Source organism: Pseudomonas sp. PsB, assembly GCF_043658375.1.
Classification (GTDB): domain Bacteria; phylum Pseudomonadota; class Gammaproteobacteria; order Pseudomonadales; family Pseudomonadaceae; genus Aquipseudomonas; species Aquipseudomonas putida_Z.
In genome coordinates, this window is the sequence record NZ_JBIGLU010000005.1 from 224766 (window position 1) to 267842 (window position 43077).

34 protein-coding genes (1 of these 34 cut by a window edge) are annotated in these 43077 nt (G+C 64.0%); 15 read left to right on the forward strand and 19 right to left on the reverse strand.

Annotated features, from left to right (window positions below; all coding sequences use genetic code 11):
- The 9 genes from gcvP to arcD (ACGLHT_RS10150) form a co-directional block, all read right to left on the reverse strand.
- A protein-coding gene (gcvP, locus tag ACGLHT_RS10110; protein WP_274119717.1) for an aminomethyl-transferring glycine dehydrogenase crosses the window boundary here: on the reverse strand, positions 1–2669 show its 5' portion. 187 nt of this gene lie to the left of the window's left edge; the window shows 2669 of its 2856 coding nt (coding positions 1–2669); its start codon is at positions 2667–2669; the stop codon falls past the left edge of the window.
- Positions 2670–2680: 11 nt separating this feature from the next.
- Positions 2681–3064, reverse strand: coding sequence for a glycine cleavage system protein GcvH (gene gcvH, locus ACGLHT_RS10115; protein ID WP_075043885.1), 384 nt, complete (start codon positions 3062–3064; stop codon positions 2681–2683).
- A 298-nt stretch (positions 3065–3362) separates the two neighbouring features.
- The gene (gltS, locus tag ACGLHT_RS10120; RefSeq protein WP_274119716.1) at positions 3363–4559 is read right to left on the reverse strand and encodes a sodium/glutamate symporter; all 1197 of its coding nucleotides are present in this window, start codon (positions 4557–4559) and stop codon (positions 3363–3365) included.
- A 308-nt stretch (positions 4560–4867) separates the two neighbouring features.
- Positions 4868–6376 (reverse strand): sigma-54-dependent transcriptional regulator, encoded by a 1509-nt coding sequence (locus tag ACGLHT_RS10125; protein ID WP_137163067.1) that lies wholly within the window; start codon positions 6374–6376, stop codon positions 4868–4870.
- A gap of 185 nt (positions 6377–6561) precedes the next feature.
- Positions 6562–6930 (reverse strand): DUF5064 family protein, encoded by a 369-nt coding sequence (locus ACGLHT_RS10130; RefSeq protein ID WP_025337852.1) that lies wholly within the window; start codon positions 6928–6930, stop codon positions 6562–6564.
- A gap of 55 nt (positions 6931–6985) precedes the next feature.
- Positions 6986–7915: a carbamate kinase gene (gene arcC, locus ACGLHT_RS10135; RefSeq protein ID WP_274119715.1), complete on the reverse strand. Its 930-nt coding sequence runs from the start codon at positions 7913–7915 to the stop codon at positions 6986–6988.
- A 180-nt stretch (positions 7916–8095) separates the two neighbouring features.
- On the reverse strand, positions 8096–9106 hold the full coding sequence (locus ACGLHT_RS10140) for an ornithine carbamoyltransferase (RefSeq protein ID WP_025337853.1): 1011 nt from the start codon (positions 9104–9106) through the stop codon (positions 8096–8098).
- Positions 9107–9175: 69 nt separating this feature from the next.
- Positions 9176–10429 (reverse strand): arginine deiminase, encoded by a 1254-nt coding sequence (arcA, locus tag ACGLHT_RS10145; protein WP_137163068.1) that lies wholly within the window; start codon positions 10427–10429, stop codon positions 9176–9178.
- Between the two features lie 33 nt (positions 10430–10462).
- Complete coding sequence (arcD, locus tag ACGLHT_RS10150) at positions 10463–11890, reverse strand: arginine-ornithine antiporter (RefSeq protein WP_085616769.1); 1428 nt, start codon at positions 11888–11890, stop codon at positions 10463–10465.
- A gap of 437 nt (positions 11891–12327) precedes the next feature.
- On the opposite strand from arcD (ACGLHT_RS10150), the gene arcD (ACGLHT_RS10155) reads away from it, so the two are divergent.
- A complete protein-coding gene (gene arcD / locus ACGLHT_RS10155; protein WP_137163069.1) occupies positions 12328–13755 on the forward strand; it encodes an arginine-ornithine antiporter in 1428 nt (475 codons plus the stop codon).
- Here the strand turns inward: arcD (ACGLHT_RS10155) and ACGLHT_RS10160 are convergent.
- From ACGLHT_RS10160 to gap, 6 genes are all read right to left on the reverse strand, one after another.
- Complete coding sequence (locus ACGLHT_RS10160) at positions 13735–14151, reverse strand: YbaN family protein (protein ID WP_075043892.1); 417 nt, start codon at positions 14149–14151, stop codon at positions 13735–13737. The genes arcD (ACGLHT_RS10155) and ACGLHT_RS10160 overlap by 21 nt on opposite strands.
- A 54-nt stretch (positions 14152–14205) precedes the next feature.
- Positions 14206–14799, reverse strand: coding sequence for a biliverdin-producing heme oxygenase (locus tag ACGLHT_RS10165; RefSeq protein ID WP_137163070.1), 594 nt, complete (start codon positions 14797–14799; stop codon positions 14206–14208).
- A 202-nt stretch (positions 14800–15001) separates the two neighbouring features.
- On the reverse strand, positions 15002–17605 hold the full coding sequence (locus ACGLHT_RS10170; RefSeq protein WP_137163072.1) for a TonB-dependent receptor: 2604 nt from the start codon (positions 17603–17605) through the stop codon (positions 15002–15004).
- A 267-nt stretch (positions 17606–17872) separates the two neighbouring features.
- Positions 17873–18835 carry a FecR domain-containing protein gene (locus ACGLHT_RS10175; protein WP_274119714.1) on the reverse strand — a complete coding sequence of 321 codons (963 nt, stop codon included), beginning with the start codon at positions 18833–18835 and terminating at the stop codon, positions 17873–17875.
- 71 nt (positions 18836–18906) lie between these two features.
- Positions 18907–19419, reverse strand: coding sequence for an RNA polymerase sigma factor (locus ACGLHT_RS10180; protein ID WP_137163075.1), 513 nt, complete (start codon positions 19417–19419; stop codon positions 18907–18909).
- Between the two features lie 271 nt (positions 19420–19690).
- Positions 19691–20692, reverse strand: coding sequence for a type I glyceraldehyde-3-phosphate dehydrogenase (gap, locus tag ACGLHT_RS10185; protein ID WP_041506241.1), 1002 nt, complete (start codon positions 20690–20692; stop codon positions 19691–19693).
- A gap of 265 nt (positions 20693–20957) precedes the next feature.
- Here gap and edd point away from each other — a divergent pair, with 265 nt between their 5' ends.
- The 11 genes from edd (at position 20958) to ACGLHT_RS10240 (ending at position 34403) form a co-directional block, all read left to right on the forward strand.
- A complete protein-coding gene (gene edd, locus ACGLHT_RS10190; RefSeq protein ID WP_238067316.1) occupies positions 20958–22784 on the forward strand; it encodes a phosphogluconate dehydratase in 1827 nt (608 codons plus the stop codon).
- A complete protein-coding gene (locus tag ACGLHT_RS10195; protein ID WP_274119713.1) occupies positions 22781–23743 on the forward strand; it encodes a glucokinase in 963 nt (320 codons plus the stop codon). The genes edd and ACGLHT_RS10195 overlap by 4 nt, the downstream gene beginning before the upstream one ends.
- A 167-nt stretch (positions 23744–23910) precedes the next feature.
- Positions 23911–24636, forward strand: a complete 726-nt coding sequence (gene gltR, locus ACGLHT_RS10200; RefSeq protein WP_025337864.1) for a two-component system response regulator GltR — start codon at positions 23911–23913, stop codon at positions 24634–24636.
- A complete protein-coding gene (locus ACGLHT_RS10205) occupies positions 24617–26071 on the forward strand; it encodes an ATP-binding protein (protein WP_025337865.1) in 1455 nt (484 codons plus the stop codon). Before gltR ends, ACGLHT_RS10205 begins: the two co-directional genes overlap by 20 nt.
- 239 nt (positions 26072–26310) lie before the next feature.
- Positions 26311–27561, forward strand: coding sequence for an AGE family epimerase/isomerase (locus ACGLHT_RS10210; protein ID WP_274119712.1), 1251 nt, complete (start codon positions 26311–26313; stop codon positions 27559–27561).
- Positions 27562–27665: 104 nt separating this feature from the next.
- Entirely contained in the window at positions 27666–28952 is a 1287-nt protein-coding gene (locus tag ACGLHT_RS10215) for an ABC transporter substrate-binding protein (protein WP_274119711.1), read from the forward strand.
- 181 nt (positions 28953–29133) lie between these two features.
- Positions 29134–30042, forward strand: coding sequence for a carbohydrate ABC transporter permease (locus ACGLHT_RS10220; RefSeq protein WP_025337868.1), 909 nt, complete (start codon positions 29134–29136; stop codon positions 30040–30042).
- Positions 30035–30880, forward strand: a complete 846-nt coding sequence (locus tag ACGLHT_RS10225; RefSeq protein ID WP_274078571.1) for a carbohydrate ABC transporter permease — start codon at positions 30035–30037, stop codon at positions 30878–30880. The genes ACGLHT_RS10220 and ACGLHT_RS10225 overlap by 8 nt, the downstream gene beginning before the upstream one ends.
- Before the next feature lie 3 nt (positions 30881–30883).
- The gene (locus ACGLHT_RS10230; protein WP_075043902.1) at positions 30884–32038 is read left to right on the forward strand and encodes an ABC transporter ATP-binding protein; all 1155 of its coding nucleotides are present in this window, start codon (positions 30884–30886) and stop codon (positions 32036–32038) included.
- A 101-nt stretch (positions 32039–32139) separates the two neighbouring features.
- Positions 32140–33432: a carbohydrate porin gene (locus ACGLHT_RS10235; protein WP_238067667.1), complete on the forward strand. Its 1293-nt coding sequence runs from the start codon at positions 32140–32142 to the stop codon at positions 33430–33432.
- A 116-nt stretch (positions 33433–33548) separates the two neighbouring features.
- Complete coding sequence (locus ACGLHT_RS10240) at positions 33549–34403, forward strand: D-hexose-6-phosphate mutarotase (RefSeq protein ID WP_013971129.1); 855 nt, start codon at positions 33549–33551, stop codon at positions 34401–34403.
- On the opposite strand, the gene hexR is transcribed toward ACGLHT_RS10240, so the two are convergent.
- Positions 34396–35259 carry a DNA-binding transcriptional regulator HexR gene (gene hexR, locus ACGLHT_RS10245; RefSeq protein ID WP_169774905.1) on the reverse strand — a complete coding sequence of 288 codons (864 nt, stop codon included), beginning with the start codon at positions 35257–35259 and terminating at the stop codon, positions 34396–34398. The two genes, ACGLHT_RS10240 and hexR, sit on opposite strands and share 8 nt — an antisense overlap.
- Before the next feature lie 212 nt (positions 35260–35471).
- Between hexR and zwf the strand changes: the two genes are divergently transcribed.
- Genes zwf through ACGLHT_RS10260 form a run of 3 tightly spaced genes read left to right on the forward strand, consistent with a single transcriptional unit; the run spans position 35472 to position 38339 of the window.
- Entirely contained in the window at positions 35472–36941 is a 1470-nt protein-coding gene (gene zwf, locus ACGLHT_RS10250) for a glucose-6-phosphate dehydrogenase (RefSeq protein ID WP_085616745.1), read from the forward strand.
- Positions 36928–37641: a 6-phosphogluconolactonase gene (pgl, locus tag ACGLHT_RS10255; protein WP_274119710.1), complete on the forward strand. Its 714-nt coding sequence runs from the start codon at positions 36928–36930 to the stop codon at positions 37639–37641. The genes zwf and pgl overlap by 14 nt, the downstream gene beginning before the upstream one ends.
- A gap of 17 nt (positions 37642–37658) precedes the next feature.
- Positions 37659–38339 carry a bifunctional 4-hydroxy-2-oxoglutarate aldolase/2-dehydro-3-deoxy-phosphogluconate aldolase gene (locus ACGLHT_RS10260; protein WP_274119709.1) on the forward strand — a complete coding sequence of 227 codons (681 nt, stop codon included), beginning with the start codon at positions 37659–37661 and terminating at the stop codon, positions 38337–38339.
- Positions 38340–38581: 242 nt separating this feature from the next.
- Here the strand turns inward: ACGLHT_RS10260 and leuA are convergent, their stop codons facing one another.
- The 3 genes from leuA to xseA all read right to left on the reverse strand — a co-directional run bounded on the left by leuA (position 38582) and on the right by xseA (position 42889).
- Entirely contained in the window at positions 38582–40255 is a 1674-nt protein-coding gene (gene leuA, locus ACGLHT_RS10265; RefSeq protein ID WP_085587545.1) for a 2-isopropylmalate synthase, read from the reverse strand.
- Positions 40256–40678: 423 nt separating this feature from the next.
- Positions 40679–41506 (reverse strand): M23 family metallopeptidase, encoded by an 828-nt coding sequence (locus ACGLHT_RS10270; RefSeq protein ID WP_137163084.1) that lies wholly within the window; start codon positions 41504–41506, stop codon positions 40679–40681.
- 3 nt (positions 41507–41509) lie between these two features.
- Complete coding sequence (xseA, locus tag ACGLHT_RS10275; RefSeq protein ID WP_274119708.1) at positions 41510–42889, reverse strand: exodeoxyribonuclease VII large subunit; 1380 nt, start codon at positions 42887–42889, stop codon at positions 41510–41512.
- Positions 42890–43077 lie beyond the last annotated feature (188 nt).

Sequence of the window (43077 nt, forward strand, 5' to 3'; positions counted from 1 at the left end):
GCGTTCTTCAGCGGGTTGTCGTCCTTGTCCAGGCTACCGTTCTCGACCGCGCGAATTTCTTCGCGGATCTGGATCATCGCGTCGCAGAAGCGGTCCAGTTCTTCCTTGGACTCGCTTTCGGTCGGTTCGATCATCAGCGTGCCCGCCACCGGGAAGGACATGGTCGGGGCGTGGAAGCCGAAGTCGATCAGGCGCTTGGCCACGTCGTCGACGCTGATGCCGCTGGTGTCCTTCAGCGGGCGCAGGTCGAGGATGCACTCGTGGGCCACCAGGCCATTGCCGCCGGTATACAGAACAGGATAGTGCTCTTCGAGGCGACGGGCGATGTAGTTGGCGTTGAGGATCGCCATCTGCGAGGCACGCTTGAGGCCGGCACCGCCCATCATGCGGATGTACATCCAGGTGATCGGCAGGATGCTGGCGCTGCCGAACGGCGCGGCACAAACCGCGCCCTCGGTGTTTTCCAGCTGCGCGTGGCCGGGCAGGAACGGCGCCAGATGCGACTTGACGCCGATCGGGCCGACGCCCGGGCCGCCACCGCCGTGCGGGATGCAGAAGGTCTTGTGCAGGTTCAGGTGGGATACGTCGCCGCCGAACTTGCCCGGGGCGCACAGGCCGACCATGGCGTTCATGTTGGCGCCGTCGATGTACACCTGGCCACCGTTGTCGTGGATGATCGCGCAGATTTCGCCGATCGCTTCCTCGAACACGCCGTGGGTCGACGGGTAGGTGATCATGATCGCGGCCAGGCGCTCGCGGTGCTCGATGGCCTTGGCGCGCAGGTCCTCGACATCGACGTTGCCGCGGGCATCACAGGCGGTGACCACCACGCGCATGCCGGCCATGTGCGCGGTTGCCGGGTTGGTGCCGTGGGCCGACGACGGGATCAGGCAGATGTCGCGGTGGCCTTCGCCACGGCTGCGGTGGTAGGCGCGTATGGCCAGCAGGCCTGCGTACTCGCCCTGGGAACCGGCGTTGGGCTGCAGCGACACGGCGTCATAGCCGGTGGCGGCGCAGAGCATGGCTTCCAGCTCGGTGGTCATCTGCAGGTAGCCCTGGCTCTGCTCGGCCGGGGCGAACGGGTGCAGGTTGCCGAACTCGGCCCAGGTGACCGGGATCATTTCGCTGGCGGCGTTCAGCTTCATGGTGCACGAGCCCAGCGGGATCATGCTGCGGTCCAGCGCCAGGTCCTTGTCGGCCAGGCGGCGCAGGTAGCGCATCAGCTCGGTTTCGCTGTGGTAGCGGTTGAATACCGGGTGCGCGAGGATGGCCGACTGGCGCAGCAGGGCGGCAGGCAGCAGCGAGCCGGTGCTGGCGGCCAGGGCGTTGAAGTCCGGCTGGGCCTGGTCGCCACCGATCAGCTGCCACAGGGCCTCGACATCGGCCTGGCTACTGGTTTCGTCCAGCGACAGGCCCACGTGGGCGGCGTCGATCTGGCGCAGGTTGATGCCCTGGGCGCGTGCCTTGTCATGCAGGCTGGCAGTGGCACTGCCGGTGGCCAGGGTCAGGGTGTCGAAGGCGCTGGCGCCCACCACCTGCACGCCCAGCGTCTTCAGGCCGGCGGCCAGGATCGCGGTCAGGGCATGGGTACGTTCGGCGATGCGCTTGAGGCCGGCCGGGCCGTGGTATACGGCGAACATGCTGGCAATGTTGGCCAGCAGCACCTGGGCGGTGCAGATGTTGCTGGTGGCCTTTTCGCGGCGGATGTGCTGCTCGCGGGTCTGCATGGCCAGGCGCAGGGCGGTCTTGCCGAAGCGGTCGATCGACACGCCGACCAGGCGGCCCGGCATGTCGCGCTTGAACGCGTCACGGGTGGAGAAGTAGGCCGCGTGCGGGCCACCGAAGCCCAGTGGCACGCCGAAGCGTTGGGCGCTGCCGATGGCTACGTCGGCGCCGAACTCGCCCGGCGGGGTCAGCAGGGTCAGGGCCAGCAGGTCGGCGGCCACGGCGACCAGGGCGTTGGCGGCGTGGAAGCGCTCGACCACTTCGCGGTAGTCGAACACTTCACCGTTGCTGGCCGGGTACTGCAGAAGGGCGCCGAAGAAGGCGCTGACATCGCCCAGCTCGCGCTCGTCGCCGACCACGATCTCGATGCCCAGCGGCTCGGCACGGGTGCGCAGCACGTCGAGGGTTTGCGGGTGGCAGTGCACGGAGGCGAAGAAGGCGTGGCTGGCCTTGTTCTTCGACAGGCGCTTGCAGAAGGTCATGGCCTCGGCCGCAGCGGTGGCTTCGTCGAGCAGGGAGGCGTTGGCGATCGGCAGGCCGGTCAGGTCGCTGATCAGGGTCTGGAAGTTCAGCAGCGCTTCCAGGCGGCCTTGGGAGATTTCTGGCTGGTACGGGGTATAGGCGGTGTACCAGGCCGGGTTTTCCAGCAGGTTGCGCAGGATCGGCGCCGGAGTGTGGGTGTTGTAGTAGCCCTGGCCGATGTAGCTCTTGAACAGCTGGTTCTTGCCGGCGATGGCCTTGAGCGCGGCAAGCGCGTCGGCTTCGCTCTGGCCGTCGTGCGAGCCGAGCACGCTGGTGCCTTTGATGCTGTCGGGAATGACCGCGGCGGTCATGGCTTCCAGCGAGTCGAAGCCGAGGGCGGCCAGCATGGCCTGCTCGTCAGCGGCGCGCGGGCCGATGTGGCGGGCGATGAATTCGTTGGCGGTGCCGAGGTTGATGGTCATGGCGGGGCTCCTCAGGCGTCGTCGTTGGCTTTGATCAGGCGGTCGTAGGCGTCTTGGTCGAGTAGGGCGGTGACTTCGCTCATGTCGGCCGGGTTGAAGCGGAAGAACCAGCCTTCGCCCATCGGGTCTTCGTTGACCAGTTCCGGGCTGTCTTCGAGTTGGTCGTTGATCTGGACCACTTCGCCGGTCAGGGGCATGTACACACCGCTGGCGGCCTTGACCGACTCGACGGTGGACGCTTCGCTGCCTTTCTCATACTGCTGCAACTCTGGCAGTTGCACGAAAACCACATCGCCAAGGGCGTTCTGGGCGTAGGCGGTGATGCCCACGGTGACGCTGCCATCGGCTTCGACGCGCAGCCATTCGTGATCTTCAGTGAAACGCAACTCGCTCATGGGGAATCCTCGGGAAGCAGGGCGTTAGGCGCAGTGGCTCCGCGCTCTTGGGGTTGGGATTCCCTTAGCAAAAATGCGGCCAATCGTTAAAAATCTTTATAAATCAAGATGTTAATTATTTTGCGTAATCATTTTGTCATTCTTGTGGAATGAAAACGCTACAGCGGGTGGGGGATGGAAAAGGGTTTGGGGATCAAACCCTTGCACTGCCGTATCCGAATGGGTGTGTATCGATTTGAATACGGTGTATTTAAATCGATACGGTTCTGACTTACCGGCTGAGTGTTCAGCCTCTGGCTCAAAAGAACGGCAGCGCCAGATACAGCTTGATGACGATGACATTGATGATGTCGATGAAGAACGCCCCCACCATCGGCACCACCAGGAAGGCAATGCGCGAGGCTCCGTAGCGCTGGGTCACCGCTTGCATGTTGGCGATTGCCGTCGGCGTTGCGCCCAGGCCGAAACCACAGTGCCCGGCAGCCAGTACCGCTGCATCATAGTTGCGGCCCATGACCCGGAACGTGACGAATATCGCGAACAGTGCCATGACCAATGTCTGTGCGGCGAGCAATGCAAAGAACGGTAATGCCAGCGCTGAAAGGTCCCACAACTTGAGCGACATCAAGGCAATGGCCAGGAATAACGACAAGCTCACATTGCCCAAGACCGAGACTTCCCGTTCGAAAACTTGATAAAAGCCGAGCGCCGAAAGGCCGTTTCGCAACACCACGCCCACGAACAGCACGCAAACGAACGTTGGCAGTTCAAGTGCAGTGCCTTTCAGCAAACCGTTAAGTAACGAGCCTGCGAGCAAACTGACAGCGATCAGCGCCAATGTTTCGATAAATGAAAACGGTGTAATCAGGCGCTCTTTGTCCGGTTGTTCGAAACCTTTGGGCAGTTGTGGTGCTGCTTCTTCGATACCAGGTGTCGTTACCCGCTTGATCAGCAACCGGGCGACCGGGCCACCAATCAGGCCACCCAGTACCAGGCCGAAGGTAGCTGATGCCATTGCCAGTTCGGAGGCCGAGGCCAGGCCAAACTTTTCGGTGAAAGTGGCCCCCCAAGCAGCACCAGTGCCGTGGCCGCCGGACAAGGTGATGGAGCCAGCCAGCAGGCCCATCAGCGGGTCGAGCCCCAGTGCCGTTGCCAGGCCGATGCCCATCGCGTTCTGGACCAGCAGCAAACCGGTTACCACCAGCAGGAACACGGTAACCACGCGGCCACCTTTTTTCAGGCTGGCGAAGTCTGCACTCAAACCAATGGTGGCGAAGAACGCCAGCATCAGAGGGGTTTGCAGTGAAGTATCGAATTGCACGTGGATATCGAAACTGCGCAACGCCAGGAACGCCAAGGCCACTACCAGGCCGCCAGCGACAGGTTCCGGAATATTGTAAGTGCGCAGGAAACCAATACGCGCGACCAGGCCGCGCCCCAATAACAGTACCAAAGAGGCGGCTACAAGCGTCCCGTAAAAATCGAGTTCAAACATCAGGTGCTCTCGTTATATCCAGTAGCGGACCACTTCCCGCTATGGGGCGGACAAGTGGGGTGACAGGTGGGAATACACTGTCACCATTCTACGAGGCATCCGTGGGAGAGTATCTTTCACTGGCGTAGGAAAAGCCTGAATAACAACCGGATTATTACAATAACTATCAGGGGCCGCTTTGCGGCCCATCGCAGGCAAGCCAGCTCCCACAATTACCGTGACAACTTCGAGAGCAACGCCGTACCTGTGGGAGCTGGCTTGCCTGCGATGGGCTGCATAGCAGCCCCGTTGACGCTATCTGGCAGGTATCAGGCTTTGCCCGGTATTCCATATTTGCGCAGGCGCTGCGCAATGGCGGTATGTGAAGTTTGCAAGCGCACGGCCAGTTGCCGCGTCGATGGGTAGCTGGCGTACAGGCGTTGCAGCAGCTCGCGCTCGAAATCGCCCACGGCCTGTTCCAGGCTGGCCACTTCGCCGTCCTGGCCACGGGCGACCGAGGTGCCGGCGATGTCCAGGTCACCGATATCCACCAGGTTGCCCTCGCAGATGGCTGCAGCGCGGAATATCACGTTCTGCAGCTGGCGCACATTGCCCGGCCAAGGGTTGGCCAGTAGTGCCGAATGGGTGGCGGGGGTCAGCCGGCAGGGGGGGCGCTGGATCTGCGTGCAGGCCTGCTGCATGAAGAAATGCGCCAGCATCAGGATGTCCTGGCCACGGTCGCGCAGCGGTGGCACTTGCAGGTTGAGCACGTTCAGGCGGTAGAACAGGTCTTCGCGGAAGCTGCCTTCGGCGACCATGCGCTCCAGGTCGCGGTGGGTGGCGCTGATGATGCGTACATCCACCTTCACTTCGCGGTCGCCACCCACCCGGCGGAAGCTGCCATCGCTGAGAAAACGCAGCAGCTTGGCCTGCAGGTATGGCGACATCTCGCCGATTTCATCGAGAAATACCGTGCCCTGGTTGGCCAGCTCCATCAGCCCGGGCTTGCCGCCCCGTTGCGCGCCGGTGAAGGCGCCGGGGGCGTAGCCGAACAGTTCGCTCTCGGCCAGGCTCTCGGGCAGCGCGGCGCAGTTCAGGGCCAGGAATGGCGCCGCATGGCGGCTGCTGATGGCGTGGCAGGCGCGGGCTACCAGCTCTTTGCCGGTGCCGGTTTCGCCATGCACCAGCAGCGGTGCATCGAGCGCCGCCACGCGCAGGGCGCGGGCCTTGAGGGTGCGGATGGCCGGTGACTCGCCGAGCAGGGCATCGAAGCCTTCGGCATGGTCGTGGTGCATCGCCGACAGGCGTTCGCCCATGCGCGTGGGCGGGTACAGCGTCAGCAGGCCACCGGCGTTGGTGATCGGCATGGCGTCCAGCAGCAGGCTCTGGCCGTTGAGCTGCATCTCGCGCATGGGCAGGTGGAAGTTGTTGTCCAGCAGGGCCTGCAGCAGCGCCGGGTCGCCGAACAGTTCACCCACCGAGCGCCCGGCCGATTCGCGGCCGCACAGCTCGATCAGCGCCGGGTTGGCCAGCAGCACCTTGCCGGCACTGTCCACGGCCAGCACCGGGTCGCTCATCGCCGCCAGCAGGGCATCGAGCTGCAGGTGCCGGCGTTGGCCAGGGAGGATGTCGACCACGTCCACCGATTGCACGCCATGTACCTCGAACAGCGCGTCGTGCAGTTCTTCGAGCACGGCGGGGCTGAGGGTAGGGGCGTCGATGTAGACGTTCGGCGGGACCATCTCCACGGCGTCCAGGTTGAGGTTGCGGGCACCGAGCAGGGCGAGGACTTCCTGGGTGATGCCGACGCGGTCGATGAAGCTGACGTGGATGCGCATGGGGACGGTGCGGTTGTGGCTGGGGGAGGGCGGTAGTATGCCTCAACATTGTCGGGGCCGCTTTGCGGCCCATCGCGACACAAGGCCGCTCCTACAGGTACAGCGCCACGCCCGAAATTGGCGCGATCCCTGTAGGAGCGGCCTTGTGTCGCGAAGGGCTGCAAAGCAGCCCCCGGTTCTTGAAATCACTCCAGATGTTCAGGCTTGATCGGATCGCCCGACTTCACATCCAGCTTTTCGCGAATGTCCGCGAACATATGGTCATAAAGCTTGTGCGGCGAACCCAGGCTCTCGAATTTCTTCGGTGGCTTCAGGTACGACTGCGCCCTTCGGCTCAGTTGCATGAGGAAGCTGGGCAACACCTGGTCCTTGGCCAGGAAGAACTTTTCTTCCACTGGCTTGCCTTCGATGCTGCCATGCATCTTGAACTGGATGCCTCTGCCTTCCTTGGGATCCGACACTGCCTCGTATTCGATGTTCAGGTCATAGCTGTGGTCGTTCTGGTTCAGCGCGGTGCGCTCGATGTGTACATGACCGGGCTGGTACTGGGCCATGGCAAGCTCCTTTGGAAGGTCGAAAATGGCGGGCGCTGGCGCCCGCCCACTGCATTCAACGGTAGCTGATCCCCGGCTTCGCGGTGGAAACCCTCGTGCCGGCGGTGCCTTTGACGATGTCTTCGATGTTCTCCAGCGAACTGATCACTGCCACTTTGCCGGTGTGGCGGGCAAAGTCGCAGGCCGCCTGCACCTTCGGCCCCATGGAGCCGGCGGCGAAGCCGAGACGTTCGAGTTCGTCGGGGTGGGCCTGGGCAATGGCCTTTTGCGTGGGCTTGCCCCAGTCAACATACGCCGCATCGACGTCGGTGGCGATTATCAGAAGGTCGGCGTCCAGCTGTTCTGCCAGCAGGGCCGAGCACAGGTCCTTGTCGATCACCGCCTCGATGCCCTTGAGCTTGCGGTTCTCATCGTACATGGTGGGGATGCCGCCGCCACCGGCGCAGATCACGATGCTGCTCTTTTCCAGCAGCCACTTGATCGGGCGGATCTCGAAGATGCGTTTGGGTTTCGGGCTGGCCACCACACGGCGGTACTTGTCGCCGTCGGCCTTGACCACCCAACCCTTTTCCTTGGCCAGGCGCTCGGCCTCTTCCTTGCCATAGACCGGGCCGATGAACTTGGTCGGGTCCTTGAAGGCGGGGTCGTTGGCGTCCACTTCGACCTGGGTCAGCAGGGTGGCGAACGGCACTTCGAAGGCCAGCAGGTTGCCCAGTTCCTGTTCGATCATGTAGCCGATCATGCCCTCGGTTTCGGCACCCAGCACGTCCAGCGGGTAGGCCTCGTCGGGCTTGTAGGACAGGCCCTGCAGCGACAGCAGGCCAACTTGCGGGCCGTTGCCGTGGGCGATGACCAGCTCGTTGCCTGGGTGGATCTTGGCGATCTGTTCGGTGGCGGTGCGGATATTGGCGCGCTGGTTGTCAGCGGTCATGGGCTCGCCGCGACGCAGCAGGGCGTTGCCGCCCAATGCAACAACGATACGCATGGGGAATGTCCTTTAACGAAAAGAATGAACTGCCGCTGCACGGAGGCTGCCGGGTTCCCTGTGGGAGCGGGCGTGCCCGCGAAGAGGCCAGGCCAGACACCATCAATGGTGCGGCTGACGCATTCGCGGGCATGCCCGCTCCCACAAGTACAGAGCAACCCTCCGGTAGGCGGGTATGGCTTACAGGTCAGCCAGTGTCGACACCAGGATCGCCTTGATCGTGTGCATGCGGTTTTCCGCTTGCTCGAAGGCGATGCAGGCCGGCGACTCGAAGACGTCGTCGGTCACTTCGATACCGTTGGCCAGGTCCGGGTACTGTTCGGCGATCTGCTTGCCTACCTTGGTTTCGGAGTTGTGGAACGCCGGCAGGCAGTGCATGAACTTGGTCCGCGGGTTGCCGGTGGACTTCATCAGCTGTGCATTCACCTGATACGGCTTGAGCAGCTTGATGCGCTCACCCCAGGCTTCGATCGGCTCACCCATCGATACCCACACGTCGGTGTGCACGAAGTCCACGCCCTTGACCGCGGCAACCGGGTCTTCGGTGAGGGTGATGCGCGCGCCGCTTTCCTCGGCGTACTTGCGGCAACGCTCGACCAGGTCGTCATGCGGCCACAGCGCCTTGGGCGCGGCGATGCGCACGTCCATGCCGAGCTTGGCGCCAATCAGCAGCAGCGAGTTGCCCATGTTGTTGCGGGCGTCGCCCAGGTAGGCGTAGCTGATGTCGTGCAGCGGCTTGTCGCTGTGCTCACGCATGGTCAGCACGTCGGCGATCATCTGGGTGGGGTGGTATTCGTCGGTCAGGCCGTTGAACACCGGAACACCGGCGAACTTGGCCAGCTCTTCGACGATTTCCTGCTTGAAGCCACGGTACTCGATGGCGTCGTACATGCGCCCGAGCACACGGGCGGTGTCCTTCATGCTTTCCTTGTGGCCGATCTGCGAGGAGGTCGGGTCGATGTAGGTGACATTGGCGCCCTGGTCATAGGCGGCCACTTCGAAGGCGCAGCGGGTACGGGTAGAGGTTTTTTCGAAGATCAGCGCGATGTTGTTGCCTTTCAGGTGCTGCTGCTCGGTGCCGGTGTACTTGGCGCGCTTGAGGTCGCGGGACAGGTCCAGCAGGTAGCGCAGCTCGCGGGTGCTGTGGTGTTCCAGGCTGAGCAGGTTGCGGTTGTGAATATTGAACGCCATGACTTTTCTCCTTGAGTTTGGTGAGCACACCGGCCGCCGCTTTGTGAGGGCGGCCGGGGGTAATGGTCGTTAGTAGTCGATCGGGTCGCGCACGATCGGGCAGGTCATGCAGTGGCCGCCGCCACGGCCCCGGCCCAGTTCGCCGGCGCTGATGGTGATGACTTCGATCCCGGCCTTGCGCAGCAGGGTATTGGTGTAGGTGTTGCGGTCGTAGCCGATGACCACGCCCGGCTCGATGGCCACCACGTTGTTGCCGTCATCCCACTGTTCGCGCTCGGCGGCAAAGCTGTTGCCACCGGTTTCGACCACGCGCAGCTTGACCCCAAGCTGCTCGCCCACCACCTCGATGAACGACTTGTTGATGCGGCGCACGTCCATGCCGTAAGGCTTGCTTTCGTCGGGACGGATGATGAACGGCACGATCTCTTTCACCACTTCCGGGAAGACCGTGACCAAGTCGCGGTCGCAGAAGCTGAACACGGTATCCAGGTGCATGGCGGCGCGCGATTTCGGCAGGCCTGCGACGATCACTTCCTTGACGGCGCCCTTGGCGAACAGGTTCTGCGCGAGCTGGCCGATAGCCTGGCGCGAGGTACGCTCGCCCATGCCGATCAGCACGATGCCCTTGCCGATCGGCATGACATCGCCGCCCTCGAGGGTGGACTGGCCATGTTCCTTGTCCGGGTCGCCATACCACACCTGGAAGTCGGCGTTGGTGAACTGTGGGTGGAACTTGTAGATGGCGGTAGTCAGCAGGGTTTCCTGGCGTCGCGCCGGCCAGTACATCGGGTTGAGCGTGACGCCGCCGTAGATCCAGCAGGTGGTGTCGCGGGTGAACTGGGTGTTGGGCAGCGGTGGCAGGATGAAGCTGGAGTGGCCCAGGTAGTCGTTGTACATCTTGACCACCTCGGCACCTTCGCTCTGCGGCAGGTCCTGCCCGGCGACGCCGCCGATCAGGAACTCGGCCAGGTGGCGTGGGTCGAGGCCTTCGAGCCAGCTGCGCACTTCATTGGTCAGGCCGACACCGACGGTGTCGGGGGTGATCTTGCGATCGAGGATCCACTTCAGTGCCTCGGGTTGCTGGACGATGTCGGTCAGCAGGTTGTGCATCTCCAGCACATCCACGCCACGCTCGCGCATCTTGGTGACAAAGTCGAAATGGTCACGCTTGGCCTGGTCGACCCAGATCACGTCGTCGAACAGCAGCTCGTCACAGTTGCTCGGCGTCAGGCGCTTGTGCGCCAGGCCCGGCGAGCAAACCATGACCTTGCGCAGTTTGCCGGCTTCGGAGTGGACACCGTACTTCTGTTTTTCAGCGGACATGATTTCATTCCTCCAGTTGAACGAAGACGTGGGTCAAAGAGTCAGGAAGCCGTCGTACAGGCCAAAGGCTGCCACCAGGGCGCCGATGACCACGGCTGCGAAGATCAGTTTTTCCACGTTGGTGAAGACAGGTTGGCCAACCTCACGCTTGGCCTTGGCGAACAGGATCGCGCCAGGTGCGTAGAGCAGGGCCGAGAGCAGCAGGTATTTCACGCCACCGGCGTAAAGCAGCCAGACGGCGTACAACAGGGCGATACCACCGATCACCAGGTCCTTCTGCCGTTCGGCCAGGGCCTGCTCGTAGGTTTCGCTACGCACTGCCAGCAGCACGGCATAGGCTGCCGACCACAGGTAGGGCACCAGGATCATCGATGTGGCCAGGTAGATCAGCGACAGGTAGGTGCTGTTGGAGAACAGCGTGATCACCAGGAAGATCTGCACCATGGCGTTGGTCAGCCACAGGGCGTTGGCCGGTACCTGGTTGGCGTTCTCGCGGCGCAGGAACTCCGGCATGGTGTGGTCCTTGGCGGCGGCGAACATGATCTCGGCGCACAGCAGCACCCACGACAGCAGGGCCCCGAGCAGCGAGATGATCAGGCCGACGCTGATCAGCACCGCGCCCCAGTGGCCGACCACATGCTCCAGCACGGCAGCCATCGACGGGTTCTGCAGCTTGGCCAGTTCCGGTTGGGTCATGATGCCCAGCGACAGTACGTTGACCAGCACCAGGAACAGCAGCACGGTGACGAAGCCGATGACCGTGGCCTTGCCCACGTCAGAGCGTTTTTCCGCCCGCGACGAGAAGATGCTCGCACCTTCGATGCCGATGAACACCCACACGGTGACCAGCATCATGTTGCGCACCTGGTTCATCACGCTGCCAAGCTCTGGTGTGCCCAAGGCCCAGATGTCGGCGGTGAAGATGTCGAGCTTGAAGGCGAACAGGCAGATCAGGGCGAACAGCAGCAGTGGCACCACCTTGGCCACGGTGGTGACCAGGTTGATGAACGCCGCTTCCTTGATACCGCGCAGTACCAGGAAGTGCACGGCCCACAGCAGCACCGACGCGCCGATGATGGCGGCCGGGGTGTTGCCTTCGCCGAAGATCGGGAAGAAGTAGCCCAGGGTGCTGAACAGCAGCACGAAGTAGCCGACGTTGCCCAGCCAGGCACTGATCCAGTAGCCCCAGGCCGAGGAGAAGCCCATGTAGTCGCCGAAACCGGCCTTGGCGTAGGCATACACCCCGCCATCCAGGTCAGGCTTGCGGTTGGCCAGGGTCTGGAACACGAACGCCAGGGTCAGCATGCCGACCGCGGTGATCGCCCAGCCGATCAGTACAGCGCCAACCCCTGCGCTGGCAGCCATGTTTTGCGGCAGCGAGAAGATCCCGCCACCAATCATCGAACCGACGACAAGTGCAACTAACGCGCCGAGCTTTAGTTTTCCGGATGAATCAGACATTTAACAACTCCTGCCAGGAGAAAGTTGACGAAAGAGTAAATCCGACGCCGCTGCCATTCGCTGACTTGGGTCAGTTCATGGCGACGTGAAGTAGGAAAATTCCTTCACGAAGCTCCTGGAGAGTGCCGACAACTTATGCTGCAGGGCTTGCACGCTGGCACCTCCATGTCCTTCTAGAGCAAACGCTCTGTTCAGCCTGCGATGCTTGAAGCTAGCCGCTTTTGCCGCTTTCGCAAATTTTTCACAAGAATTTCGAGTTTTATCGGATTCTTTTCTAGTTGCTCGGGAGCTGCTAGTTTTTACTCGAAGGGTGACATAGACAAAGCAGTTATTAGTGCTATAGCTTCATTGATCAGGATCATTATAAGTAACACCATTTATATGGCCCGCATGGCTGTTTCAAGCCCATGACAACGCGCAAAAAAAAAGGAAGGCTCATGAGCGAACCGGGACAGAAGCTGCGCCTGGGCGCGCTGATCGCGTTGGTGGTCGGCTCGATGATTGGAGGCGGGATCTTCTCGCTGCCGCAGAACATGGCGGCGCGTGCCGATGTGGGGGCGGTGCTGATCGGCTGGGGTATCACCGCGGTCGGCATGCTGGCCCTGGCGTTCGTGTTCCAGACCCTGGCCAATCGCAAGCCGGAGCTGGACTCGGGGGTGTACGCCTACGCCAAGGCCGGCTTTGGCGAGTACATGGGTTTTTCCTCGGCCTGGGGCTACTGGATCAGTGCCTGGCTGGGCAACGTCGGCTACTTCGTGCTGCTGTTCAGTACCCTGGGCTTCTACTTCCCGGTGTTCGGCGAGGGCAACACGCCAATCGCCATCGGCTGCGCTTCGCTGCTGCTGTGGGCGGTGCATTTCCTGGTGCTGCGCGGCATCAAGGAAGCGGCGTTCATCAACCAGGTGACCACCGTGGCCAAGGTGGTGCCGTTGCTGATTTTCGTGGTGATCGCCGCGTTTGCCTTCCGCGCCGATATCTTCACACGTGACATCTGGGGCCTGAGCAACCCGCAGTTCGGCAGCGTGCTGGAGCAGGTACGCAACATGATGCTGGTCACCGTGTTCGTGTTCATCGGCATCGAGGGCGCCAGTGTGTATTCCGGGCGCGCCCAGCGCCGCTCGGATGTGGGCAAGGCCACGGTGATCGGTTTCCTGGGGGTACTGGCGCTGCTGGTGCTGGTCAACGTGCTGTCGCTGGGGGTGATGACCCAGCCGGAACTGGCCGGGTTGCAGAACCCGTCACTGGCCTCGGTGCTGGAACATATCGTCGGGCCCTGGGGCGCCTTGCTGATCAGTATCGGTCTGGCGATTTCGCTGCTTGGCGCGCTGTTGTCGTGGGCGTTGCTGTGCGCCGAGATTCTCTTTGCCACGGCGCGGGACAAGACCATGCCGCGCTTCCTGGCCAAGGAAAACGCCAATCACGTGCCGGCCAACGCCCTGTGGCTGACCAACTGCATGATCCAGGGCTTCCTGCTGATCACGCTGTTTTCTGCCGGTACCTATACCAGCCTGATCTACCTGGCCTCGTCGATGATTCTGGTGCCCTACCTGTGGTCGGCGGCCTACGCCGTGCTGCTGGCGGTGCGTGCAGAAACCTACGACGGGCAGCCGGCCCTGCGCCGCAAGGACCTGCTGGTGGCGCTGGTTGCCCTGGTGTATGCAGTGTGGCTGTTGTACGCCGGCGGGCTCAAGTACCTGTTGCTGTCGGCGCTGCTGTACGCGCCGGGCGTGATCCTGTTCGCCAGGGCCAAGCATGAGCAGGGAAAAACCTTGTTCACCACCTGGGAAAAGCTGATCTTCGCCGCCGTGCTGGCAGGTGCCGCGCTGGCGGCCTATGCCCTGTACTCAGGGCTGCTGAGCTTGTGACGGGGCAGGGCAGGGGGCGTGCTCGGGGCGGGACCAGATCCACAGGTTGCCCAGGGTCATGCCGGCAATGGCCAGGAACACCGGCCAGCGGTGTTCCAGGAATGTCAACATCAGGCCCGCGCACAACAGCATGCTGAGGGTCGCGCTGACCTTGGCCCGGCGCTGGATCACCTTGCCATTGCGCCAGTTGTGCAGGATCGGCCCGAACAGCCGGTGGTTCTCCAGCCAGGCAGACAGGCGCGGCGAACTGCGCGTGGCCGCCCAGGCGGCCAGCAGGATGAATTCGGTGGTCGGCAGGCCGGGAATGACGATCGCGACCAGGCCCACGCCCAGGCTCACGTAAGCCAGGAGCGCATACAGCAGGCGGGCGAGTTTCGAGCGGGCGGGTCGGGTCATGGTCTCACTGCATAAAACGGTTCGGCCACCGGTAGGGTGGCCGGCTACGGCGTGTCAAACCAGCGCGGCATCCGCGGCGTAGGCGTGCTTGAGCAGCTCGGTGAAGCGCTCGAAGGCAGCAACTGCGCCGCGTTCGGCAGCGGCTTCCTCTTCGGCCGACAGGACCAGGCCATCAAGAATGCGGGTGAACTGCTTCCAGCCTTCGGCACGGCCACCGGCCGGTTCGCCCAGGTGTCGGGCACCGAAGCTGTCGGACAGTTCCAGGGCCACGGCACGCTTGATCAGAAACGCAGCGCCCAGTTTGGAGCCTTCGGAGACGAAGATCCAGCCCATTGCCTCGCCCAGGCTCGGGTTGCGCAGGGCTCCTGGCACGGCTGGCGGTACTTCGGTGTCGAGGTCGGCGAGGTCCAGGCGGGCCTGTTCGGCGCGGCAGCGCTCCGCCAGGTCGGGGACGATGGCAATCAGTTGCGGGTCGTTGTACAGGGCCTGCAGCTCGGCCTGGAACAGGTACTGAGCGACCACGAAGCGGGCGAAGCTTTCGCGGCTGTCGAAGGGCGCGTGGGCTTTGACCAGGGCATCCAGTTCGGCGTGGGGGGCGTGGGTGATCTGGTTGAGGCGCTGGGAGCGCAGGGCTGGGCGGTCGGTCATGGGGCAGTCCTTGGAAAAGGGGGCGTCTAGAGACAAGACGAAACAGTGGGGCTGGGACAGTAAAAAAATCGGGTTTTCGTGTTGTCTGTACTGGCCTCTTCGCGGGCATGCCCGCTCCCACAGGTCCAGCGCAGGCCCAAGGGCTGCGCAGTATCTGTGGGAGCGGGCGAGCCCGCGAAGAGGCCGGTGCAGGCGCAACGGGTCAGATATCCCAAACCACATTGATGCCGAAGTTGCGCCCCGGCATGGTCAGGCGGTCGATGTTGGCCGGCTGGGTCACGGCCGCTTCACCCTGGCCGTCGTAGCTGCGTACCGAATCCCACTGCCAGTACTTCTTGTCGGTGAGGTTGTACAGGCCGGCGTTGATGGTCACATCGTCGGTGACCTTGTAGTAACCGGTCAGGTCCAGCACCCCGTAGCCGGGGGTACGGAACTTGGAGCTCGAGCCGTCGGGCGAGTAGAAGGTGCTGTCGTCGACGCGGGTCTTGCGCTTGACCAGTGTCCAGCTCAGCAGGCCGCCGTAGTGCTGTTGTTCGTAACCCAGGCCGAACACGCCCTTGAGCGGGTTGACGCTGTTCAGTGGCTCGCCGGTGTCATCGTTGCGGCCATAGGTGTAGGCGATCGAGCCCTGGGTATACAGGCCCTGCGGCGCACCGAAGTGGTCGAGGTTCAGGCGGCCCTTGACCTCGGCACCCTTGATGGTGGCGTGCTTGATGTTGTTGGCCTTGAAAGTCTGCTCCAGGTTGGCGCTTTTCACGGCGTCCTCGTCGATGAAGTCGCGGTACTTGTTGTAGAACACCGCCACGTCGAAGTTGCCAGCGTCGAAGTTGCCACGCAGGCCGGTTTCATAGCTTTTGCTCTTTTCAGGCTCCAGGCCCGGATTGCCTTCTACCCGGTAGCCTTGCTCGATGTTCTGAAACTTGCCGTACATGGATTTGGCAGTCGGGGTGCGGAAACCTTCGGCGTACTGGCCATACCAGGTGTAGTTGTCGTTGAAGGCGTAGGTCAGGCCGAACTTGGGCGAGACGCGGTGCCACTTCTTGTCCGAGTCGTCCTGAGAGGTAGGCGCGGTACCGGTGGACTCCAGGCCACGCAGGAACTCCTTGGTGAACCTGGGCTCCATGCGCGTGTAGTCGTAACGAGCGCCAGGCATGAAGGTCCAGTTGTTCCAGCGGATTTCATCCTGCACGAACAAGCTGTAGGTGTTCACGGTCGGGTCCGGGAAGTCGCTGACCAGGGCCTGGCCGTCTGCCGGGCGCTCGGCGCCAGCGCCGGTGCAATCTGAGCCAACGGCCAGGCAGGTGCCGGTGCCACTGCGCGAACCGGTGACCTTCTCGTGCTTGAGGGTGGTGCCGTAGGTCAGCAGGTGGTCGGTGGCGCCGAGGCTGAAGGCCTTGTCCAGCTGGGCGTCGAATACCCACTGGCGGTCCTTGTAGAGGGTGTCGCGGGTACGCAGCACCTGACGGCCAGGTGGTGCGTAGACTTCTTCGGTGTGCTGGTCGGTCTTGGCGATCTGATAGTTCAGGCTCCACTTCACATGGTCGGCCACCAGCGAATCCAGGCCGAACTCATGGTTGATGCCAAAGCGTTCGCGGGTGATGGTGTCGTTGCCAGTGCGCGCCTTGTAGTAACCCGAGGCACCAAAGCCAGGAATGAACGGCCCGCCCACCGCACTGAGGATGTTCTGGTCGCGGTCATCCTTGTAGCGTTCGTAGGTAAAGCCCAGGCGCGCGTCGTCGGCGTAGTTCCAGCCCAGCTTGGCCAGCACGTTTGTGGTGCGCACGTCCATCGGGTTGGCTTCGGTACGGGCCAGGCCGTCACCGCTGTGGCCGCCGTGGGTCTCGGTTTCGTGGCCGTTGCGCTGGCTCAGGTGCAACAGGCCGTCGAAGTCGCCCTGGCGGCCGGCGACAGTGGCGGAGGTCAGCCAGCTTTCATCGGCCGAGCTGTAGCCGGTCTTCAGACGGGCACCTGCGTCCTTGCCGGGCTTGATGATGTCGTCCGGGTCGAGGGTGAAGTAGCTTACCGCACCGCCGATGGCGTTGCTGCCGTACAGCACCGAAGCCGGGCCGCGGAGGATTTCCACACGCTTGACGATCTCCGGGTCCACGTAGTTGCGCTGGGTCTGGGCGTAGGGGCCGAAGAAGAAGCTGTCGGGGATCGACACGCCATCGACCTGGGTGAGGATGCGCTCGCCGTCGATGCCACGGATGTTGTAGCCGTTCAGGCCGCTGCGCTGGCCGGTGCCGGCTACCGACACGCCCGGTTCGTAGCGCACCAGGTCCTGGATGTTGTTGACGTTCTGCCGGTCCAGTTGCTCGCGGGTCTGCACGCTGACGGTGCTCGGCACCTGGCTGACGTCCTGGGCGCTGCGGGTGGCGCTGACGGTCACCTGCTGCAGGGCAATCACATTGGCGCTGGCCTGGCGTTCGAGCACCACATTGCCGTTGCTGATCTTGCGAAAGCCCAGGCCGGTGCCGTGCAGCAGGCGCTTGAGTGCGGCTTCCGGCGGTAGCGAACCCTGCACCCCTGGCGATGCCACGCCGTCGGCCAGTTCGGCGCTGAAGCCGACCTGCCAGCCGGTGACCTGGCTGAAAGCATTGATGGCCGAAACCAGCGGCTGCTGGCCGATGCTGAAGCGGTAGTCGCCCATGCGCGGGCTGCTGGCCTGTGCCGGCTCGGCGGCCAGTGCCGGCAGGCTGATGGCGCCGCTGGCGAGCAGGGCGAGGTTCAGTAGGGAAAGGCTCAGGAGGGACAGTTGCCCTCCATGGCGAGGAAGGGTGGAGGGGCGGGTAGGACCTGTGGACATCGGAAGCGCTCCCTGACGCGCGGACTGTTATAGGTGATGGCTGTCCTCGTTTTCAAACGAGAATCAGTTGCATTGGCTATAACGAGACGGGCGGGGTAGCGTGAGTGCGTAAAAAAAGTTGGATTGCGGTCTGGCAATCTGTATCGCGATTTCCGTGGGAGCGGGCATGCCCGCGAAACAGGCACCGCGGTGGATGGCACGGGCTTTGCCCGTGTTCGCGGGCACGCCCGCTCCCACAGGGACCGTGTCGGGTTTCAGATTTGCGGATCAGTTCAGGATGACCAGCGCCGGGAACTCATGCAGCTGTGCCGAGGTGATGTGGGCCAGCGCGCGCAGGGTTTCCAGCGGCTGGTCGAGGCGGTAGTTGCCGGTGACCGCCATGTCTTCCAGCTGTGCATTGCGGTTGATGATCCAGCCCGGGTAGTAGCGCTGCACCTCGGCCAGCACCTGGCTCAGCGGGCAGTTCTCGAACACCAGGCGGCCGTCGACCCAGGCCAGGTCCTTGTGCATGTCGGGGCGCTGGCGCTGGCCGAACCCCTGGGGGCCGACACTGATGCTGTCGCCGGCACTCAGGCGGATGCGCTGGTCGCGGGCCCCCTGCAGGTCGACATCGCCGCGCTGCACCCGCACCTGTGCCTCGCCGTCGAGGTAGCGCACGGCAAAGTCGGTGTCGCGCACCTGCGCGCGCAACGGCCCGGCCTGCACTTCCAGTGGCAGCAGCGCGCCCTCGGGGACCTGGAAATAGGCCTCGCCTTGTAGCAGGCGGGCGATCTGGCGGCCGTCACGCTGCTCGCTGGCAAATGCCGAATTGGTGTTGAGCAGCACTTTCGCGCCGTCTTCCAGCTGCAGGCGCTGGCGCTCGCCCACCACCGTCAGGTGGTCGGCCTGCAGGCGCATGGGCAGGTTGCCGAGGGTGAAAAGCCCGACCAGCAGCAGCGCCGCCGTGGCCAGGGGTTTCCAGTGGCTGCGCAGGCGCCCGCGCCACGAGCGGCGCTGTTGCTGATGCATCTGCAGGGCCACCTGGTGCAGCGGTGCGCCGTTCCACAATGCTTCTGCCTCGACATAGGCCTCGGCATTTTCCGGCGCTGCGCTGAGCCAGGCTTCGAAGGCCTGGGTGTCCTCGGCGTCGGCGCATTGCAGGCGCACCAGCCAGTCCAGCGCCTCGTCCATGGCACGAGCACGGGCGCTGGGCCCGGCAGGTGACGGGCGAGGGACAGGGCTGTCGGTCACGGTGAATCCTTGAATGGTTTTTTGCGAATGATCAAGGCTGAGGCGGGGTGTGGCAAGGGCTTTGCGTTGCCTCACTTGAGGCGGTCGGCGACACCCATGCAGATCGCCATGATCAGTTTCAGTTCCTTCTGCACCGTGCTGGGCGAAACATTCAGTTGTTCGGCGATTTCCAGATAGGTGGCGCCATGCAGGCGGCTGAGGATGAAGATGCGCTGTTGGCGTTCGCTCAATTGGTTGAGGCTGATGCTCAGGTGCTTGAGCAACTGCTCGGCATGGGCCGCATCCTCGCTGCTGGTGGCCGGCGCGGCCACGCTGTGCAGGACCTCGTCGGGCACGTCATCGACCAGCATGCGCGATTGCACCCGGCGCGCGCGCAGGTGGTCGAGGGCCAGGTTGCGCGCGGTCTGGAACACGAACGGTTCGATGTGTTCGATGGGCCGCTCACCGAGGGCACGGGACACCCGCAGGTAGGTTTCCTGCAACAGGTCCTCGGCCGTGTTGGGGTTGCCCACCATGCGCTGCAAGGTGCGCAGCAGGATAAGGCGCTGGACGAGGAAGACAGAGTTGAACCGGGACTGACTCACTGGGGGACCTGGCCGACGAAAGGTTAATGATAATGCTTATCATCCATCTCGAAGGTCAAGCCTGGAAATGTTAGGAAAAGGTAAAGATTGTGAGTGGCTGGCGCCGGCATGCTTTTTGTGGGAGCGGCCTTGCGTCGCGAAAGGGCCGCAAAGCGGCCCCGGAGGTCTCAGCACCACCGCTGAGGTCCGAGGGCTGCTTTGCAGCCCTTTCGCGACGCAAGGCCGCTCCCACAAGGGTCACACCCACATTGGCCGCATCAGGTTGAGAAATTCAGCGGGCGCGGCACAACGCCAGGCAGTTATCCAGCATGCGGTTGGAAAACCCCCACTCGTTGTCATACCAGGCCAGCACCTTGAGCATGCGCCCGTTGGCCCGGGTATGGTTGGCATCGAAGATCGACGACAGCGGGTTGTGGTTGAAATCGCAGGAAACCAGCGGCAAGGCGTTGTAGCCCAATACCCTGGAATGCTTGCTGGCCTCGAGGAACAGCTGGTTGACCTGCTCGGCCGTGGCCTCGCGCTTGAGGTTGACGGTGAGGTCCACCAGCGACACGTTGATCACCGGCACCCGTACCGCCATGCCGGTAAGCTTGCCGGCCAGCTCCGGCAGCACCAGGCCCACGGCCTCGGCAGCGCCGGTCTTGCTCGGGATCATCGACTGGGTCGCCGAGCGCGCACGGTACGGGTCGCCGTGGTACACATCGGTCAGCACCTGGTCGTTGGTGTAGGCATGGATGGTGGTCATCAGGCCCTGTTCGATGCCGAACTCGCGGTGCAGCACCTGGGCAATCGGTGCCAGGCAGTTGGTGGTGCAGGAGGCATTGGAAATGATCTGGTGCGAGGCCCGCAGGATGTCATGGTTGACCCCGTACACCACGGTGGCATCGGCGCCTTTGGCCGGTGCCGAGACAATCACCTTGCCAGCCCCCGCAGCCAGGTGGGCGGCGGCCTTGGCGCGCTCGGTGAACAGCCCGGTGCATTCGAACACCACGTCGATCGCCTCGGCCTTCCAGGGCAGTTCGGCCGGGTTGCGGATGGCACTGACCGCGATACGGTCACCATTGACCGTGAGGCTTTCGTGGTCGGCCTCGACGCTGGCGTCGAAGGTGCCGTGCACGCTGTCGTACTTGAGCAGGTGGGCATTCATGGCGCTGTCGCCCAGGTCGTTGATGGCGACGACCTGCAGGTCCTGGCGGTAGCCTTGGGTATACAGTGCGCGCAGGACGTTGCGCCCGATGCGGCCGAATCCATTGATGGCGATGCGTAGGGTCATGGCAGTACCTCTGGCAGTCCGAGTGAAACCTGTGGCACAAAGGAGCTTCACTGAAACGGTTTTGTTGTTGGAATTACAAGATTATTCACCTGCCGATAGAAAACAAGCCTTTTTAGTGGCAGTATTTTGTTTAAACATACAACGAGTGGTTGGGCGACGTGCCTCCATCGATGCAGCGGGCTCCTCTACCTTGAGCCTAGGCCGCAATCGTTTGGAGGGGAAATGCCCGGCAAACCGCCCTTACAATTAGCCTGGAGTCCAGTACATGCATCCGCGCATCCTTGAGGTCACCCAGCGGCTGGTCGAACGTAGCCGTGCCACCCGCGAACGCTACCTGCAACTGATTCGCGGCGCGGCCAGTGACGGCCCCATGCGTGCCAGCCTGCAGTGCGCCAACTTCGCCCATGGCGTGGCCGGTTGCGGCAGCGACGACAAGCAGACCCTGCGCCTGATGAACGCGGCCAACGTGGCCATCGTCTCGGCCTACAACGACATGCTTTCGGCGCACCAGCCGTACCAGCACTTCCCCGAGCAGATCAAGCAGGCCCTGCGCGAGGTCGGCTCGGTCGGCCAGTTCGCCGGTGGCGTGCCGGCCATGTGCGATGGCGTGACTCAGGGCGAACCGGGCATGGAGCTGGCCATCGCCAGCCGCGAAGTGATCGCCATGTCCACCGCCGTGGCCCTGTCGCACAACATGTTCGACGCCGCGCTGATGCTGGGCATCTGCGACAAGATCGTCCCCGGCCTGATGATGGGGGCGCTGCGCTTCGGCCACCTGCCGACCATCTTCGTTCCGGGCGGGCCGATGGTCTCCGGCATTTCCAACAAGCAGAAGGCCGATGTGCGCCAGCGCTACGCCGAAGGCAAGGCCAGCCGCGAAGAGCTGCTGGAGTCGGAGATGAAGTCCTACCACAGCCCTGGCACCTGTACCTTCTACGGCACTGCCAACACCAACCAGCTGGTGATGGAAGTGATGGGCTTGCACCTGCCGGGCGCCTCGTTCGTCAACCCGTACACACCGCTGCGCGACGCGCTCACCGCCGAGGCCGCGCAGCAGGTCACGCGCATGACCAAGGCCAGCGGCAACTTCATGCCGCTGGGTGAAATCGTCGACGAGAAGGCGCTGGTCAATTCCATCGTTGCCCTGCACGCCACTGGTGGCTCGACCAACCATACCCTGCACATCCCGGCGATTGCCCAGGCCGCGGGTATCCAGCTGACCTGGCAGGACATGGCCGACCTGTCCGAGGTGGTACCGACCCTGTCCCACGTCTACCCCAACGGCAAGGCCGACATCAACCACTTCCAGGCCGCGGGCGGCATGGCCTTCCTGATCCGCGAGCTGCTCGATGCCGGGCTGCTGCACGAAGACGTCAACACCGTGGCCGGCCATGGCCTGCGCCGCTACACCCAGGAGCCGTTCCTCGACAACGGCAAGCTGGTGTGGCGCGAAGGGCCGCAGCACAGCCTGGACGAAAGCATCCTGCGCCCGGTGGCGCGGCCGTTCTCGGCCGAAGGCGGCCTGCGGGTGATGGAGGGCAACCTTGGCCGCGGCGTGATGAAGGTGTCCGCTGTCGCCCCAGAGCACCAGGTGGTCGAGGCCCCGGCACGGGTGTTCCACGACCAGCAGTCGCTGGCCGATGCGTTCAAGGCCGGCGAGCTGGAGCGTGACTTCGTCGCCGTGGTGCGCTTCCAGGGCCCTCGCTGCAACGGCATGCCCGAGCTGCACAAGCTCACACCGTTCCTCGGCGTGCTGCAGGACCGTGGCTTCAAGGTGGCGCTGGTTACCGACGGGCGCATGTCCGGTGCCTCGGGCAAGATCCCGGCGGCCATTCACGTTTGCCCCGAGGCTTATGACGGCGGCCCGCTGGCACGGGTGCGCGATGGTGATATGGTGCGGGTCGATGGTGTCGAAGGCACGCTGCGGGTAATGGTGTCGGCCGAAGAACTGGCCAGCCGCGACCTGCCGCCAGCGCCACAGGGCAACGACCTGGGCTGCGGGCGCGAGCTGTTCGGCTTCATGCGCGTGGCGTTCAGCCCGGCAGAGCAGGGCGCCAGTGCGTTCACCTCGGCCCTGGAGAACCTCAAATGAAGGACCTGCTGGTTGGCGACATCGGCGGCACCAATGCCCGTTTTGCGTTGTGGCGTGACAACCAGCTGCATGAAGTGAAGGTCTTCGCCACTGCTGACTACACCTGCCCGGAGCAGGCTATCGAGGCCTACCTGGAAGGCCAGGGCATCGCCCGCGGCGGCCTGGCAGCGGTGTGCCTGGCGGTGGCCGGGCCGGTCAATGGCGATGAGTTCCGCTTCACCAACAACCACTGGCGCCTCAGCCGCGTGGCCTTCTGCCAGACATTGCAGGTCGAGCGGCTGCTGCTGATCAACGATTTTACCGCCATGGCGCTGGGCATGACCCGCCTGCGCCCCGGCGAGTTCCGCGAAGTGTGCCCAGGCCAGGCGGACCTGTCGCGGCCGGCCCTGGTCATCGGCCCGGGTACCGGGCTGGGCGTGGGTGCGCTATTGCGCCTGGGCGAACAGCACTGGCATGCCCTGCCGGGCGAGGGCGGGCACGTCGACCTGCCGGTGGGCAATGCCCGCGAAGCAGCGATTCACCAACAGATTCACGGGCAGATCGGCCATGTCAGCGCCGAAACCGTGCTCAGTGGCGGTGGCCTGCTGCGCCTGTACCAGGCAATCTGCGCGCTGGACGGCGACACACCCCGACACAAGACCCCGGCACAGATCACCGATGCCGCGCTCGGCGGCGAGCCGCGGGCGCTGGCGGTGATCGAGCAGTTTTGCCGGTTCCTCGGCCGAGTCGCTGGTAACAATGTTCTGACGCTGGGCGCGCGGGGTGGGGTCTATATTGTCGGCGGCGTGATCCCGCGCTTTGCCGAGCTGTTCGTGCGCAGCGGGTTTGCCGCGAGTTTTTCCGACAAGGGCTGCATGAGTGGCTATTTCGCTGGCGTACCGGTTTGGCTGGTGACGGCGGAGTTTTCCGGGTTGCTGGGGGCCGGGGTGGCTTTGCAGCAGGCGCTGGATAACCGATAGGTAGCAGGGGGCCGCTGTGCGGCCCATCGCGACACAAGGCCGCTCCTACACGGGGCCGCGCCATTCTGTAGGAGCGGCCTTGTGTCGCGATGGGCTGCAAGGCAGCCCCGAAGGCAACACCCGACAGCAGGCAAAAAGACCTGCAATCAACAAGAGGAAGGACCACCTTGAGCACTGCCGGCAAATCGATCCTGATGGTCGACGACGACCAGGAAATCCGCGAACTGCTGCAAACCTACCTGAGCCGCTCCGGCTTCCAGGTGCATGCCGAAGCCGACGGCAAGGGCTTTCGCCGCGCGCTGGAATCCACCCCCTGCGACCTGGTCATCCTCGATGTCATGCTGCCCGACGAAGACGGCTTCAGCCTGTGCCGCTGGGTACGCCAGCACCCGCGTCAGGCACGGGTACCGATCATCATGCTCACCGCCAGCTCCGACGAAACCGACCGGGTCATCGGCCTGGAGCTGGGCGCCGACGACTACCTGGGCAAGCCGTTCAGCCCCCGCGAACTGCAAGCGCGGATCAAGGCCCTGCTGCGCCGCGCCGAGTTCGGCCAGGCGGCGCCGGGCAGTGCGGTGCTGGCCTTCGACGACTGGCGCCTGGACACGGTCAGCCACCGCCTGTTCCATCGCGACGGTGAGGAGGTGATTCTCTCCGGCGCCGACTTCGCCCTGCTCAAGCTGTTCCTCGACCACCCACAGCAGATCCTCGACCGCGACACCATCGGCAACGCCACCCGTGGCCGCGAGCCGATGCCGCTGGACCGCATCGTCGACATGGCGGTCAGCCGCCTGCGCCAGCGCCTGCGCGATACCGACAAACCACCCCGGCTGATCCGCACCGTACGCGGCAGCGGCTACCTGTTGGCTGCCCATGTCTGCAATGCGCCCTGAACGGCGCTGGCGGCTGCTGCCGCGCTCGCTACTGGGGCGCATGCTGCTGCTGACCCTGCTGGTAGTGCTGCTGGCCCAGGGGTTGTCGAGCATCATCTGGGTTGCCCAATTGCGCGCCAGCCAGTTGCAGGGCCTGCGTGCCAGCGCCAGCAGCCTGGCTCATTCGATGAGTGCCAGTGTCAGCTACTTCCGCTCGTTGCCGGTGGCCTACCGGCCGATGGTCCTCGACCAGCTGCGCAGCATGGGCGGTACGCGCTTTTTCGTGTCGCTCAACGCCAAGCCGCTGGACATGCCGCTACTGCCGGTTACCCCGCGTAAGCAGGCGGTGATCGATGTGTTCCAGCAAGTGCTGCATGAGCGCCTGGGTTCGCAGATGGAAATTTCCGTGGAGTTCGTCGGGCCGGACGACCTGCGTATCTTCAACAGCGGCCTGAAGCTCGACGAACTGCCACGCTCCTGGGCGCATTACTCGCTGACCCTGGAGCCACTCAACCCGCCGGTGCTGGTCACCCAGATCCGCCTGGGCGAGGGTGAGTGGCTGTACATCGCCTCGCTGCTGCCCGAGCCCTACACCAGCCTGGAAGCCGAGCGTCTGCCGCGTCAGCAGATCGGCTTCATCGTGCTGACCACGGCCTTGCTGCTGTTGTTCATCGGCTTGCTGGTGCACTGGCAAAGCTGGCCGCTCAAGCGCCTGGCCCGGGCTGCGCGGGAAATGTCGCTGGGCGCCGATGTGGCGCCGGTGGCCGAAGGTGGCGGCAGCGAGGTGGTCGAGGTAGGGCGTGCGTTCAACAGCATGCGCGAGCGCATCAGCCGCTACCTGACCGAGCGCAGCCAGCTGTTCAGTGCCATTTCCCACGACCTGCGCACGCCGATCACCCGCTTGCGCCTGCGCGTCGAGCTGCTGGAGGACGAGCGCCTGCAGGCCAAGTTCAGCCAGGACCTGGACGAGCTGGAGCTGCTGGTCAAAGGCGCGTTGCAGTGCGTGAAGGACACCGACATCCACGAGAACATCGAGCCGGTCGACCTCAACCAGGTGCTGGAAATCCTGGCCGAGCCTTACCTGGGCGATGGCCGCATAACGCTCGAAGGCCGGGCGCTGGCGCCTTACCCGGGCAAGCCGCTGGCGCTGCGGCGCTGCATCGGCAACCTGATCGACAACGCCATCAAGTACGGCGAGCGGGCACGGTTGCGCATCATCGACAGTGCCGAGGGGTTCGTGCTGCAGGTGGATGACCAGGGGCCGGGGGTGCCGCAGCAGCAGCTGGAGCAAGTGTTCGAGCCGCACTTCCGTCTGGCCGGGCAGCAGCAGGGGTACGGGCTGGGGTTGGGGATTGCGCGCAACATTGCCCATAGCCATGGCGGGGAGGTGAGCTTGCTGAACCTGCGTGAGGGCGGGTTGCGGGTGACCTTGTATCTGCCGCGGGGCATGGACTGAAGGGTTGTGTTGCCTGTACCGGCCTCTTCGCGGGTAAACCCGCTCCCACAGGTTTTTGCATTAGCCTCGGAGTCTGGTGGACCTATGAGGACTTTGTGGGAGCGGGTTTACCCGCGAAGAGGCCGGTACAAGCAACACAAATGTCACTGGCTGGTGACAAATCCACCTTCCTTGGTGACATTCCCTTCCAGGCCAGCTCACTAGAATTCGCAGACGACTGGCAAGGATCAAGCTGGCCCATGAGCACCTCCAACCTGGCTTCCACCCGCTGGCTCGACGCCCCGACCCATACCGCCTGGCGCATGGCAGAAGGGCAACGCCTGCTGGCCTTCGCCACGGCTTCGAAACTGCCCGATGGCTTCGGCAGCCTCGACGCCGCAGGCCTGCTTGCCCCCGGTGCCCGCGCCGAAACCCTGATCACCGCCCGCATGACCCACTGTTTCGCCCTGGCCCACCTGCAGGGCGTGCCCGGCTACCTGGCCTATGCCGAACACGGTGTGGCCGCCCTGCGTGGCGCGCTGCAGGATGCCACCTATGGCGGCTGGTTCGCCCACCCCGGTGGCCATGACGACAGCGGCAAGGCGGCTTACCTGCATGCCTTTGTGGCCCTGGCCGCCAGCTCGGCGGTGATGGCAGGTGCTGGCGGTGCACCAGCCCTGCTGGCAGGCGCGGTGCAGGTGCTCGAAGCGCATTTCTGGAGCGAAGAGGAGGGTGCCCTGCGGGAAGCCTTCTCCCGCGCCTGGCAGTTGCCCGAGCAGTACCGTGGCGCCAACAGCAACATGCATGCGGTCGAGGCCTTCCTGGCCCTGGCAGACGTCACTGGCGACAGCCTGTGGTTGCAACGCGCCTTGCGCATCGCCGAACGCATCATCCATACCCATGCCGCCGCCAACGGCTACCGGGTCATCGAGCATTTCGACGCCCTCTGGCAGCCACTGCCGCACTACAACCAGTCGCACCCGGCCGACCACTTCCGGCCTTATGGTTCCACGCCCGGGCATGCCCTGGAGTGGGCGCGGTTACTGCTGCATCTTGAAGCCAGCCTGGAACGGGCCTGCCTGCATGCCCCGCAGTGGCTGCCAGACTGTGCCCGCGCGTTGTTCGATACAGCCTGCCAGCAAGCCTGGAACGTCGATGGCGCGCCCGGTTTCATCTACACCCTGGACTGGGACGATCGCCCGGTGGTGCGCGCACGCCTGCACTGGGTGCATGCCGAAGCCTGCGCCGCCGCCGCGGCCCTGTTGCAGCGCACGGGCGAGGCGCACTACGAGCAGTGGTACCGCCGTTGCTGGGACTTCATCGCCAACCATTTCATTGACCATGGCGCTGGCAGCTGGCACCACGAACTCGATGCGCACAACCAGCCGGCCGCGACCATCTGGCCAGGCAAGCCCGACCTCTACCATGCCTACCAGGCGCTGCTGCTGCCGGGCTTGCCACTGGCACCCAGCCTGGCCAGCAACTTGGCCGGCAATGTAACCAAACGATGACATTCACGCATCGCTTCGTTACCTGGCGAGGCGAGCAGGCTGTTTAGACTTCATGCAACGCAAGCGATCGACTTGCACGGCATAACAACAAGAAAGGTGCTTCGATGAATTCCACGCTCCGTCTCGCTGCCGCAATCTCACTGGCCTCCTTGTTCCCGCTGAGTGCCTTGGCTGCCGATGCCAAAGGCAGTGTCGAGGTGGTGCACTGGTGGACCTCCGGTGGTGAAAAAGCGGCGGTCGATGTGCTCAAGGCCCAGGTCGAAAAAGATGGCTTCACCTGGAAGGACGGCGCCGTCGCCGGTGGTGGTGGTGCCACCGCCATGACCGTGCTCAAGAGCCGCGCCGTGGCCGGCAACCCGCCGGGTGTCGCGCAGATCAAGGGCCCGGACATCCAAGACTGGGCAGCCACCGGCCTGCTCGACGCCGATGTGCTCAAGGGCGTGGCCAAGGACGAAAAGTGGGACTCCCTGCTCGACAAGAAGGTCGCGGACACCGTGAAGTACGACGGTGACTATGTCGCCGTGCCGGTGAACATCCACCGCATCAACTGGCTGTGGATCAACCCCGACGTCTTCAAGAAGGCTGGCATCGACAAGGCGCCAGCCACCCTCGACGAATTCTACGCCGCCGCCGACAAGCTCAAGGCCGCCGGCTTCATCCCGCTCGCCCATGGCGGCCAGCCGTGGCAGGACAGCACCGTGTTCGAAAGCGTGGTGCTGGCGGTGATGGGGGCCGATGGCTACAAGAAGGCCCTGGTCGACCTCGACAGCGCGGCCCTGACCGGCCCGCAGATGGTCAAGGCGCTGACCGAACTGAAGAAGGTCGCCACCTACATGGACCCGGACGGCAAAGGCCAGGACTGGAACCTGGAAGCGGCCAAGGTCATCAACGGCAAGGCCGGCATGCAGATCATGGGCGACTGGGCCAAGAGCGAATGGACCCTGGCGAAGAAAACCGCCGGCAAGGATTATCAGTGCGTGCCATTCCCCGGCACCGACAAGGCGTTCCTGTACAACATCGACTCGCTGGTGGTGTTCAAGCAGAACGACGCCGGCACGTCTGCCGGCCAGCAGGATATTGCCCGCAAGGTGCTGGGCGAGGACTTCCAGAAGGTCTTCAGCAGCAACAAGGGGTCGATCCCGGTGCGCAACGACATGCTGGTCGACATGGGCAAGTATGGCTTCGACGCCTGCGCGCAAACCTCCGCCAAGGACTTCCTGGCCGATGCCAAGAATGGCGGCCTGCAGCCGAGCATGGCGCACAACATGGCCACCACGCTGGCCGTGCAGGGCGCGTTTTTCGATGTGGTGACCAACTACATCAACGACCCCAAGGCCGACCCGGCCGATGCGGCGAAGAAGCTGGCGGCGGCGATCAAGGCTGCCCAGTAAAGCTGACGCGATTCCGTTGTAGGAGCGGCCTTGTGTCGCGATGGGCTGCGCAGCAGCCCCATAACCTGCGCACTCGATCTTTAAGGTAGGTAATCGACCTTGAGTCCTTTGGGGCTGCTGCGCAGCCCATCGCGACACAAGGCCGCTCCTACAGGGGAGTGCGGCGCCTTTGAGGTGAACCATGACCACAGCAACCGCCCAACTGCGGGCCTCACCCCTGGACGCGCTACAGCGCTGGCTGCCCAAGCTGGTGCTGGCGCCGAGCATGTTCATCGTCCTGGTGGGCTTCTACGGCTACATCCTCTGGACCTTCGTCCTGTCCTTCACCACCTCGACCTTCCTGCCGACCTACAAATGGGCCGGCCTGGCGCAGTATGCCCGGCTGTTCGACAACGACCGCTGGTGGGTGGCAAGCAAGAACCTGCTGCTGTTCGGCGGCCTGTTCATCGCCATCAGCCTGGTCATCGGCGTAGTGCTGGCAGTCTTGCTGGACCAGCGCATCCGTCGCGAAGGTTTCATCCGCACCATCTACCTGTACCCCATGGCGCTGTCGATGATCGTCACCGGCACCGCCTGGAAGTGGCTGCTCAACCCGGGCATGGGCCTGGACAAGCTGCTGCGTGACTGGGGCTGGGAGGGCTTTCGCCTGGACTGGCTGATCGATCCCGACCGGGTGGTGTACTGCCTGGTGATCGCCGCCGTGTGGCAGGCCTCGGGCTTCATCATGGCAATGTTCCTCGCCGGCCTGCGTGGCGTCGATCCGTCGATCATCCGCGCCGCGCAGATCGACGGCGCCAGCCTGCCGCGCATCTACTGGCGCGTGGTACTGCCCAGCCTGCGCCCGGTGTTCTTCAGCTCGCTGATGATCCTCGCGCACATTGCCATCAAGAGCTTCGACCTGGTGGCGGCCATGACTGCCGGCGGCCCTGGCTACTCGTCCGACCTGCCTGCGATGTTCATGTATTCGTTCACCTTCAGCCGCGGCCAGATGGGCATGGGCTCGGCCAGCGCCATCCTGATGCTCGGGGCGATCCTGGCGATCCTCGTGCCTTACCTGTACTCGGAGCTGCGGAGCAAACGCCATGCATAGCCCTCTCGACAAAGCGGTGCTTAGCCCGAGCCGCATCGCCATCCACGCGGTGCTGTTGCTGGCGGTGCTGCTGTACCTGGTGCCGCTGGTGGTGATGCTGCTGACCAGCTTCAAGACCCCGGACGACATCAGCACCGGCAACCTGCTGAGCTGGCCGGTGGTAATTACCGGCATCGGCTGGGTCAAGGCCTGGAGCACGGTCAGCGGTTACTTCTGGAACTCGATCATGATCACCGTGCCAGCGGTGCTGATCTCCACCGCCATCGGCGCGCTGAACGGCTATGTGCTGTCGATGTGGCGCTTCCGCGGTTCGCAGCTGTTCTTCGGCCTGCTGCTGTTCGGCTGCTTCCTGCCGTTCCAGACCGTATTGCTGCCGGCCTCGTTCACCCTCGGCAAGCTCGGGCTGGCCAGCACCACCACCGGCCTGGTGCTGGTGCACGTGGTCTACGGCCTGGCCTTCACCACGCTGTTCTTCCGCAACTTCTACGTGAGCATCCCCGATGCGCTGGTCAAGGCCGCTCGCCTGGACGGTGCCGGGTTCTTCACCATCTTCCGCCGCATCATCCTGCCGATGTCCACGCCGATCATCATGGTCTGCCTGATCTGGCAGTTCACCCAGATCTGGAACGACTTCCTGTTCGGCGTGGTGTTCTCCAGCGGCGATTCGCAACCGATTACCGTGGCCCTGAACAACCTGGTCAACACCAGCACCGGGGCCAAGGAATACAACGTCGACATGGCGGCGGCGATGATCGCCGGCCTGCCAACCCTGCTGGTCTACGTGGTGGCAGGCAAATATTTCGTCCGCGGGCTGACTGCTGGCGCGGTAAAGGGGTAAGTCATGGCAACGCTCGAACTTCGCAATGTGAACAAGACCTACGGCAGCGGCCTGCCGGACACCCTCAAGGACATCCAGCTGTCGATCAAGGATGGCGAATTCCTGATCCTGGTCGGCCCGTCGGGTTGTGGCAAGTCGACCTTGATGAACTGCATCGCCGGGCTGGAGCAGATCACTGGCGGCGCGATACTCATCGACCAGCAGGACGTCAGCGGCATGAGCCCCAAGGACCGCGACATCGCCATGGTGTTCCAGTCCTACGCGCTGTACCCGACCATGAGCGTGCGCGAGAACATCGAGTTCGGCCTGAAGATCCGCAAGCTGCCCCAGGCCGCCATCGACGAGGAAGTGGCGCGGGTGGCCAAGCTGTTGCAGATCGAGCACCTGCTGGCGCGCAAGCCGGCGCAGCTGTCCGGTGGCCAGCAGCAGCGCGTGGCCATGGGCCGGGCGCTGGCGCGGCGGCCGAAGATCTACCTGTTCGATGAACCGCTGTCCAACCTCGATGCCAAGCTGCGCGTCGAAATGCGTACCGAAATGAAACTGATGCACCAGCGCCTGAAGACCACCACCGTGTACGTCACCCATGACCAGATCGAGGCCATGACCCTGGGCGACAAGGTGGCGGTGATGAAGGACGGCATCATCCAGCAGTTCGGCACCCCGCAGCAGATCTACAACGATCCGGCCAACCAGTTCGTCGCCAGCTTCATCGGTTCGCCGCCGATGAACTTCATCCCGGTGCGCCTCACGCAACAGGACGGGCGCCTGCTGGCCGTGCTCGACAGCGGCCAGGCGCGTTGCGAACTGCCCCTGGGGGTGGCTGCAGACGAGCTGGAGGGCCGCGAGATCATCCTGGGCATCCGCCCCGAGCAGATTGCCCTGGGTGCAGCCGAGGGCAATGGCCTGCCCGGCATTCGCGCCGAGGTGCAGGTGACCGAGCCCACCGGGCCAGACCTGCTGGTGTTCGTCACCCTCAACCAGACCAAGGTCTGCTGCCGCCTGGCGCCGGATGTGGCGTGCCGGGTCGGCGACAGCCTGAACCTGCAATTCGACCCGGCACGGGTGCTGCTGTTCGACGCCGCCAGCGGCGAGCGCCTGCACCTGGCCACTACTGCCGCAACCATGAAGGACAATGTGGCGCACTTCAAAGGCCGATAACTCGTCTACACCGTCAATAAGAACAAAGAGGACGCAAAGGGATGGAACAGCGCAAACGCATCAGGACATTAGGTTCGCTCGCCTTGCTCGCACCGCTGGCGATGGCCGCTGGCAGCGGCGCGCAGGCTGCCGAGGCTTTTTCCAGCGAATCGAAGTGGATGACCGGCGACTGGGGCGGCACCCGCACCGAGCTGCTGGAAAAGGGCTATGACTTCACCCTCGATTATGTCGGTGAGGTTGCCGGTAACCTGCACGGCGGTTACAACGACGACAAGACCGCGCGCTATAGCGACCAGTTCGCCCTGGGCGCGCACCTGGACCTGCAGAAAATCTTTGGCTGGCATGACGCCGAGTTCAAACTGGCGATCACCGAGCGCAGCGGCCGCAACCTGTCCAACGACCGCATCAGCGATCCGCGCGCCGGGCAGTTCAGCTCGGTGCAGGAAGTGTGGGGCCGCGGCCAGACCTGGCGGCTGACCCAGATGTGGGTCAAGCAGAAGTACTTCGACGGCGCACTGGACGTCAAATTTGGCCGCTTCGGCGAGGGCGAGGACTTCAACAGCTTCCCCTGCGATTTCCAGAACCTGGCCTTCTGCGGCTCGCAGGTGGGCAACTGGGTCGGCGGCATCTGGTACAACTGGCCGGTCAGCCAGTGGGCGCTGCGGGTGAAATACAACATCACCCCGGAATTCTTCGTCCAGGTCGGCGCCTTCGAGCAAAACCCTTCCAACCTGGAAACCGGCAACGGCTTCAAGCTCAGTGGCAGCGGCACCAAGGGCGCGATCCTGCCGGTGGAAGCGGTGTGGTCACCCAAGGTCAACGGCCTGCCGGGCGAGTACCGCCTGGGTTACTACTACAGCACGGCCAAGGCCGACGATGTGTTCGATGACGTCAACGGCAACCCGCAGGCGCTGACGGGCGAAGCCTTCAAGTCGCACTCCAGCAAGCATGGCTGGTGGGTGGTGGCGCAGCAGCAGGTCACTGCACATGGCGGCGACGTCAACCGTGGCCTGAGCCTGTTCGCCAACTTCACCGTGCACGACCAGGCCACCAACGTCGTCGACAACTATCAGCAACTGGGCTTGGTCTACAAAGGCGCATTCGACGCCCGGCCCAAGGACGATATCGGCTTCGGCGTGGCGCGCATTCATGTGAACGACGACGTGAAGAAGCGCGCCGAACTGCTCAACGCCCAGAGCGGCATCAGCGATTACGACAACCCAGGCTTCGTGCCGCTGCAGCGTACCGAGTACAACGCCGAGCTCTACTACGGCTTCCACGTCACCAACTGGCTGACCGTGCGGCCCAACCTGCAGTACATCAAGAGCCCCGGCGGGGTGGATGAGGTGGACAACGCGCTGGTCGCGGGTTTGAAGATTCAGTCGTCATTCTGAGAGCAATTGTTGTAAATTTACGCCAATCCACTTCGGTACCCGGCAGCCACTGGCCTTCAGTGGTTGTCGGGAATAGGCCGAGACAGCGCTATCTCAAACAACAAGAGCTCTGAACCATGCCCGAACATCCGCTCCATCGCTTCTTTACATCGCAGCGGCCCAGGCCGACATTCGAGTGGGAGCGTTACCAGCAGCGCGATGTGCTGATCATCGACCATCCCCGTTGCCAGGCGGTGTTCAGCCGCCAGGGTGCGCAACTGCTGCATTTTCAACCAGCGGGTGAACGGCCCTGGCTGTGGTGCGCCGAGCAGTGGCCGCAGGTGGGCGCGATCCGCGGTGGTGTGCCTGTGTGCTGGCCATGGTATGGCCGCCACCCCAGCGAGGACTTGTGGCCGGCCCATGGCTGGGCGCGCCTGCTCGACTGGAAGCTGGTGGACAGCCGCGAGGACGAGGAGGGGGTAACGCTGAAATGGCGGCTGGACCTGTGCGACTGGCAGGTCGACCTGCATGCCCGGCTGGGTAGCCGCATGGAGCTGAGCCTGAGCACCGAGCACCAGGACAGCGAACCCTGCCAGCTGAGCCATGCCCTGCTGGCCTACTGGCGCATCAGTGACGTGTCCGAGATAGCGCTGTCCGGGCTGGAGGATATCGAAGGCTACGACCGCCTGAACCGCCAGGCCTGCCGTGAAGATGGCGCGCTGAAGCTCAAGGGCGGTTGCCAGAAGGTCTACCCCGGCACGCCGCGGGTGCAATTGCAGGACCCGGCCTGGCAGCGCGAGCTGTGCATCGATACCGGTGACAGCGACGACACGGTGGTCTGGCACCCGGGCAACCGCCCGCTGATGGGCGTGACCGGGCGTGAATGCCAGCGCTTCGTCTGTGTCGAGGCCGCCAGCGGCAGTGGCGAGGGACTGAGCCTGGCGCCGGGGCAGCGTGCCCACCTGCGCCTGCAGGCACACCGGCTCAGTTGAGCTCGTCGTCCTCGATCGGGTAGCGGCTGGCGTTGAGGCTTTCCTTGATCTTGCGCAGGTGCGGCTGGAAGTCCACGCCGCGACGCAGGGTCATGCCGGTAGCCAGCACATCGAGCACAGTCAGCTGGATGATCCGCGAGGTCATCGGCATGTAGATGTCGGTGTCTTCCGGCAGCGGAATGTGCAGGCTCAGGCTGCAGGCATTGGCCAGTGGCGAACCGGCGGCGGTCAGGCCCAGCACCGAGGCGCCGTTTTCCCGGGCCAGGCGGGCCACCTCGACCAGTTCGCGGGTGCGCCCGGTGTAGGAGATGATCACGAACAGGTCGCCGGTGTGCGCCACCGAGGCCAGCATGCGCTGCATCAGCACGTCGGCGTGGGCCGATACTGCCAGGTTGAAGCGGAAGAACTTGTGCTGGGCGTCCAGTGCCACCGGGGCCGAGGCGCCCAGGCCGAAGAAGTGGATCTGCCGGGCCTGGATCATCATGTCCACGGCACGGCTGACCTGCTGCGGGTCGAGCTGCTGACAGGCGCTGTCGAGCGAGGCGATGGCACTGGCGAAGATCTTCTGGGTGTAGGCGGCCGGGTCGTCGTCAGCCTCCACCGCGCGGCTGACGTAGGCGGCGCCGCTGGCCAGGCTCTGCGCCAGCTGCAGCTTGAGCTCGGGGTAGCCGCTGACGCCGAACGAGCGGCAGAAGCGGTTGACGGTAGGTTCGCTGACCTTGGCCGCCTGGGCCAGCGCAGCAATGCTGAAACGGGTTGCTTGTTGCGGGTTGAGCAGGATGACTTCGGCGACTTTGCGTTCGGCCTTGTTCAGCTCGTCGAGGCGGCCCTGGATCTGTTCCAGGAGGTTTCGCACGCGGTCCATGGGGTGTGTCCTTGGGTCGGGAAGACAGCCGGCTGTGGGAGCAGCAGGCTTTTTGCACGGTCGTCTATCGTACTGTCGGCGCGGTTGACGTACCACTTGTCTGTAACACTTGTGTGTAATGTTGTGGTTTTTACTACATTATCCCTTGAAAACCGTATGTGAAAGCGGTATTCCTAGACCAACTTTAGGAAAGAACCAACATCATGGCTGCGATCAGTGTCGAACCTTGCACCTTTGCCCTGTTTGGCGCCCTCGGCGACCTGGCATTGCGCAAGCTGTTTCCTGCGCTCTACCAGCTCGACCGGGCCAACCTGTTGCACCCGGAAACCCGCCTGCTGGCGCTGGCCCGCGAGGCCGGTAGCGCGCAGGGCCACCTGGACAGCATCGAAGCGCACCTGCGCCGGCATGTGCCCGAGGCCGATATCGAGCCCGCCGCGCTGGGCCGCTTCCTCGCCAGGCTGAGCTACCAGCACCTGGACTTCCTCCAGCCCGAGGGCTACCAGGCCCTGGCCGAGCAGTTGCCGGGCGAGCTGCCGCTGATCGCCTACTTCGCCACCGCTGCGGCGGTGTACGGGGCCATCTGCGAAAACCTCGACAAGGCCGGGCTGGCCGAACGCACCCGGGTGGTACTGGAGAAGCCCATTGGCCACGACCTGGAGTCGTCGCGCCGGGTCAACGATGCCGTGGCGCGGTTCTTCCCGGAGAGCCGGGTCTACCGCATCGACCACTACCTGGGCAAGGAAACGGTGCAGAACCTGATCGCCCTGCGTTTCGCCAACAGCCTGTTCGAAACCCAGTGGAACCAGAATTCCATCTCCCATGTGGAGATCACAGTCGCCGAGAAGGTCGGTATCGAAGGCCGCTGGGGCTACTTCGACAAGGCCGGCCAGCTGCGCGACATGATCCAGAACCACCTGCTGCAGCTGCTGTGCCTGATCGCCATGGACCCGCCCAGCGAACTGTCGGCCGATGCCATCCGTGACGAGAAGGTCAAGGTACTCAAGGCCCTGGCACCGATCACCGGTGAAGGGCTGAGCACCCGTGTGGTGCGCGGCCAGTACATCGCCGGCTACAGCGATGGCAAGCCGGTGCCTGGTTACCTGGAAGAAGACAACGCCAACGCCCAGAGCGACACCGAAACCTTCGTCGCCCTGCGTGCCGACATCCGTAACTGGCGCTGGTCGGGGGTGCCGTTCTACCTGCGTACCGGCAAGCGCATGCCGCAGAAGCTGTCGCAGATCGTCATCCACTTCAAGGAAACGCCGCACTACATCTTCGCCCCGGAACAGCGTTTGCAGATCGGTAACAAGCTGATCATCCGCCTGCAACCGGACGAAGGCATCTCTTTACGGGTGATGACCAAGGAGCAGGGCCTGGACAAAGGCATGCAACTGCGCAGCGGCCCGTTGCAGCTGAATTTCTCCGATACCTGGCGCAGTGCACGGATTCCGGATGCATACGAGCGGCTGTTGCTCGAAGTGATGCGCGGTAACCAGAACCTGTTCGTGCGCAAGGACGAAATCGAGTATGCGTGGAAGTGGTGCGACCAGCTGATCGCCGGCTGGCGTAACGCGGGCGATGCGCCCAAGCCATACGCGGCAGGCTCCTGGGGGCCGATGAGCTCGATTGCACTGATCACACGCGATGGGAGGGCGTGGTATGGGGATATCTGAACTGAAACTGCCAGCGGCTGTGAAGGTACACGAGCTGGCGGATGCCAAGGCTCTGGCCGCAACCCAGGCCCATGACGTGGCCGAGCGCCTGCGTGCGGCCATTGCCGCCAAGGGCCAGGCCTGCGTGGTGCTGTCCGGTGGCCGTAGCCCGGTGCCGTTCCTCGAGCAGCTGGCCAGCGAAAACCTCGACTGGGCCAAGGTCACCGTCAGCCTGGCCGATGAGCGCTGGGTGCCGGTGGAGCACGCCGACAGCAACGCCGGCCTGCTGGCCCGCCACCTGTTCAAGGGCGCGGCGGCCAAGGCCCGCTTCGTTGGCCTTTACCAGCAGGCGGAGAACCTTGATGCCGCCGCGGGCAAGGCCGATCAGGCCCTGGCCGAGCTGCCGCCGATCGACGTACTGGTGCTGGGCATGGGGGATGATGGCCACACCGCTTCGCTGTTCCCCGCCAGCCCCAACCTGGACGCAGGCCTCGACCTGGCCAACCCACGCCGCTGCCTGCCCTTGCTGGCACCGAGCGTGCCGCACCAGCGCCTGTCGATGACCCGCTCGCTGCTGGCCAGCTCCGCCTTTACCGCGCTGTCCGTACAAGGGCAGGGCAAACTCGCTACCCTGCGCGCCGCGCTGGCTGGCAACGACCTTACCGAAATGCCGATTCGCGCTTTTCTTCACGCCCCCCTGGACATCTACTGGTGCCCATGAGCCAAGGATCCACAGTCATGACCACCCTCGAACGCCCACAGTCCAAGCTCTCGATGGCCGACAAAGCCGCACGGATCGACGCCATTTGCGAAAAGGCGCGCATCCTGCCGGTGATCACCATCGCCCGTGAGGAAGACATCCTGCCGCTGGCTGACGCCCTGGCCGCCGGCGGTATCCGTACCCTGGAAGTGACCTTGCGCTCGCAATATGGCCTGAAGGCCATCCAGGTGTTGCGCGAGCAGCGCCCGGAGCTTTGTGTCGGCGCCGGCACCGTGCTCGATCGCGGTATGTTCGCCGCCGTTGAAGCTGCGGGTGCGCAATTCGTCGTTACCCCAGGCATTACCCAGGACATTCTCGACGCCGGTGTGGACAGCGAGATCCCGCTGCTGCCAGGCATCAGCACGCCGTCCGAAATCATGATGGGCTACGCCCTGGGCTACCGCCGCTTCAAGCTGTTCCCGGCGGAGATCAGCGGCGGCGTGGCGGCGATCAAGGCCTTTGGCGGCCCATTCGGCGATATTCGTTTCTGCCCTACGGGCGGTGTGAACCCGGCCAACGTGCGCAATTACATGGCGCTGCCCAATGTGATGTGCGTGGGTGGTACCTGGATGCTCGACAGCAGCTGGATCAAGAACGGCGACTGGGCGCGGATCGAAGCGTGCAGCGCGGAGGCGATGGCGCTGCTAGACGCCAACTGAATTTGTTGTGTGCTTTACGGCTTGTGGGGCGCTTGGTCGGCGCCCCTTTTTTTGCCTGGAATTCTTGCAGTGCCTGTACCGGCCTCTTCGCAGCACAAGGCTGCTCCTCCAAGGAACTGCACAGCATCCTGACCTTGCGCTGCCCCATGTAGGAGCAGCCTTGTGCTGCGAAGAGGCCGGCACAGGCCCACAAAAAAGCCCGCATCAAACGATGCGGGCTTCCTCATTCATTGCGGCACGGCTCAGGCCGCCTTGGCTTCCTGCAGGCTCAGCGAGCGGTTCAGCGCGCTGAACAGTGCCTTGAAGCTGGCCGTGGTGATGTTTTCATCGATACCCACACCATGCACCGGGCGGCCACCGGCCACGCGCAGTTCGATATAGGCCGCGGCCTTGGCATTGGTACCGGCGCCAATGGCATGCTCGTTGTAGTCCATGATCTCCACGGCAATCGGCAGGCCGGCCACCAGTGCTTCCAGTGCGCCGTTGCCCTTGCCGCGCCAGTGCAGGGTGGTTTCGCCTTCACCGGCGACTTCCACTTCCACGGCGCTGTGGCCGTTCTCTTCCTGCAGGCGGTGGCTGACCAGCGCGTACGGGGCGTTGGCCTGGAGGTATTCCTTGTGCAGCAGGCTGTAGATCTGCTGGGCAGTCATTTCCAGGCCCAGGCGGTCGGTTTCACCCTGTACTACCTGGCTGAACTCGATCTGCATGCGGCGCGGCAGGCTGATGCCGTATTCCTGCTCGAGCAGGTAGGTGATGCCGCCTTTGCCCGACTGGCTGTTGACGCGGATTACCGCCTCGTAGCTGCGACCGATGTCGGCCGGGTCGATCGGCAAGTAAGGCACTTCCCACAGTTCGCCTTCCTGCTGCTTGGCGAAGCCCTTGCGGATGGCGTCCTGGTGCGAGCCGGAGAACGCGGTGTGGACCAGGTCGCCCACGTACGGGTGGCGTGGGTGCACCGGCAGCTGGTTGCACTCTTCGACCACCTTGCGCACGCCGTCGATGTCGGAGAAGTCCAGCAGCGGGTCGATGCCCTGGGTGTAGAGGTTCAACGCCAGGGTCACCAGGTCAACGTTACCGGTACGCTCGCCGTTGCCGAACAGGCAGCCTTCGGCGCGATCGGCACCGGCCATCAGGCCCAGTTCGGTGGCGGCAATGCCGGTGCCACGGTCGTTGTGGCAGTGCAGGCTGATGATCACGCTGTCGCGACGGCTGACATTACGGCAGAACCATTCGATCTGGTCGGCGTAGATGTTCGGGGTGGACACTTCCACGGTGGCCGGCAGGTTGAGGATGATCTTGTGCTCGGGGGTCGGGTTCCACACCTCGATGACCGCGTCGCAGACTTCCTTGGCGAACTCCATCTCGGTGGCGCTGAAGGTTTCCGGCGAGTACTGGAAGGTCCACTGGGTTTCCGGCTGCTGGGCGGCGTACTTGACGAACAGCTTGGCCGCGTTCACCGCGATGTCCTTCACGCCTTGCTTGTCCTGGTTGAAGACGATGCGGCGGAAAGACGGGCTGGTGGCGTTGTACAGGTGGACGATGGCCTTCTTCGCGCCGCGCAGCGACTCGAAGGTGCGGGCGATGAGGTCTTCACGGGCCTGGGTGAGCACCTGGATGGTGGTGTCGTCCGGGATGTGGCCGTCTTCGATCAGCATGCGCACGAAGTCGAAATCGGTCTGCGAGGCGGACGGGAACGAGGCTTCGATTTCCTTCACGCCAACCTGCACCAGGGTCTTCCAGAAGCGCAGTTTCTTCTCCGAATCCATTGGCTCAATCAGCGACTGGTTGCCATCACGCAGGTCGGAGCTGCACCAGATTGGCGCGGCGGTGATGGTCTTCGACGGCCAGGTACGGTCAGGCAGGTCGATAGTCGGGAAAGCGCGGTATTTCTTCGAAGGGTCTTTGAGCATGGTCATGGAAGCAATCCTTTTGTGTGCGGCCGAGATCGGGCCTGCCGAGCGATAACGAGATGAAAGGCGAGGCGACGCGATTCAGCCTGGTAGTCGGGCGCTGACCAGGCAGAGGCTGCGATGTTGTCGGAGCAGGATGAGGGTGCTGAAGGTTTTCATGCCTTCAACCCTAACCAGTGGGGTGGGGGATGGCAAGCGTTCAGGAAAAATTGAGAGGAATGCTTAAAAAAAGCTTAAAGGCGAGATTTTATGGCATGAAAGCAAGGCTGGCTTATTGATTGTTGCGCAGTATTTTTCGATGGCGCAACACAGTTGAACTGATGTCGACTGTGCTGGCCCTTTCGCGGGTGAACCCGCTCCCACAGGTGCAGCGCCTTCCCTGTGGGAGCGGGTTTACCCGCGAAAAGGCCGGCACAGGCAGTACCGCTCTCAGGGCTGGAACGCGCCAATGAAAATCGCCGGATCCACCCGCGCATCGTTCAGGCTGACGTTCCAGTGCATGTGCGGTCCGGTAGCCCGCCCGGTCGAGCCCACACGCCCCACCACCTCGCCCCGGCGCAGCTGCTGCCCCACCTGCACATCGATCTTCGACATATGGCAGAACATGCTGATAAAGCCCTGCCCGTGGTCGACGAACACCGTACGGCCATTGAAGAAGTAATCGCCCACCAGAATCACCTTGCCATTGGCCGGGGTCTTGATCGGCGTGCCGGCCGGCACCGCGAAGTCCAGCCCGGCATGCGGGTTGCGTTCTTCGCCATTGAAGAAGCGGCGCACGCCGAACTTGCTCGACAGCGGGCCACTGACCGGCTTGTCGAGGATCAGGTTGCTCGGCAGGGTCGGGCTGAAGCTGCGATAGGCCTTGATCTGCTCGGCCAGCTCACGGTCGATGCGCTTGAGGTCGGCCGGGTTCGGGTTGACCTGGCGGGTGTTCTTCAGCGTGATGCGCTGCTCGGGGTACTTTTTACTACCTACGCTGAAAGGCAGGGTACGGCCGCCCTGGCTCAGCACCGCGGTGCCGGGCTTCTGGGTCAGCGGGATGCCAACGATGGCCAGCCAGTTGTCCTGCTCTTTCACCACCAGCACCGGCTTGCCGTCGAAGCGGGCGCTGGGTGCGCTGGCGGCGGGGCCGAGGTCGACCACCGCCACGCCGCCGGGTACCGGTTTGTTCAGCGTGCGGGTGATGTAGCTGGCCTGGGCGCCGCCGGCCAGCAGCAGGAGGGAAAGGGCAAGCAGGGGCGCGAGCAGGCGGGGCATGTGTCAGTCCAGAAGTGAGAGGGTGACCGGGGTCAGGTGGTTGTCTTCGACCCGCACCAACAGCTCGCCTTCGTTCAGGCGGGCAGTCAGGCGTTGGCCATTGCGGGTCTGTTCGGCGCTGCGGATGGCCTGGCCCTGTTCGTCCAGCAGGATGCTGTAGCCGCGGGCGAGGGTGGCCAGCGGGCTGACCACCTGCAGCGTCTGCAACTGGGCCTGGAAGCGCTGGCGGCGGTCCTTGAGCACCTCGCGCATGGCCCGTGGCAGGCGCTCGGCCAGGCTGTCCAGGCGTTGGCCCAGCAGTTTCAGGGTGCGCCCCGGGTGCTGCGCGGCGAGGCGGGTATCCAGGCGTGCCAGGCGCTCGTGGCGCTGGTTGAGGTTGAGCATGAACGCGCGGCGCAGGCGCATGTCCAGGTCGTCCATGCGTTGGGCCTGCTGGCGCAGGCGCTCGCCCGGGTGGCGCAGGCGCCGGGTCAGCGACTCCAGGCGCAGGCGGTCGTGGGTCAGGCGGTTCTGCATGCGCAGCAGCAGGCGCCGTTGCAGGCCATCCAGGCGTTGCTGCAGGCCACTGTTGTCGGGGGCCAGCAGCTCGGCGGCAGCAGACGGTGTGGGCGCGCGCACGTCGGCGACGAAGTCGCTGATCGAGACATCGGTCTCATGGCCCACGGCGCTGACAATCGGCGTGACACAGGCGGCCACGGCCCGCGCCACGGCTTCTTCGTTGAAGCACCACAGGTCTTCCAGCGAGCCGCCGCCCCGGGCCAGGATCAGCGCATCGAACCCGAGGCTGTCGGCCAGGCGGATGGCACGCACGATCTGTGCAATGGCTTCGCGGCCCTGCACTGCGGTGGGGATCAGGTTCAGCTCCACCTGCGGGGCGCGGCGACCGAACACACTGATGATGTCGCGGATCACTGCACCGGTGGGCGAGGTAATGATGCCGATGCGCTGCGGGTGGGCTGGCAGCGGCTGCTTGCGTTCGGCGCTGAACAGCCCCTCGGCACCGAGCTTTTCCTTCAGTGCTTCGAAGGCCAGGCGCAGGGCGCCATCACCGGCCGGCTCGACGGTGTCGAGAATCAGCTGATAGTCGCCACGCCCTTCGAACAGCGAAACCTTGCCGCGTACCCGCACCGCCAGGCCGTCGCGCAGGGCCTGGCGCACCCGCATGGCGTTCTGCCGGAACAGCGCGCAACGCACCTGTGCGCCGCTGTCCTTGAGGGTGAAGTACATGTGGCCGGACGCCGGGCGGGCGAGGTTGGAAATCTCGCCTTCCACCCACACGCTGCGGAACACGTCTTCCAGCAGCACGCGGGCGCGGCCGTTCAGTTGGCTGACGGTAAGGACCTCGCGGTCCAGGCCGAGTCGTTCGAAAGGGTCTCTGATCATGGCGGGCATCATAAAGGACATCGGCCCCGGTTGTCTGTCCCGGCCCTATCGCCGGCCCAGCCCTTTGGGCTGCGCTGTCGCGTAGATAACCGAAAGTGCAAGCAGTCCGCATACCCTGTGGGAGCGGCTTTAGCCGCGAAGAATCCAACGCGGTGCATGGCACCGGCTGCGCCGGTGTTCGCGGCTAA

Coding starts and splice junctions, on each gene's coding strand:
- arcD (WP_085616769.1), bottom strand. CDS start 11,890: ATGTCTGATTCATCCGGAAAACTAAAGCTCGGCGCGTTAGTTGCACTT.
- ACGLHT_RS10125 (WP_137163067.1), bottom strand. CDS start 6,376: ATGCGCATCCACGTCAGCTTCATCGACCGCGTCGGCATCACCCAGGAA.
- ACGLHT_RS10230 (WP_075043902.1), top strand. CDS start 30,884: ATGGCAACGCTCGAACTTCGCAATGTGAACAAGACCTACGGCAGCGGC.
- ACGLHT_RS10220 (WP_025337868.1), top strand. CDS start 29,134: ATGACCACAGCAACCGCCCAACTGCGGGCCTCACCCCTGGACGCGCTA.
- ACGLHT_RS10240 (WP_013971129.1), top strand. CDS start 33,549: ATGCCCGAACATCCGCTCCATCGCTTCTTTACATCGCAGCGGCCCAGG.
- ACGLHT_RS10160 (WP_075043892.1), bottom strand. CDS start 14,151: ATGACCCGACCCGCCCGCTCGAAACTCGCCCGCCTGCTGTATGCGCTC.
- ACGLHT_RS10210 (WP_274119712.1), top strand. CDS start 26,311: ATGAGCACCTCCAACCTGGCTTCCACCCGCTGGCTCGACGCCCCGACC.
- xseA (WP_274119708.1), bottom strand. CDS start 42,889: ATGATCAGAGACCCTTTCGAACGACTCGGCCTGGACCGCGAGGTCCTT.
- arcA (WP_137163068.1), bottom strand. CDS start 10,429: ATGTCCGCTGAAAAACAGAAGTACGGTGTCCACTCCGAAGCCGGCAAA.
- pgl (WP_274119710.1), top strand. CDS start 36,928: ATGGGGATATCTGAACTGAAACTGCCAGCGGCTGTGAAGGTACACGAG.
- gltS (WP_274119716.1), bottom strand. CDS start 4,559: ATGTTTGAACTCGATTTTTACGGGACGCTTGTAGCCGCCTCTTTGGTA.
- arcD (WP_137163069.1), top strand. CDS start 12,328: ATGAGCGAACCGGGACAGAAGCTGCGCCTGGGCGCGCTGATCGCGTTG.
- ACGLHT_RS10270 (WP_137163084.1), bottom strand. CDS start 41,506: ATGCCCCGCCTGCTCGCGCCCCTGCTTGCCCTTTCCCTCCTGCTGCTG.
- edd (WP_238067316.1), top strand. CDS start 20,958: ATGCATCCGCGCATCCTTGAGGTCACCCAGCGGCTGGTCGAACGTAGC.
- ACGLHT_RS10205 (WP_025337865.1), top strand. CDS start 24,617: ATGTCTGCAATGCGCCCTGAACGGCGCTGGCGGCTGCTGCCGCGCTCG.
- ACGLHT_RS10225 (WP_274078571.1), top strand. CDS start 30,035: ATGCATAGCCCTCTCGACAAAGCGGTGCTTAGCCCGAGCCGCATCGCC.
- ACGLHT_RS10260 (WP_274119709.1), top strand. CDS start 37,659: ATGACCACCCTCGAACGCCCACAGTCCAAGCTCTCGATGGCCGACAAA.
- ACGLHT_RS10170 (WP_137163072.1), bottom strand. CDS start 17,605: ATGTCCACAGGTCCTACCCGCCCCTCCACCCTTCCTCGCCATGGAGGG.
- ACGLHT_RS10235 (WP_238067667.1), top strand. CDS start 32,140: ATGGCCGCTGGCAGCGGCGCGCAGGCTGCCGAGGCTTTTTCCAGCGAA.
- zwf (WP_085616745.1), top strand. CDS start 35,472: ATGGCTGCGATCAGTGTCGAACCTTGCACCTTTGCCCTGTTTGGCGCC.
- ACGLHT_RS10215 (WP_274119711.1), top strand. CDS start 27,666: ATGAATTCCACGCTCCGTCTCGCTGCCGCAATCTCACTGGCCTCCTTG.
- ACGLHT_RS10140 (WP_025337853.1), bottom strand. CDS start 9,106: ATGGCGTTCAATATTCACAACCGCAACCTGCTCAGCCTGGAACACCAC.
- gcvH (WP_075043885.1), bottom strand. CDS start 3,064: ATGAGCGAGTTGCGTTTCACTGAAGATCACGAATGGCTGCGCGTCGAA.
- ACGLHT_RS10195 (WP_274119713.1), top strand. CDS start 22,781: ATGAAGGACCTGCTGGTTGGCGACATCGGCGGCACCAATGCCCGTTTT.
- leuA (WP_085587545.1), bottom strand. CDS start 40,255: ATGACCATGCTCAAAGACCCTTCGAAGAAATACCGCGCTTTCCCGACT.
- arcC (WP_274119715.1), bottom strand. CDS start 7,915: ATGCGTATCGTTGTTGCATTGGGCGGCAACGCCCTGCTGCGTCGCGGC.
- ACGLHT_RS10130 (WP_025337852.1), bottom strand. CDS start 6,930: ATGGCCCAGTACCAGCCCGGTCATGTACACATCGAGCGCACCGCGCTG.
- gap (WP_041506241.1), bottom strand. CDS start 20,692: ATGACCCTACGCATCGCCATCAATGGATTCGGCCGCATCGGGCGCAAC.
- ACGLHT_RS10165 (WP_137163070.1), bottom strand. CDS start 14,799: ATGACCGACCGCCCAGCCCTGCGCTCCCAGCGCCTCAACCAGATCACC.